Source organism: uncultured Gemella sp., assembly GCF_963537375.1.
GTDB lineage: Bacteria > Bacillota > Bacilli > Staphylococcales > Gemellaceae > Gemella.
In genome coordinates this window covers 1-57,671 of the sequence record NZ_CAUTDQ010000005.1, presented here as the reverse complement: position 1 = coordinate 57,671, position 57,671 = coordinate 1, and the positions used below count along the sequence as shown (strand labels likewise).

43 protein-coding genes (1 of these 43 running past the window's edge) are annotated in these 57,671 nt (G+C 31.4%); 35 read left to right on the top strand and 8 right to left on the bottom strand.

The genetic code is table 11. The features are described from left to right. The 8 genes from RYK99_RS02070 to RYK99_RS02035 all read left to right on the top strand — a co-directional run. Window positions 1–699, top strand: the 3' end of a protein-coding gene (locus RYK99_RS02070) for a DHH family phosphoesterase (protein ID WP_314989692.1). Its footprint begins 1,248 nt before the window's first position; 699 of the gene's 1,947 nt are visible here — the last part of the coding sequence; its start codon lies off the left edge, out of view; it ends in the stop codon at window positions 697–699. A 31-nt stretch (window positions 700–730) separates the two neighbouring features. Beyond that, a complete protein-coding gene (gene rplI / locus RYK99_RS02065; RefSeq protein WP_003147963.1) occupies window positions 731–1,174 on the top strand; it encodes a 50S ribosomal protein L9 in 444 nt (147 codons plus the stop codon). 22 nt (window positions 1,175–1,196) lie between these two features. Next, window positions 1,197–2,558, top strand: coding sequence for a replicative DNA helicase (gene dnaB, locus RYK99_RS02060; RefSeq protein WP_314989689.1), 1,362 nt, complete (start codon window positions 1,197–1,199; stop codon window positions 2,556–2,558). 11 nt (window positions 2,559–2,569) lie between these two features. Continuing rightward, complete coding sequence (locus RYK99_RS02055) at window positions 2,570–3,916, top strand: DUF4767 domain-containing protein (protein WP_314989687.1); 1,347 nt, start codon at window positions 2,570–2,572, stop codon at window positions 3,914–3,916. Between the two features lie 85 nt (window positions 3,917–4,001). Beyond that, window positions 4,002–4,979 carry a signal peptide peptidase SppA gene (gene sppA / locus RYK99_RS02050; protein ID WP_314989686.1) on the top strand — a complete coding sequence of 326 codons (978 nt, stop codon included), beginning with the start codon at window positions 4,002–4,004 and terminating at the stop codon, window positions 4,977–4,979. Window positions 4,980–4,991: 12 nt separating this feature from the next. Further along, window positions 4,992–5,654, top strand: coding sequence for an RDD family protein (locus RYK99_RS02045; protein ID WP_314989684.1), 663 nt, complete (start codon window positions 4,992–4,994; stop codon window positions 5,652–5,654). 294 nt (window positions 5,655–5,948) lie between these two features. Beyond that, on the top strand, window positions 5,949–8,402 hold the full coding sequence (locus RYK99_RS02040; RefSeq protein ID WP_314989682.1) for a heavy metal translocating P-type ATPase: 2,454 nt from the start codon (window positions 5,949–5,951) through the stop codon (window positions 8,400–8,402). A gap of 22 nt (window positions 8,403–8,424) precedes the next feature. Then, window positions 8,425–8,619 (top strand): heavy metal-associated domain-containing protein, encoded by a 195-nt coding sequence (locus RYK99_RS02035; protein WP_314989680.1) that lies wholly within the window; start codon window positions 8,425–8,427, stop codon window positions 8,617–8,619. Between the two features lie 131 nt (window positions 8,620–8,750). Here RYK99_RS02035 and RYK99_RS02030 read toward each other — a convergent pair whose 3' ends face one another. After that, window positions 8,751–9,587 carry a DegV family protein gene (locus RYK99_RS02030; RefSeq protein ID WP_314989677.1) on the bottom strand — a complete coding sequence of 279 codons (837 nt, stop codon included), beginning with the start codon at window positions 9,585–9,587 and terminating at the stop codon, window positions 8,751–8,753. Window positions 9,588–9,951: 364 nt separating this feature from the next. Here RYK99_RS02030 and RYK99_RS02025 point away from each other — a divergent pair, with 364 nt between their 5' ends. From RYK99_RS02025 to RYK99_RS01965, 13 genes are all read left to right on the top strand, one after another. Next, window positions 9,952–11,709: a 1-deoxy-D-xylulose-5-phosphate synthase gene (locus RYK99_RS02025; protein WP_314989675.1), complete on the top strand. Its 1,758-nt coding sequence runs from the start codon at window positions 9,952–9,954 to the stop codon at window positions 11,707–11,709. Window positions 11,710–12,022: 313 nt separating this feature from the next. Further along, window positions 12,023–13,933, top strand: a complete 1,911-nt coding sequence (locus tag RYK99_RS02020; protein ID WP_314989673.1) for a PRD domain-containing protein — start codon at window positions 12,023–12,025, stop codon at window positions 13,931–13,933. A 15-nt stretch (window positions 13,934–13,948) separates the two neighbouring features. After that, window positions 13,949–14,389 (top strand): transcriptional regulator GutM, encoded by a 441-nt coding sequence (locus RYK99_RS02015; protein WP_031553997.1) that lies wholly within the window; start codon window positions 13,949–13,951, stop codon window positions 14,387–14,389. Between the two features lie 19 nt (window positions 14,390–14,408). Next, window positions 14,409–14,954 (top strand): PTS glucitol/sorbitol transporter subunit IIC, encoded by a 546-nt coding sequence (locus RYK99_RS02010; protein WP_006364082.1) that lies wholly within the window; start codon window positions 14,409–14,411, stop codon window positions 14,952–14,954. A gap of 17 nt (window positions 14,955–14,971) precedes the next feature. Continuing rightward, complete coding sequence (locus RYK99_RS02005) at window positions 14,972–15,979, top strand: PTS glucitol/sorbitol transporter subunit IIB (protein ID WP_006364083.1); 1,008 nt, start codon at window positions 14,972–14,974, stop codon at window positions 15,977–15,979. Window positions 15,980–16,070: 91 nt separating this feature from the next. After that, entirely contained in the window at window positions 16,071–16,427 is a 357-nt protein-coding gene (locus RYK99_RS02000) for a PTS glucitol/sorbitol transporter subunit IIA (RefSeq protein WP_006364084.1), read from the top strand. A 19-nt stretch (window positions 16,428–16,446) separates the two neighbouring features. Beyond that, entirely contained in the window at window positions 16,447–17,244 is a 798-nt protein-coding gene (locus tag RYK99_RS01995) for an SDR family oxidoreductase (protein WP_314989670.1), read from the top strand. 257 nt (window positions 17,245–17,501) lie between these two features. After that, window positions 17,502–18,179 (top strand): HAD family phosphatase, encoded by a 678-nt coding sequence (locus tag RYK99_RS01990; protein WP_314989668.1) that lies wholly within the window; start codon window positions 17,502–17,504, stop codon window positions 18,177–18,179. Continuing rightward, window positions 18,160–18,831: a transaldolase family protein gene (locus tag RYK99_RS01985; protein ID WP_314989666.1), complete on the top strand. Its 672-nt coding sequence runs from the start codon at window positions 18,160–18,162 to the stop codon at window positions 18,829–18,831. The genes RYK99_RS01990 and RYK99_RS01985 overlap by 20 nt, the downstream gene beginning before the upstream one ends. Window positions 18,832–18,872: 41 nt before the next feature. Beyond that, window positions 18,873–19,019, top strand: coding sequence for a hypothetical protein (locus RYK99_RS01980; RefSeq protein ID WP_271988045.1), 147 nt, complete (start codon window positions 18,873–18,875; stop codon window positions 19,017–19,019). Window positions 19,020–19,120: 101 nt separating this feature from the next. Then, window positions 19,121–19,819: an HAD family hydrolase gene (locus RYK99_RS01975; RefSeq protein WP_314989663.1), complete on the top strand. Its 699-nt coding sequence runs from the start codon at window positions 19,121–19,123 to the stop codon at window positions 19,817–19,819. A 113-nt stretch (window positions 19,820–19,932) separates the two neighbouring features. Next, on the top strand, window positions 19,933–20,931 hold the full coding sequence (locus RYK99_RS01970; RefSeq protein WP_314989661.1) for a D-2-hydroxyacid dehydrogenase: 999 nt from the start codon (window positions 19,933–19,935) through the stop codon (window positions 20,929–20,931). 544 nt (window positions 20,932–21,475) lie between these two features. Continuing rightward, the gene (locus tag RYK99_RS01965; RefSeq protein WP_314989659.1) at window positions 21,476–31,732 is read left to right on the top strand and encodes a Rib/alpha-like domain-containing protein; all 10,257 of its coding nucleotides are present in this window, start codon (window positions 21,476–21,478) and stop codon (window positions 31,730–31,732) included. Window positions 31,733–31,870: 138 nt separating this feature from the next. Here RYK99_RS01965 and mscL read toward each other — a convergent pair whose 3' ends face one another. From mscL to RYK99_RS01945, 4 genes are all read right to left on the bottom strand, one after another. Beyond that, on the bottom strand, window positions 31,871–32,239 hold the full coding sequence (gene mscL / locus RYK99_RS01960) for a large conductance mechanosensitive channel protein MscL (RefSeq protein ID WP_314160029.1): 369 nt from the start codon (window positions 32,237–32,239) through the stop codon (window positions 31,871–31,873). A gap of 267 nt (window positions 32,240–32,506) precedes the next feature. Continuing rightward, complete coding sequence (locus RYK99_RS01955; protein ID WP_314989657.1) at window positions 32,507–33,025, bottom strand: DUF948 domain-containing protein; 519 nt, start codon at window positions 33,023–33,025, stop codon at window positions 32,507–32,509. Between the two features lie 63 nt (window positions 33,026–33,088). Next, window positions 33,089–34,393, bottom strand: a complete 1,305-nt coding sequence (murC, locus tag RYK99_RS01950) for a UDP-N-acetylmuramate--L-alanine ligase (protein WP_314989654.1) — start codon at window positions 34,391–34,393, stop codon at window positions 33,089–33,091. 272 nt (window positions 34,394–34,665) lie between these two features. Beyond that, window positions 34,666–40,863 (bottom strand): LPXTG cell wall anchor domain-containing protein, encoded by a 6,198-nt coding sequence (locus RYK99_RS01945; RefSeq protein ID WP_314989652.1) that lies wholly within the window; start codon window positions 40,861–40,863, stop codon window positions 34,666–34,668. A gap of 454 nt (window positions 40,864–41,317) precedes the next feature. Between RYK99_RS01945 and RYK99_RS01940 the strand changes: the two genes are divergently transcribed. The 3 genes from RYK99_RS01940 (at window position 41,318) to RYK99_RS01930 (ending at window position 45,684) form a co-directional block, all read left to right on the top strand. Then, window positions 41,318–41,932, top strand: coding sequence for a ribonuclease H family protein (locus RYK99_RS01940; protein ID WP_314989648.1), 615 nt, complete (start codon window positions 41,318–41,320; stop codon window positions 41,930–41,932). Between the two features lie 268 nt (window positions 41,933–42,200). Further along, the gene (locus RYK99_RS01935; RefSeq protein WP_314989647.1) at window positions 42,201–43,964 is read left to right on the top strand and encodes an ABC transporter ATP-binding protein; all 1,764 of its coding nucleotides are present in this window, start codon (window positions 42,201–42,203) and stop codon (window positions 43,962–43,964) included. Beyond that, window positions 43,951–45,684, top strand: coding sequence for an ABC transporter ATP-binding protein (locus RYK99_RS01930; RefSeq protein ID WP_314989646.1), 1,734 nt, complete (start codon window positions 43,951–43,953; stop codon window positions 45,682–45,684). Before RYK99_RS01935 ends, RYK99_RS01930 begins: the two co-directional genes overlap by 14 nt. Before the next feature lie 71 nt (window positions 45,685–45,755). On the opposite strand, the gene RYK99_RS01925 is transcribed toward RYK99_RS01930, so the two are convergent. Further along, window positions 45,756–46,073 carry a DUF1904 family protein gene (locus RYK99_RS01925; RefSeq protein WP_314989644.1) on the bottom strand — a complete coding sequence of 106 codons (318 nt, stop codon included), beginning with the start codon at window positions 46,071–46,073 and terminating at the stop codon, window positions 45,756–45,758. Window positions 46,074–46,416: 343 nt separating this feature from the next. On the opposite strand from RYK99_RS01925, the gene RYK99_RS01920 reads away from it, so the two are divergent. From RYK99_RS01920 to RYK99_RS01910, 3 genes are all read left to right on the top strand, one after another. Then, window positions 46,417–46,782 carry a VanZ family protein gene (locus RYK99_RS01920; protein WP_314989642.1) on the top strand — a complete coding sequence of 122 codons (366 nt, stop codon included), beginning with the start codon at window positions 46,417–46,419 and terminating at the stop codon, window positions 46,780–46,782. A 98-nt stretch (window positions 46,783–46,880) separates the two neighbouring features. Further along, the gene (locus RYK99_RS01915) at window positions 46,881–47,555 is read left to right on the top strand and encodes a response regulator transcription factor (RefSeq protein ID WP_314989639.1); all 675 of its coding nucleotides are present in this window, start codon (window positions 46,881–46,883) and stop codon (window positions 47,553–47,555) included. A gap of 8 nt (window positions 47,556–47,563) precedes the next feature. Beyond that, complete coding sequence (locus tag RYK99_RS01910) at window positions 47,564–47,830, top strand: UPF0223 family protein (RefSeq protein ID WP_314989638.1); 267 nt, start codon at window positions 47,564–47,566, stop codon at window positions 47,828–47,830. 17 nt (window positions 47,831–47,847) lie between these two features. On the opposite strand, the gene RYK99_RS01905 is transcribed toward RYK99_RS01910, so the two are convergent. Continuing rightward, window positions 47,848–48,603: a class I SAM-dependent methyltransferase gene (locus RYK99_RS01905; protein ID WP_314989636.1), complete on the bottom strand. Its 756-nt coding sequence runs from the start codon at window positions 48,601–48,603 to the stop codon at window positions 47,848–47,850. Further along, entirely contained in the window at window positions 48,578–49,144 is a 567-nt protein-coding gene (locus RYK99_RS01900) for a 5-formyltetrahydrofolate cyclo-ligase (RefSeq protein ID WP_314989634.1), read from the bottom strand. Before RYK99_RS01900 ends, RYK99_RS01905 begins: the two co-directional genes overlap by 26 nt. Window positions 49,145–49,648: 504 nt before the next feature. Between RYK99_RS01900 and RYK99_RS01895 the strand changes: the two genes are divergently transcribed. The 8 genes from RYK99_RS01895 to guaB all read left to right on the top strand — a co-directional run bounded on the left by RYK99_RS01895 (window position 49,649) and on the right by guaB (window position 57,558). Further along, entirely contained in the window at window positions 49,649–50,881 is a 1,233-nt protein-coding gene (locus tag RYK99_RS01895; protein WP_314989632.1) for an ABC transporter ATP-binding protein, read from the top strand. Next, window positions 50,881–51,702, top strand: coding sequence for an ABC transporter permease (locus RYK99_RS01890; protein ID WP_314989630.1), 822 nt, complete (start codon window positions 50,881–50,883; stop codon window positions 51,700–51,702). Before RYK99_RS01895 ends, RYK99_RS01890 begins: the two co-directional genes overlap by 1 nt. Before the next feature lie 27 nt (window positions 51,703–51,729). Further along, window positions 51,730–52,908, top strand: coding sequence for an AraC family transcriptional regulator (locus RYK99_RS01885; protein ID WP_314989628.1), 1,179 nt, complete (start codon window positions 51,730–51,732; stop codon window positions 52,906–52,908). 155 nt (window positions 52,909–53,063) lie between these two features. Continuing rightward, window positions 53,064–53,837, top strand: coding sequence for a type III pantothenate kinase (locus RYK99_RS01880; RefSeq protein WP_314989626.1), 774 nt, complete (start codon window positions 53,064–53,066; stop codon window positions 53,835–53,837). Window positions 53,838–53,870: 33 nt separating this feature from the next. Beyond that, a complete protein-coding gene (locus RYK99_RS01875; protein ID WP_314989624.1) occupies window positions 53,871–54,416 on the top strand; it encodes a TIGR00730 family Rossman fold protein in 546 nt (181 codons plus the stop codon). Between the two features lie 86 nt (window positions 54,417–54,502). After that, window positions 54,503–55,378, top strand: coding sequence for an Hsp33 family molecular chaperone HslO (hslO, locus tag RYK99_RS01870; RefSeq protein ID WP_314989622.1), 876 nt, complete (start codon window positions 54,503–54,505; stop codon window positions 55,376–55,378). A 108-nt stretch (window positions 55,379–55,486) separates the two neighbouring features. Beyond that, on the top strand, window positions 55,487–56,077 hold the full coding sequence (locus RYK99_RS01865; protein ID WP_314989620.1) for a xanthine phosphoribosyltransferase: 591 nt from the start codon (window positions 55,487–55,489) through the stop codon (window positions 56,075–56,077). Between the two features lie 17 nt (window positions 56,078–56,094). Further along, window positions 56,095–57,558, top strand: a complete 1,464-nt coding sequence (guaB, locus tag RYK99_RS01860) for an IMP dehydrogenase (protein WP_314989618.1) — start codon at window positions 56,095–56,097, stop codon at window positions 57,556–57,558. The last annotated feature ends 113 nt before the right edge of the window (window positions 57,559–57,671 follow it).

Sequence of the window (57,671 nt, the reverse complement as noted above, 5' to 3'; positions counted from 1 at the left end):
ACTTCTGATGCATCACGTGTTATTGATGCTGCGATACTATCTAAGGCTAATAGAAAAGTTATTATTGATCACCATAGACGTGGTGAGGATATAATTACTAATCCGTTGTTAACTTACATTGAACCTTATGCATCATCTGCATCGGAATTAATCGCAGAATTAATAGAGTATCAAACTAAAATAGAAAAAATCACTCCTATCGCAGCAACAATCATGCTTGGTGGAATAGTGGTAGATACTCAAAACTTCTCAATAAGAACTGGTTCTAGAACATTTGATGCAGCTGCTTATTTACGAAGTAATGGAGCTGATCCAACAAGAGTAAAAACAATTCTAAAAGAACCGTTTGAGAACTTTATGAATAGGGTAGAAATTATTAATAATTCTATTCAAAAATCACCAGAAATTATCATGGCAAAAGCCCCTGAAGATAAATATTATACTAATGTAATGCTTGCTCAAAGTGCAGACTTACTTCTAACTCTTAAAGGAATTGAATGTAGTTTTGCTATAGGATATTTAGAAGAAGGTAAAGTTGGAATTTCAGCAAGATCATTAGGTAATATAAATGTTCAATTAATTATGGAGGAGCTTGGTGGTGGAGGTCATCTTGCCAACGCAGCAACTCAAATAGAGGGAATTAATTTAGACGAAGCTTTAGAGCGACTAAATGATGCTATCGATAAAATATTATCATAAAATAAAAACATAGATAAAAGGAGAAATTGTAATGAAAGTTATATTTTTAGAAGACGTTAAAGGAAAAGGTAAAAAAGGAGATGTTAAGGAAATTGCTGATGGATATGCAAAATTCTTAATAACAAATAAAAAAGCTGTAGCAGCAACTAATGCTAATATGGCAACACTTAAAGGACAACAAAAACGTGTTGAAAAAGACAAACAAGAAGAATTAGTTCAAGCTAACTTACTTGCAAAACAATTAGAAGGTCTTGAAGTGACAATCAAAGTTAAATCTGGAGAAGGTGGAAGATTATTCGGATCAGTATCTTCTAAACAAATTGTTGAAGAACTTAAGAAACAACACGACCTTAAAGTTGATAAGAAAAAAATCGACTTACCACACGGTATCCAATCTTTAGGATATACAAATGTTAAAATCAAACTACACAACCAAGTAGAAGGAACTATTAAAGTTCATGTGGTGGAGCAATAGTAAATAATTTGAAGGTGACAATATGAAATATCACATAGATTCTGTTGTAATGGCAGAACAATCGTTATTAGGGGCTCTGATGCAAGAGCCAGAGAAATTAATAGAAGTCAAAGCAACGGTTGATCCGGAAGACTTTTATGATGAACGAAATAAAGATATTTATAGTGCTATTTTACGTTTAGATGAAATGGAAATAATACCTGACACCACTACGATTTTTGAAGAAATAAATAATAGTGGGGCATTCAGAACAGTGGATGCCTCATTATATATAGTGGACTTGTATGATATTACTCCAAGTTCTCGTAATATTATGCACTATGCGAATTTAGTAAAAAGATATTCGATATATAGAGAAATTCGAGCAGCACTTTTAAATAGTACTGAAGAGATGAATCAAGGTAATGCTGACATAGACTCTTTAACTGCTACATTATTCGATCAAGTTGAACGTGCGATGGAACGAGCGAAAACATCTCAGTTTAAAAATATGAAAGATGTTACTGATGAAGTTTTTAAAGAAATCTTGGCTCGTATGGCTGGAGAAGGTCAGAATGTTGCTGTACCTACAGGATATGGAGCATTAGACAAACTTGTAGGCTTTGGTAAAGGGGATTTAATTATCCTTGCAGCTCGTCCTGCGATGGGGAAAACAGCATTTGCGCTTAATATCGCACTTAATATCGCTGGGAAAAATCCTCGTTCAGAAGAAGAGAAGAGAACCGTGGCACTATTCTCATTAGAGATGGGTGCTGATCAACTTGTCTCTAGGATGATTTGTAGTGAAGGAATGATAGATTCTGAAAAAATCAAAAAAGGTGATTTAGATAATGATGATCTAATGAAACTTGAAACAGCTGTTCATTTCTTAAATCAAAAAAATGTCTTTATTGAAGATAGTGCTTTTATCAAAGTAAATGAAGTAAAAGCAAAATGTAAGTTATTAAAAGCAGAACATGGTCTAGATCTTGTTGTTATCGATTATCTTCAGCTTCTTCAAGGAAGTAAGAGAACTGATAATAGGCAACAAGAGGTATCTGAGATTTCTCGTAGCTTAAAACAAATGGCTAGGGAACTAGAATGTCCTGTTATCGCATTATCTCAGCTATCTCGTAGTGTTGAATCTAGACAAGATAAACGCCCTATGATGAGTGACCTTAGGGAATCTGGAAGTATTGAGCAAGATGCTGATATAGTTTCATTCTTATACCGTGGGGACTATTATAGAAGTGAAGATGCCGATGAAAATGAACACCAAGAAACAAGTGATGTTTCAACTATTGAAGTAATTATTGCTAAAAATAGGCATGGACAAACAGGTACTGCAGAACTTGCATTTATGAAACGATACAATAAATTCGTATCGAAAACTTATGCTGAATAGGAGGGAAAGTAATGACGAATAGAGATACTAATTCTCAAAACAATGAATTTAATAATGATTTAAATGGTTATTATGATCAAAATGGAAACTTTATTCCTTATGGATATTATGACGAGAATGGGAACTATATATCAAACGGTTATTATGACCAAGATGGAAACTTTATTCCGAATGGCTACTATGATCCAAATGGAAACTACATTTCAAATGGTTATTACGATCAAAATGGTAATTTTATTCAAAATGATGGAAATAATCAAAATAATAATGAATTTGCACCTGCGGGTTATTATGATCAAAATGGATTCTTTATGACAAATGGTTATTACGACCAAGAGGGGAATTATATTGAGAATGATCAAACTAATTTTGAGCAAGGAGTAAATGGTCAATATGATCAGTTTGCTAATAATAATTTCCAAGGAAATGATAATTATTCTAATGTAAATCAAGAAAATACTGATGAACAAAACAAGGAAACTAAAAAAGAGAAACCTAAGAAGAAGTCATCAAAACTTGGATTTATAGTTGCATTTCTTTTAATATGTGTTATTGCTGCGGGAGTTTATTATTTTAAATTCTACAAGAAAGATGATAAGGTAGTTCACCTAGATCAATATAAGGTTGAATTAGCCGCATATGGTACTAACAGACAAGGTAAAGTAAATGTTGATATAGTAGAAATTCCAGAAGTAAAAGATGCAGATGATAACATCAAGAAATTCTTGAAAAAACCTGAGATTAAATATACTCCTACAGAAAACCTAGAAAACGGAAGTAAAGTAGATGTAGAGATTACTCTTAATAAAGATGAAGCTCAGAAAAAAGGTCTGAAAGTTAGCGGAACATTCAAACGTACTCTAACTGTTACTGGATTATCTGAAGAAAAAACAGAGAAAAAAGAAGAAGTTAAAACTACAAGTACAGCTTATTGGAATAAAAACAAAGGTGATAAACTTTATCAATTTGTGAAAAGTTGGGAAAAATCTTTAAACCAAAGTTATAAAGAGTATACACCTGATAATAGAGTTAATTTTTATGGATTAAAACTTCCAGGTGAAACAGAAACTGTTGGGAATGCTCGCCTTGTATTAGAAGGTGATAAGTTAGTTAATATGAAGTGGTCGCCAGAAGGGAATTATAAAGATGTGTATAATATAGTTGCTGTATTTTCTGATGTAGGAACATCAGGAAAGAATCACTTTTTCCATTTATATTATTTTACTATTTTAAATGGTGAACCAATAGTATTGATAACTGAACAAACTCAAGGAAATGACAAAGGATATGTTTACTTTAGAAGAACTGCTAATGTAGACTTGCAAAAAGGGTTTGAAAATATAGTTAAGAGTTCATAATAATAGGCTAGGGACAGATAGCGAAAGTGTTGTTTATCTCTGGCCTTTTACAAAAATATTATAATAAAGTTTTGGAGGACAAAATATGAATTTTAAAAATAAAAGGTTGATATCAACAGTAATTGTTGTTGTCTTAGTAGTGTTTTCACTGATTAAAGGAACTATATCGTCAAGTAATAATAATAAAAAAGATGAGTCAGAATTAAACGGCTATTTAACAGAGTTTTTACAGGAGCAAAGTATTACTAAGTTAACTCTCAAAAAAGGAGATGGTAGCCAAGTAATTCAAAAGATTTCTATTGAAGGTGAAATTAATTCTGAAATGACGAATACTTATTCACGAGGATCTGTATTGAATCAAATTAAAGAGGCAAAAGGTAATCAGAATGTAAAAGCGATATTACTATCAGTAAATTCTCCTGGTGGAGGAGTTTATGAAACTGCTGAATTATATAACGCATTAAAAAATAGTGGTAAGGATGTTTATGTTTCAATGAAGAAAACAGCTGCTTCGGGTGGATATTATGTATCTACACCAGCTAAGAAAATCTTTGTGAATACTGAAACAACTACCGGTTCTTTAGGGGTGATCATGAGTTATGTATCTGCACAAAAATTCCTAAATGATCACGGAATTAAACAAGAAACTGTTCGTTCTGGAGATCAAAAAGCAGTAGGTGGTTTAACTGAAGACTTACCAGAATCAACTAGAAAAATCTTACAAGAACAAAACAAAGAAGCATATGAAAGATTTGTAAAAGCTATAGCTGAAGGTAGACACTTAAGTGAAGATGAAGTTAAGAAACTTGCTGATGGAAGAACATATACAGGAACTCAAGCTGTAGCGAACAAACTAGCTGATAAAATTGGTACGGAAGATGAGCTTATTGATTTAATAAAAGAAGAAAAAGGATTATCTAATCCAACTGTAATTGAATTAAGAGCTGATAAAACTGCAGAAAGTTTAATTTCTAGATTTGTTAAAGCTACAACAAAAAGTTTTATCTCTGAATTAAATAGTGAAGTGAATTCAAATAAAGTAGAACGTAGTTACTTAGGATAAGGAGGTTTTTACATGAATAATGAATTTAATAATAATAAACCTTCAAATGATCCTCTTCTAACTGAAACTTCAGAAGCGGTGACGAATGATACGATACAAAATGAACAATCTACTATTGAGAATGAAGATGCTAAAGTAACGGAAGAAAAAGTTGATAAAAAAGAAAAAGATCTTTCGTTGCCAACAACAATGGAAGATTATATAAAACTTTCGAAAAATTTCTATGCAGGTTTTTGGGTTAGATTTGTTGCATATTTAATCGATATGATTGTTATTTATGCGGTAGCTAGTTTGTTGAATACCTTTAGTTTTGGTCTTTTGAATAAGCAACTAGATTTCCCAATATTAGGAGAAGAATCTCTTAGTTATGTTATCGTTATGTTTACTTATTTTATAGCGATGACTTACTTCTTTACTCAAACTTTAGGTAAGATGATTATGAAGATAAAAGTAGAAACTAATAAAGGTGATAAGCTGAGTTTCTCTGATGTGGTTTATCGCGAATTGATTGGTAGATTACTAACAATATTTTTGGCGTATATCCCATATATAGCAGTTGCTTTTACTAATAAGAGAAAAGGACTTCACGATTTTATCGCTGATACTGTAGTAGTCAAAGAAGATTTCTCTAAACTTCGTCGTCAGATGAATGAAAAATTAGAAAGTAAAAATTAAATAAGTTTTAAAGCTGTAGATTTTAATTAATCTATAGCTTTTTTTATTAATGGTTTTAGCTAGTTGAGAAGATGAAGTCTCGACTACAAAAAACACCCACTATGAGGTGATTACTCTCCAAAATCGATTTCTACGAAATGACGATTTTTGAGTCACTCACTATATCATAATGATACCTGTTATTGATTATCGAGGATAATATTGACTAAAGTTTTAGATGGTAGTATACTTAAATTACAAAAAGGACTACAGTTGTAGATTTAAAAAATATCTGAAGTTAGGTGTGATTGGTATATGAGTAAAAGTGAGACATATATAGTTGAGGGGATGAGTTGTGCTTCTTGTGCTGCGCATATTGAAGATAGCTTAAAACAGATTGATAATTTATCTGATGTTAATGTGAATCTTGCAACAAGTAAACTTACTCTTGTTAGAGGAGAAGGAATAGATAGAACTGAAGTAGAGAAAATTGTAGAGAAATTAGGATATAAGCTAACTTATGTTTCTAGTATTGATGAAAGAACATTTATCCTAGAGGGGATGAGTTGTGCTTCTTGTGCGAAAAATATAGAAGATACAGTATCATCTTTAGATGGGATAGAAAAGGCTGTTGTAAATTTTGCTACTGAAAAGATGGTTGTAAAATTCGATAAAGAAAAATTAAGTGTTGCTGAAATAGAGAAAAAAGTAGAAGAAGCTGGGTATAAAGCGAAATTAGAGATAGATAATTCGGTAGACGACCAAGCTGAAAAAAAACAACAAGAAATAGACGGTATTTGGAAAAGATTTATTTATTCGGCTATATTTGCAGTACCTGTATTATACATAGCGATGGCTGAGATGGTAGGGTTACCTACGTTGGGAAGTTTAAGTCCGATGGGGAATCCAAAGTTATTTTCAACAGTACAACTAATTCTAGTGCTACCTGTTTTGTATCTTGGAAGAAAATTCTTTAGCGTTGGTATTAAAACACTACTCAGAAGAAAACCTAATATGGATACTTTAGTAGCGTTAGGAGCTGGAGCTGCATTTTTATATAGTGTTTATTCAACGGTTTTAGTGTATTCAGGTGATGCACACGCGGCTATGCATTTATATTATGAATCAGCTGCAGTAATATTAACACTAATTACACTAGGAAAATACTTCGAAGGGGTATCAAAAAGTCGTACTACAAATGCTATAAGTAAATTGGTTGGATTAGTACCGAAAACAGCTAATTTAATTAAAGATGGCGAAGAACATGTAGTAGCGGTAGATGAAATATCTACAGGTGATATACTACTTGTTCGTCCTGGTGAAAAAGTACCTCTTGATGGAGTCGTGATTGAAGGTCGTTCGACTGTAGATGAATCGATGTTAACAGGGGAAAGTATCCCAGTAGAAAAAGACATAAATAGTAAAGTTGTCGGAGCTAGTATTAATAAAACAGGTGTTTTTAAAATGAAAGTTACTAAAGTGGGAAAAGACACTACTTTATCACAGATTATTAAACTTGTTGAAGATGCTCAAAATTCTAAAGCTCCGATCGCAAAACTTGCTGATAAAATTTCAGGAGTATTTGTTCCTATTGTTATTGTTTTAGCACTAATAGCTGGAATTTTATGGTACTTTGTTGGAGATGCATCTTGGAGTTTTTCTCTAAAAATTATTATCGCAGTGCTTGTTATTGCTTGTCCTTGTGCCTTAGGTTTAGCTACACCGACAGCTATAATGGTAGGTACAGGTAAGGGAGCTGAACACGGTATTTTAATAAAAAGTTCAGAAGCTCTGCAGTTAGCTAAAGAGGTCAATACTGTAGTATTTGATAAAACTGGAACATTGACAGAAGGTAAAATTTCAGTAACTGATATAATGACATTTAATAATTTATCTGAAGAAGTTCTATTGCAACTTGCAGCGAGTGTAGAATATCTTTCAGAACACCCATTAGGTCTAGCTATAGTAGATGAAGCTAAAAATAGAAATTTAGAGCTGTTAGAAGTTAAAGAATTTAGTTCATTAACAGGATTAGGTATTTCATCAATGGTTGATGGAAAGTCAGTACTTATCGGTAATGAAAAACTAATGTTGGAAAATAATATTGTTACAAAAGATTCAGTTGAAAAAGCAGAAAAATATGCTTCTGAAGGGAAAACACCATTATTCATAGCTGTAGACTCTGAACTAGCTGGAATTATAGCTGTTGCTGATCAAATAAAAGCAAGTAGTTTAGAAACTGTTGAAAAATTACATAGCTTAGGGTTAGAGGTAGTTATGTTGACTGGTGACAATAAAAAAACTGCGAAAGTAATTGCAGAAAAATTAACAATAGACAAAGTTGTTAGTGAAGTTTTACCAGAAGATAAAGCAAATGAAATCAAAAAACTTCAAGCTCAAGGTAAAAAGGTAGCAATGGTCGGTGATGGTATTAATGATGCCCCAGCACTAGTACAAGCAGAAGTCGGAATAGCAGTAGGAACAGGAACGGATGTAGCAATCGATGCGGCAGATATAGTGCTAATGAAACCTGACTTAAATTCTGTTGTTAATGCTATAGTTTTAAGTAAAAAAACTATAACAAATATTAAAGAAAATCTATTCTGGGCATTCTTCTATAATGTTATAGGTATTCCTTTTGCGATGGGAGTATTCTATATATTCGGAGGACCGTTGTTAAATCCGATGTTGGCAGGAGCTGCAATGAGTTTTAGTTCTATATCTGTAGTATTAAATGCTTTAAGATTAAAAAGAGTAAAATTAAATTAATAAAAAGAAAGAAGGATTAATCATGAAAAATGAATATAGTATCGAAGGTGTAAAATGTGGTGGTTGTGTCGCTGCAGTTAAAGAAAGGTTATCAAAACTAGATAATGTTGATAATATAGAAGTTAATATTCAAGAAAAAATTGTCGTAGTTGAAGGAGAAGTATCAAAAGAAGATCTTCAAGCTGCATTAGAAGGAACAAATTTTAAAATAGATTAGCAAAAAATGGAATTGATTCGACAAATTTGATTTTTTTTGATATCGTGATTTGGAGTAAATCCTAATAAATAAATACCTTAGAATTAGTTATAATCCTAATTCTGAGGTATTTTTGTGTTCAATATGAATATTTATTTGTCGTATCCTAAATATCCGATTGCTATAGCTTTAGGTCCTGCATGAGATCCAATTACAGGTGATATGATTTCTGTTTCTACTTCGATTTCTCCGAAAGTTTTTTTAATCGAAGATAATGCTTTTTCTAATAATTCATCATTCGTATAAAGAACAAATAGACTCTTTGGATTATTTTCTTTTATTTCTTCACACATTTTTGAAAGAACTTTATTCATTCCTCTATGTTTTCCACTTACTGAAAGTAGACCATCTTTAATAGTTATAATAGGAAGAATATTTAATAGATTTGACAAAACGAACTGAGCTTTCGTAAGTCTCCCACCTGCGTATAAATATTGCATAGTTTCTACTGTTACAAGAACATTGTGTTGCTGTGAAAGCTCTATGTATCTTTTTTCTATATTTTCAAATGTTAAACTTCCTTCTTCGAATTCTTTAATAATTTTTTCGATTGCTATTCCTACCATTCTTGCTATTTGAAGAGTATCTATTATTTTAATTTCAATTCCATCAATAAGTTCTTTAGCTTGTACAAAAGAAGAGTATGTTCCGGATAATTTAGAAGAAACACTGAAAGCAACGATACGCTCAACACCTTGTTGCTTTAATTCTTCATAGACACTTAGTATTTTACCCACAGCTGGTTGGCTTGTGCTAGGTTTTTGTCCGTTATGTATCCTCTCGTAAAATTCATCAGGAGTAATAGTTACGTTATCCTCAAAAATTTCATCGTCAAGACGAACCTCTACTGGGATAACTGTAATTGGATTGTTATTCGCAAAATTTTTATTAATTTGTAATGCTGAATCGCACACAAAAGCTGTTTTCATAAATTTTAACCTCATGTTTTATTTTATATTCAAAATTATTGTAGCTTTACTACATTTTTATATAATACACTAAAAATAAAATTTTTTCAAATAAAAAGTGAAATAAAAAATTCACTTTTATATATAGATAAAGTGTTGGAAATTGAATAAAATAAATGTTAAGGTTTTAATAATATTGAAATAAATTTAGAAAGTTATATACTTTATCTCTAATTATATTTATATTTATTGATGGAGATATTTAACAACAATCAAAGAATGATAAAAAGCACCACTAAACCTATAATAAAAATGAATACTTAAGCTAGATTAATTTATGTTATAATGATATTAATACAAATAGATAGAAATAGGAGGGATAAATATGATTTTAGAAAATATTTCAGGCCCCCAGGACCTTAAAAAATTAACAATAGAAGAATTACATACTCTGGCCGATGAAACAAGAACGGTATTATTAGAAAAAATTAGTTCTCATGGAGGCCATAGTGGACCGAATTTAGGAATGGTAGAGATGACAGTTGCCTTACATCATGTATTTGATTCACCTGTAGATAAGATAATTTTTGATGTATCGCATCAAACTTATATTCATAAAATGCTAACAGGACGCCAAAAGGCATTTATAGATCCTAAACATTATGATGATGTTTCTGGATATACGAATCCAAAAGAAAGTGAGCATGATCTGTTTACTATTGGACATACCTCAACCTCATTATCGTTAGCAAGTGGGATTTTACATGCTAGAGATTTAAAGAATGAAAAAAGTAACGTTGTAGCGATTATTGGAGATGGAGCGCTATCTGGTGGAATGGCTTATGAAGGATTAAATACAATAGCTACACTTGGAACTAATGTAATAATTATTATAAATGATAATGATCAGTCGATTGCTAAAAATCCTAAAGGTGGTATATATACTGCATTAGAAAGGTTGCGTGAAACTAAGGGGCAGGCGACAAACAATATTTTTAAAGCCTTAGGATATGACTATCATTATTTAGAAGATGGTAATAACTTAGAGGAGATAATTTCACTGTTTAAAGAAGTAAAAGATATAGATCATCCAGTAGTATTACATATTTATACAGAAAAAGGGAAAGGTTTTGAACCTGCAGAACGAAATCATGAAAAATTCCATGCAGGAGGACCATTTAGTTTAGAAACAGGGGAGTATATTAAAAAAGGTACCGTGAGTCAAACATATAATGGTATCACTTCTGAATATTTAACGAGAAAATTAAATGAAGATCCACTAGCTGTCGTTATCAATGCAGGAACGCCAGGGATAGTTTTTAATAGAAAACTAAGAGAGCAATTGGGAAGCCAATTTGTAGATGTTGGTATTGCGGAAGAACAAGCAGTAACGATGACAACGGGACTAGCTAAAAATGGAGCAAAACCAGTGTGGGCTGTATTATCAACATTTTTACAGAGAACATATGATCAACTTTCTCATGATATGGCATTAAACAATCAAGCAGGGGTAGTATTAGTATACAGTGCTTCTATAAATTCAATGAATGATGAAAGTCACTTAGGATTTTTTGATATTCCACTTATATCGCATATACCAAACTTCGTATACTTAGCTCCTACTAATAAAGAAGAGCACTTGGCGATGTTAGAATGGGCAATTAACCAAAATGAACATCCAGTTGCTATACGTGTTCCTGTGGGGAGTGTTGTAGAAACTGGGAAAGAAGATAAAACAGATTATTCTATTTTAAATAAAAATAAAGTAGAAAAATTTGGAGAACAGGTTGCAATATTTGGAGTAGGTAATTTTTATAACTTAGCAGAGGAAGTTTCTGAACAATTGAAATTAGAACATAATATAGAGGCAACATTAGTAAATCCAAGATTTTTAACTGGTTTGGATAAAGAATTACTAAACTCTTTAAAAGAAAATCATAAATTGGTTGTAACGGTTGAAGATGGTATAGTAGAAGGTGGATACGGTCAAACTGTAGCGAGTTATTTAGGAAATACAGAATTGAAAGTACAAAACTACGGAATAAGTAAAAAATTCTATGATAGATATAATGTAGAAGAATTAATGAAAGAAAATGGCTTAACTGTAGAAAATATAGTAAAAAATATTATAGAGAGTCTGTAATTAAAGGAGCATCCCTATATTTTAGGGATGTTTTTTTAATAATTAAACCGTATGGTGTAGAAATTATGATAGGGTTGATCCAAAAGTTCTAAAATTTAACAAAGGTCATATGAGAACTCATAGACACAGTGGTTTATTGATATCTAATAAACTACTGCGATAAGTGGCTCGACAAAATTGATTTCTTTGAAATCACGATTTTTGAGTTACTCCCGATTTTCTAGCGGATTAAAGCGTTTTTCTTTTTAAGAGAAAATAACTGTATTAATTTTTTGAAACGTTAACATTATAATAAATGTAGGTGGTGAAGCAAATGGAGATTTTTAATTATGATAATAGAAGTTTGAGACTACTAAATATACTAGAATCTAACTTTTTAGTTCAGGATCAATATTTACTAGATGTATTAAAGGTAAGTTCAAAAACTATTAGTAATGAAATAAAATCTTTAAATGAATTATTTGAAGACTGTGCATACATAGAAAATAAAAATTCAAATTATAGTCTTTTTATTACAAAGTTAGAAGAATACTTAAAGAGAAAAAGATCTATATATGAAGCTAGTGTTAATTTTGATTCTAGTAAGGTAAGGCTAGTATATATATTTAAGACATTAGTTACATCGGGTGAAAGTACACTAATAGACGATTTAGCTTTTGAAATGATAGTAAGTAGAACAACTTTAAATTCCGATATAAAAAAATTAAATGACATTATAAGTAGTTATAATCTTGTTATAAAAGGAAAACCTAATACAGGTATTAAAGTAGTTGGTCTAGAAAAAGATATTAGAATTTTTATTTTAGAAAATATTTTTAATTATATGTACAAGGAAGATATTTTTGATAAAGATGATAATATGTTTTTTGATGAAACATTTGAAAAGTACAAAATTGATAAACAGGCAAAAGCTGAATTTTTCAGATACTTAACAGTGTCTTTAGATCGATTTGCTAATGGCTTTTATCTAGACTTTGAAAAAAAGCAATATGAAGAATTATTAAACAACTATGCACAACCTTTTATTAAAGAGATAAGAGATTATATAGAGAATAAATATAAGATAAACTTATCTACTGATGAAATCAAATTTTTAGCGATTTGCTTTGCTACGATGAGAGTTCCTACAAAAATAAATAAAATAAGAGAAAATCTAAAATATACTGAAGAGTATACAAAACTTGTTCAGGAAATTTTAGAAACAGTTGTTTACGAGTATGGACTTGAATTTGATACTTCGGATATAATTGAAGAATTTATCTATCATATATATTTCTTAATGGAACGATTAAAATACGGTGTTAGATATAACAACAATATGAAAGAGAAAATTAAAGAACAATATCCGGTATCATATAAAATTGCTAAAACTGCCAGTAAAGTAATTAATAATAAGTATAACTATATAGTTTCAGAAGATGAAATTAGTTATCTAGCAATATATTTTGAAACATTATTGAAGAAAATAAAAGTTCAATCTGAAAATCTAAGTATCTTGTTGATAACTAATTCAGGACCAGCATATAGCAAACTTATGATAAATGAAATAGAAAGTATAATAGTAAATTCACAAGTATCAGCATACACCACTTTTGAAAAAGTTGATTATAGTAAATTTAATATTATAATTTCTACTGAAGATATAAAGTTTGAAACAGAAACGCCGGTTATTTATCAAAATGAAATTTTAGATAAGATGTACTTGAAAAAAGAAATTAATTTTCTACAATATGTTAATAAAATGAATAATCCTAGTATTCGAGGAATGGAATCAGTATTGCTAAGCTCGATGAGAGAGGAGACATTTTTCAAATGTGATAGCAAAAAAACATATGCTGAAAATATTGATTTTATGATAGAAGAGTTAATAAAACAGCATTTAGTAGATGATAAGTTTTTAAAGAGAATCAGAGAAAGAGAAAAAAAATCGTCTATGATTTTTGAGAAAAATGTAGCATTTCCACATACGATAAATAAACTGGGAGATGATTTAATAATTGCTCTAGGGGTAAGTGAAAAAGGATTTAAGGATAATGAAGACTTAAAACTAATATTTATGGCGTGTGTACCTGAAGGAGAAAAAAATGGGTTGATTTTAGCTAAAACCTATGATGAATTAATTTCTATTATTAAAGATGAAAAATTAATTACAGACATATCTAAAATAGATAATTATGACTTATTAGTAAATTACTTTATAAAAAATACTAATTTATATAGATAGCAATTAGGAGGATATATGAATTTAATAGTTTTAGGAATACTCTTTATTTTAGCGTTTATTTTACAGTATGCTCTAACTTATGTTCAGTTAAATAGTTTTAAACGAAGCTATAGTAAACTTAGACGAATAGGTAGAGTAGTAATAGGAAGAAAAAAAGGTGCTGCGCGTGCGGGAGCGATTGTTATGTTAGCTATAGACGATAATGATAAGGTTATCACTGGAGAAGCTATGCAAGGAGTAACAGTACTTGCTAGATTTAAAAAATTTGAATATTTCAATGGTCTTAAAGTAGGGACTATAAATAGAGAAGATTGTAAAGCGATAAAACTATCAGCATCTTTAACTAGTGCAGTGCTTGACGGAGTTGTTAATTATAAAACAATTTCTGCTGGTGGACAGGTTGAAATGGAGCCAAGTCCATTTGGGAAATTAGCAAAAAAATTAAAATTAAATTAAATATTATAAGGAGGACAATATGGATTATATTGTTAAATTAGCATCAGGCTTTACAGGTTTATTTGACGAAGGTGCAAAAGTATTCGTAAGTTGGGTTGGAGGAATCGTACCGAAAGTATTATTACTACTTGTATTTATGAATGCATTAGTTGCTTTTATTGGACCACACAGAGTAGAAAAATTTGCTAAAGTGTGTTCTAAAAATGTAATTTTAGCTTACGGAATTTTACCATTCGTTTCTGCATTTATGTTAGCAAACCCTATGGCATTATCAATGGGTAAATTTTTACCAGAACGTATGAAACCTAGTTATTATGCATCTGCATCATATCACTGTCATACAAACAGTGGGATATTTCCACACATTAACGTTGGTGAAATTTTCATCTACTTAGGTATTGCAAATGGAATTACTCAATTAGGATTAGACGTTACACCATTAGCAATTAGATACCTTCTTGTAGGGTTAGTAATGAACTTCTTTGCTGGATGGGTTACAGATTTCACAACAAAAATAGTTATGAAACAACAAAAAATTGAATTAAGTAATGAATTAAAAGCGTAGGATTAGGAGAAATAATTATGACATACGGAACAATTAAAATAGAAAAAGGTAGTGGTGGTTTCGGTGGACCTTTAGTAGTAACTCCAAAACCAGGAAAAGATAAAATTTTATATATCACAGGTGGTGGAGCTGAACCTGAAATCGTAGAAAAAATCGTAAAATTAACAGGTGCTACTGCGGTTAATGGATTTAAAACATCAGTACCAGACGAAGAAATTTTCTTAGCAATTATTGACTGTGGTGGAACATTACGTTGTGGTATTTATCCACAAAAAAGAATTCCAACAGTTAACATTATGCCTGTTGGACCAAGTGGACCACTTGCTAAATTTATTAAAGAAGATATTTATGTTTCAGCTGTAGGATTAGACCAAATCTCATTAGCTGAAGGTAGTGAAGAAGTAGTAGTTGAGGAAAAAACTCAAGAAGAACCAAAACGTGAATTTAAATATAGTGCAGATAAAAAAGTTTCACAAAGTTTAGCAGAAAATGCTAAATCATCTGTTATTCAAAAAATCGGTATGGGTGCTGGTAAAGTAGTTCACACACTATATCAAGCTGCAAGAGATGCGGTTCAATCGATGATAACAACAATTTTACCATTTATGGCATTTGTTGCGATGTTAATAGGGGTTATCCAAGGATCTGGATTTGGTAACTGGTTTGCTAAATTATTAACTCCTCTAGCAGGAAATATTTTTGGATTAGTAGCTTTAGGATTTGTATGTTCTATTCCATTATTATCTGCGTTACTTGGCCCTGGTGCAGTAATTGCTCAAATTATCGGTACATTAATAGGGGTTGAAATTGGAAAAGGAACTATTCCACCACAATTAGCATTACCTGCATTATTTGCAATTAATACACAGTGTGCTTGTGATTTTATCCCAGTTGGTTTAGGTCTTGCAGAAGCAGAACCAGAAACAGTAGAAGTAGGGGTAGTATCAGTACTTTACTCAAGATTTATTATTGGGGTACCAAGGGTTATTGTAGCTTGGTTAGCAAGCTTTGGAATGTACTCTTAAAATTTTATAGGAAGCGGTCTTCGCTTCCTACATTAACGACATAGTCGACCGTAAATGAAGGAAATAAAAAATAAGCAAAGGAAGAATGAGTATGATAATTTATGAAAATACAATAAAAAGTAAAGGAAGTCTTGTAGGTGAATTTGGTGATGGGATGTTTATCCTTTTTGGAGATAATGCACCAGATATGTTAAAAGATTATTGTTATGGAATTGATGTAGTACCTACTAATACAACTATTGAAGTAGGTCAAACATTAAAAGTAGATGGAGAAGAGTTTGAAATTCTTGGTGTAGGTGATGTAGCTGAGAAAAATCTAGTAGACTTAGGACATCTGACAGTTCATTTTTCAGGAGATTTAGATAACCTATTACCAGGGGCAATCGTAGTGGAAGAAAAAAGCTGTCCTGCAATTGATATAAATACAAAAATTACAATAGAAAAATAATAATTAAGGAGAAATAATTATGAGTTGGTTAAATTTAGAAGGAAAAACAGTAGTAGTAACAGGAGGAGCATCAGGAATTGGAGCAGCAGTAGTTGATGAATTCTTAAATCAAGGATGTAACGTAGTAGTAAGTGACTTAGCAGAAAAAGAGTCTGATAATGATAAATTACTATATGTTAAATGTGATGTAACTAAGAGAAGCGATGTTAAAGAAGTTGTAGCTAAAACTTTAGAAAAATTTGGAACAATCGATATTCTCGTAAATAATGCTGGAATTAATATTCCTCGTTTATTAGTAGATAAAAATGATCCTGAAGGGAAATATGAGTTTAGTGACGAAGTATACGACAAAATTATGGATATAAATGTAAAAGGTCTATTTATCTTCTCTCAAGAAGTTGGACGTGTACTTGTAGCTAAAGGTAGCGGTGTAATAGTAAATATGTCATCAGAATCTGGTTTAGAAGGATCAGAAGGTCAAAGTATTTATGCAGCAAGTAAAAATGCTGTAAACTCACTTACACGTTCTTGGGCAAAAGAACTAGGTAAATTAGGAGTTAGAGTAGTAGGTGTAGCTCCTGGTATATTAGAAGCTACAGGACTTAGAACATTAGCTTACGAAGAAGCCTTAGCTTATACTCGTGGTGTAACAGTAGAACAAATTCGTGCGGGGTATACAAGTACAAAAACTACTCCACTAGGAAGAGATGGTAAATTATCAGAAGTTGCGGATTTAGTTGCATACGTAGCAAGTAATAGAGCAAGTTATGTTCATGGTGTTACGTATAATGTAGCGGGTGGAAAAACAAGAGGTTAATAGATGAAATAGGGTTAACCCCAAAGTCCTAGATTCTAAAAAAGTTTACAAGAAAACTCATAGACGCAGTGGTTTATTGATATCTAAATTCGCTTTATAAAAGCTTTTTAGATATCTAATAAACTGTGCGGGGGTGACTCGACAAAATCGATTTCTACGAAATCGCGATTTTTGAGTCACTCCCATTTTTTGTAGTTTGTGATTTTTTATTATTTCTATTATAATGATTGTAAAGAGTAAAAAGTGAGGTTGGTTAAATGGATATAAAAGCTGTGTTATTTGATATGGATGGACTAATGGTTGATACGGAAAGCTTAGCAACTGAAGCATTTATTCATAGTGCCAAAAAGCAAGGATATGATATGACAAAAGAAGAAACACTTTTGGTATTGGGATTTACTACGAAAAGTATTTATGAGTTTTGGGAGAATTATTTTAAAAATTCTGATGTTAGTGGAAAACAACTAGTAGATGATCATTATAAATATATAGAAAATATTTTATTTACTATAGGGCCAAGGAAAATGCCATATATCGAAGAGTTATTAAAATATTTGAAAGAAAGTAATTATAAAGTTGCCGTAGCTTCTTCATCAAATATGGATCATATAATTAACAATATGGAAAAAACAGGATTGAAGAAATATATAGATGAGTTTGCTAGTGGAGCTGAGGTTGAAAATGGTAAGCCAGCACCAGATGTATTCTTATTGGCTGCAGAACGTCTAGGAGTTGAACCAGAAGAGTGTTTAGTTTTAGAAGATTCAAAAGCGGGAGTAATAGCGGGTAGTTCTGCAGGAGCTAAGGTTATTATGGTTCCCGATATGTTTAAACCAGATGAAGAGTGTAAAGAAAGAACTCATAGAATTGTTGGGAATCTAGGAGAAGTTATAAGTATTTTAGAGGAGAAAAATAATGAAAATTTTAATAGATAGTGCAGATGTAGAAAAAATTAAAGAAATATCGAAATATAGAGAGATAACAGGGATAACGACTAATCCAACAATATTATCAAAAGTAGAAGGGAATATTAAAAATATTTTAAAAGAATTAAAGAAATTTACTTATGATAAATATGAAATTCATATACAAACAACAGAAAGTGAAGTTGAAGGAATATTAAGTGAAGCAAGAGTACTACGAAAGTTTTTTGGAGAAACATTTTATATAAAAATTCCTGTAACAAAGGCTGGTTTAGAAGCTATTAAACTTTGTTCAAAAGAAGGGATTAAGGTGACGGCTACAGCAGTTCTAAGTCCTATGCAAGCATTGGCAGCCGCTATGAATGGAGCAAGTTATGTAGCGCCGTATGTAAATAGAATGGAAAATGTTGGGCAAGACGCAACAGAAACAATTTCTGTAATAAGTGATTTATTAATAGATTATCCTACAGAGATTTTGGCAGCAAGTTTTAAAAATATAAAACAGATTCAAGAAGTCTTGCTTCAAGGAGCTGAAGCGGCAACTATATCTCCTGAATTAATAGAAACAAGCGTTTGGCATCCTTATACAGATAAGTCTGTTATAGATTTTGGAATTGATTGGAAAAATAAATTTGGTGATAAAAAAATTATTGATATGATATAATAATTAATAAGAATAAAATATGTTTTGAATTGGAGATTAGTATGGATAACATAAATAATGTAGAAGAAATGACAGATAAACAGTTTATGGAGTATAAAGAAACTCTTCTAAAGTTAGTTTTAGAAAAACTAGAGAGTAGTGAGACACTAGAAGAAGCTAAGAATAAAATAGAAAAGTTAATAAAATAATGTTTAAAATCAACTTAATGAATAACTAAAAATACTAAGTTATTAAGCTTAGTAGTGGAGTTATAATGATATTGAGTTGATTTTAATATAAGGAGAATTAAATGATCGGTCTTGTTTTTGATGTGGATGATACTCTGTATGAACAGATAGTTCCATTTAAAAATGCGTTTAGGAGTCTATTTGATATAGATATTGATATGGAGAAATTTTATCTTTTGAGTAGATATTATAGTGATGTGAAATTTGAAGCTTCTAGAAATGGTGAGATGACGATGGATGAGTATCATATTTATCGAATCCAAGAAGCGGCAAAAGATTTAGGTGTATATCTAACAGATGAACAGGCTCTTAGTATGCAAAGGCAATATAAGAAAAATCAACAAATACTAAAAATGTCTGATACAACGATAAGTATTTTGGAACTTGCTAAAAAGAATAATGTGAAGTTTGGTGTCATAACTAATGGTCTTAGCGATCATCAATGGGCTAAAGTGAACGCTTTAGGTGTTGAAAAATGGATTCCTAGAGAAAATATTATTGTTTCAGGTGATTTAGGAATAAACAAACCGGATGTTAGAGTATTTGATGCTATGCAAGAGAAGTTACAACTAGGAGTTGAATCTTTATATTACATTGGTGATTCTTTAGAAAATGATATAGTTGGAGCGAATAATGCGGGATGGAAAGCGATTTGGATTAATCGTTATAATAAAGAATATCCACCAGGTACTGAAATGTATAAAAAAGTTCAAAACAATTATGAATTGTTTGAAATTATTAAAGAAATAATTGAAAAATAAGACAAAAGTATTTTAGGATACGAATTTTTATGGTAAAATTAATTATATATATTCAATAAAATATTTGTTTTAGGTATTGAATAATCATAATCTTGTATACAGGAGGAAAAGATATGAAATTAGTATTTTTTAATTTAAGAGAAGATGAAAAGAGTGCTTTAGAAAGTTGGAGAAATGCTCATCCTGAGGTTGAAATTGACGTTTATACAGAAGAACTTTCATCTGCTAATAAACATTTATTAGAAGGAAAACAAGGTGTAGTTTTAGCGCAAAATAAACCTTTTGAGAGCGATGTATATGAATATGCTCATGAACAAGGTATTAAAGTCTTTGCGACTCGTTCTGCAGGATTTGATATTTATGATTTAGAGTTAATGAATAAATTTGGTATTAAAATGACAAATGTACCATCATATTCACCAAATGCAATTGCTGAGCACGTACTTACGACAGCACTTAGAATTAGTAGAAATACTAACAAAATCCAACGTAATTTAGAAAGACATAATTTCTCTTGGAATCCAGGGATTTTATCTCGTGAACTTAGAACTTTAACAGTAGGGGTTATTGGTACTGGAAGAATCGGTACTCAAGCTGCTAGATTATTTAATGGTTTAGGATCTAAAGTTCTAGGGTATGATGTTTATCAAAATGAAGCTGCAAAAGAAGTTTTAACTTATGTTGAGAATTTGGACGAATTAATTACAAATTCTGATGTAATAACTATTCATATGCCAGCTATTAAAGAATACAACCACATGGTAAATGATGAGTTTATCTCTAAAATGAAAGATAACTCAATTTTACTAAATGCTGCTCGTGGTATGCTAGTTGATACTAAAGCTGTATTACGTGCTTTAGATAGTGGGAAACTTCTTGGAGCAGGGTTAGATGTATATGAAAATGAAAGTAAATATGTTCCTAAAAACTTTGAAGGAAAAGAGTTCGATGATGAGTTGTTACAAACTTTAATTGATCGTGATGATGTAATTTATACACCACATACAGCGTTCTACACAGAAACTGCGATTCAAAACCTTGTAGATGGTGGACTAGAAGCTGCTGTAGATGTAATTACAACTGGAACATCTGCGAATGCTGTAAATAAATAAAGAAAAAACTTAATAGAAAACATAAAAAGTTAGTTTTGTAATGTATGACTTCCTTGACGAGAGAAATGTTTTTTTCTTGAATGTTAAAGAAGGTCTTATTGCAGAGCTAACTTTTGTTTTGTAAAAATTAAAGATAAATTTTTCTCTATGGTGAATTTATGTAAATCGAAGGCTGGTAAAATATTATTTTATTAAAAAGAAGATAAGGACCATCTATTATTTTAACGTTATATTTTGATATTTAATATTTTGTTATTTTTTTATTAATACATTAAATGTATACGCGATATTGTCTATTCTTATTTGTGTTTATAGTTTTTATTTGAGTAATTATAGTTAAAATATACTTAAAAATAATGTGAAAGTATTGAAACTTTAAAGGGAAAGGTATATAATGAATTTATCATTATAAATTTTAAGTGTAAATATAGAAGGAGAGAAAAATGTTATTTAATCGACAGGGAGTTCAACAAAAAAATTGGCGCATGGTTAAAAAAGGAAAACAGATCCTTTTGGTTGTTCGTTATTTTTTGTTGTTGGGGGAATGAGTATTAGTGGCTCGCAAGTGGCGCACGCAAGTGAAACAAATGCTTCAAGAATAGTTGGAGAAAAAGTTGTAGCAAATAATACTAGTAGTGAAATATCTGGAGGTAAAGTTTCAACACTAGAAAAAGAGCGAATACCAGAAGATATTGATGATAAGAAAGTAGAAAAAACAAAACAAACGCAAGACGTTGAGAAACCTGCTGAAAAGAAAGAGCAGAAGGAAAACTTGACAAGTGAATCAGGAGAAAAAGCTCTTATAAAAAAAGAAGTTAATAAAAAAGAATTAAAAGACCTGGTTGATAAGATTAAGAAAACTGATATCAGTAAAAAAACTGAAAAATCAGTAAAAGAGCTTAATCTTATTTTGTCACGTGCAGAAAAGGTATTAGCTAATACAGAAGTAACTCAAGAAGAAATTGATAAAGAAGTAAAAACTCTTAAAGAAGTTTTTGATAAATTAGAAGATAAACCTAGGGAAGATAATAAATCGGAAGTTAAAGAAAAAGTTGAATCTAAAAAAGATGAAAAAGTAAATTCTGAGAAAGAAATTAAAGAAAAACAACAAGATAATAATACAGAAGATGTTGCTAGAAGATATAATGAGAAAATAACTAAAGCAACTAATATTGCAAAAGAAATCAATAGTTTAGCAAGCGAAATAAATTATGATTTCAGTAATTCTGAAAAAGAATTAGTTAATAGTATTGAAAAACTTCCAACTACTGATAATAATAGTGAAGAAAGTATTCAAAAATTACTAAATGAAGCAATTTATCTTCGAAATAGAGTAGCTAATAGAGTTACTCGTGCTAATTCAGGAAGACGAGACCCACGAAATGGGAAAATGATTGAGACCAATGGAGAAAGTACGTTTAGAGGGATTAGATTTACACCATTAGAGAATAGACAAAATGATAAAGTTGTTAGTAATGCAAATACTAATTTGACATATTTTAATTCTGATAATTTTTGGATTAGAACACAAGTTAAGGGAGAAAAATTTAGACACGATAGTTCTAATACGTACTATCTAGTAAAAAAAGTAACTCTTTCAGGAAAACCGTTCAAAGACTTATCTATAATTGTATCATCAGGAACCGGAGATCGTCGAGCGCCTACAATGATAGATAATATTAATAACCCAAATGTTCAAGCAGGTATTCTTGGGACTATAGGGTCGAATGGTCTTATAACTCCTGGTAATTATCAAGTTGTTTTAACTGTTAACGATACTGTTTCTCCCGCTAATAATTATAATATTATTTATAATGTTACAATAAAACCCCAAAGTGAACGTAATACTGTTAGAGATTTAACTCCGACTTACGTAGACGATGTTCGTCATTTAACAGAAGCTGAAAGAACAGCCTTGCTTGAAAAGTTTAAGACAGAACATCCAGATGTAGTTAATCGTGCTCAACATATAGATTTTGAACGTGCTGAAGTTTCTGCCGACGGTGCAACAATGACAATCTACTTTAAAGATGGATTTAATACTAAAACGATTCAAACAAATGCACAAAATGATGTTGAAGCAAAACATTCAAGTCTAACAACATTAATTGGTGATCCGCATGAATTTTATAAAAATCCAAGAAACTTAGTGAAATCAAAAACAAACCATGAAGTTCCTCAAACTGCTAGGGTAACATGGAAAACACCTTTTGATTTAAGCCAACCAGGGACTAAAAATGCAGTAGTTACTGTAGCATACGATAATGGTGTAACAAAAGATGTCACTACGCCTTATACAGTATTGGACTTTATAGGAAAACAAGATAAACGTATTAATCAAAATCAGAACGGTGAACTTGGAGATGCAAGAAGTTATATTACACTTTCAAATGGAACAGCTCCTGCAACTGATTTAACAATTCGTTGGAAAGGTGGTTCATCGACTGTAGATACTTCTGCTGCGGGTGTACAACATAAAGAAATTGAAATTCTTCGTGGAAATCATTTGATGAAAACTGTAACTATACCGGTAGAAATAGTGGACAATATTAATCCAACTATTACAGCACCAGATTCAGTATTATTAACAAGGTTGGAAGGATTACCAAGTGAGATAAATATTTCTGCACAGGATAATAGTAAAGGAGTAGGACTTAAAGATGGAACTGCTGTTACTGTAGAAAATCTTCCTGCACCTTTAACGTATAATGTAGCAAAATCTAAAATTGAAATAAATGGTGTTATTCCGAATAACTTCCAACTTGGTAAATCAAGTATTCAAGTGACTGTTAAGGCAGTTGATAAAAAAGGAAATACTGCGACTAAAAATATTACTTTTAATATCCAATCTCAAACACAAAAATATACAGCAGTTGCTAATCCTCAAAAACAAGAAGTGAGTTATGGTGAGACTCCTGATGCAGGAACAAGTATTCAAAGAAATGGATTACCAACAGGTACAAGATATGGATGGGCAACAGCACCTAATACGACAACAGGTCCTGGAGATAAAGCCGGAGTTGTAACAGTAACTTACCCAGATGGTTCAACAGATACAGTTAATGTAACAGTAAAAGTTCGCAAACTAAGTGATGAACATATACCAACTGGCAAGACAATTACTGTGAATCAGAATGATTCAGTAACAAATGATAAACTGAAAGCAGCGGTAACAATCAATAACAATGGTAACAGTAAAGTGAGATCGGTTACTCCAGTTGGGAATATTAGTACGGCAAATGCAGGATCACAAACTATAAAAGCAACTGTTACTTATTTAGATAATACGACAGATCCAGTTGATATACCTTTAGAAGTAAAAGACGTAACAGCTCCAATAATTCAAACACCAAGCGATAGACAAAATTGGGATTTAATTGCATTGGATAGAACATTGCCTTCAATAAGAGTTACTTCTGTTGATAATAACGGTGGAACTGGTGTTAAATCAACAACGGTAACTGGTTTACCGGATTTCTTAGTATTTGACAGTGCGACTAAAACAGTTAAATTTAAAAATGGTGTTCAAGAGGTAACGAAACTACCTGCTGGACAAGATAGTAAGATATATAATGTTAATATCCAAGTAACGGATAATTCGAATAATTCTAGTCAAAGACAGGTAACAATTACTGTTAAATCGATAACTACGAAATATACTGCAACAGCGAATTCACAAAAACAAACATTGAGTTATGGTGCTACACCAGATGCAGGAACAAGTATTAATAAAAATGGGTTACCGACAGGTACAACATACACGTGGGCAACAACTCCAAGTACGACAGAAGGTCCTGGAGATAAAGCAGGTGTTGTAACTGTAACATATCCAGATGGTTCTACAGATTTGGTTGATGTAAATGTGGATGTGCGAAAACTAAGTGAAGAACATGAACCAACAGCTACTAAAATAGTTAAAAATCAAAATGACTCAGTATCGAATGCAGATTTGAAAGCAGCGGTAACAATCAGTAACAATGGTGCTAGTAAGGTGAAATCTGTAACTCCTGTCGGCACAATCAACACTGTTGAAGCAGGGGAGAAAGAAATTACTGCAACTGTAACGTATCTTGATGATACAACAGATACGGTGAAAATTCCGTTAGAAGTAAAAGATGTGACCCCACCAACGATTCAAACACCAACAAATGGTCGAAATGTTGATTTAATTGCATTAGATAAAGCTTTTTCTCCAATAAAAGTAACATCTAGTGACAACGCTGGAGGAAGTGGTGTTCAGTCAACAACGGTAACAGACTTACCAGATTTCTTAACATATGATGATGCGACTAAAACCATCAAGTTTAAAGAAGGTACTCAGGGAGTTCCTAAATTACCAGTTGGTACAGATTCTCAAACGTATACAACTACAATTCGTGTGATAGATAATGCAAATAATAGTAGTACTTCACATTTAACTTTTATTGTGAAATCAATGACTACAAAATATGATGCAACTTCAAACACTCAAAAACAAACAGTAAGTTATGGTGAAACTCCAGATGCAGGTACAAGTGTGAATAAAACAGGACTACCAGAAGGAACAAGTTATGCTTGGAAAACAACACCAGTCACAACAGATGGACCTGGTGAAAAAGATGGAGTAGTAGAAGTAACGTATAAAGACGGTTCAAAAGATATGGTAAATGTAAAAGTTACTGTAAAAGAATTAAGTTCAGAATACGAAGTAACTGGAGCACCAATTGAAGTAAATCAAAACGATCGTGTATCAAATGATGATTTAAAAGCCAAAGTAACAGCGACATCAAAAGTAGGGAATGTTGATGGAACGGATAAAATTTCAAAAGTAGAACCAAAAGCGGAGATTAGCGCGGCCAACTATGGAGATCAAAATATAACTGCGACAGTAACATTTAAAGATGGAACAACTAAGGAAGTAACCATTCCATTGAAAGTAAAAGACGTAACGAAGCCAACTATCCAAACACCAGCAGATAATACAAACTGGGAAATGACAGCATTAGACAAAGCTTTACCAAATATGGAAGTAAGAGCTAAAGATAATGCAAATGGTAGTGGAATGAAAAACGTCACTGTAACAGGATTGCCTGATTATCTAGAATATGATAGTGCAACTTACACTATTAAATTCAAATCAGGAAAAGACACAGTTGAAAAACTACCAGAAAATACACCAAGTCAAGAATTTACTTTAAATATTCGAGCAGAAGATAATGCCGGAAATGTAAGTGAAAGAACGGCTAAAATTACAGTATTTTCAATGAGTGCGAAAAAGGATCCTACACCAATTCCACAAAATACAAGTTATGGAAAAGTACCAGATCCTAATGCAAGTGTAAGTAAAGAAGGATTACCGGAAGGTACAAATGTAACATGGAAAACACCACCTGTAGTTAATACACCAGGTACAACAACTGGTGAAGTGGAAATTACATATCCAGATGGATCAAAAGATGTAGTGACAGTAAATGTAATAGTGAGAAAAGTAAGTGAAGATTTTACAGCGACTGGAACACAAATTGAAGTAAATCAAAGGGCAGAAGTAACATCTGAAATGTTAAAAGCAGCAGTAACTGCGGTAAATGCGAAAGGTGAAAATGGAAATGCTAAAATTGCAACAGTTGAAGCCAAAACACTAATTAACACTGGGGCTTATGGAGAACAAACAATTCAAGCAAAAGTAACATATATTGATGGTTCAGAACAAGAAGTAACGATTCCATTGAAAGTCAAGGATGTCACACCTCCAACAATTCAAACACCAACTAATGGACAGAATTGGGATTTAATCGCAGTAGAAGGAGGAAATCCAAATATTGCTGTAACGAGTCAGGATAACGCTGGAGGAAGTGGAGTTAAGACAACAACGGTAACAGGCTTACCAGAATTCCTAGAATACAATGAAGCAACTAAAACAATTCAGTTTAAAGCAGGAACAACATCAGTGCCGAAATTACTAGAAGGAACAGATTTAGAGCCACATAATGTAACGATAACGGTAGTAGATAACGCAGGGAACGAAACAACAATAAATGTTACAATCACCGTGAAGTCAATGACTACAAAATATGAAGCAACTTCGAATCCAGAAAAACAAATAGTAAGTTATGGAGAAGAATTAGATGCGGGAGCAAGTATTAACAAATCTGGTTTACCTGCAGGAACAACTTATACATGGGAAACAAAACCAAGTACGACACAAGGTCCTGGGGATAAAGTGGGAGTAGTGACTGTTACATATCCTGATGGTAGTAAAGATACTGTTAATGTTACGGTAAATGTTCGTGCACTTAATGATGAGTATGATGTAGGTGGAAATGAAATCGTAGTAAACCAAAATACTCCTGTAACAAATGATGACTTAAAAGCCAAAGTAACAGCGACATCAAAAGTAGGGAATGTTGATGGAACGGATAAAATTTCAAAAGTAGAACCAAAAGCGGAGATTAGCACGGCCAACTATGGAGATCAAAATATAACTGTGACAGTAACATTTAAAGATGGAACAACGAAAGAAGTAACAATTCCATTAAAAGTCAAAGATGTAACTCCACCAACTATTACAGCTCCAGAAGAAAATAAAAACTGGGAAATGACTGCATTAGATAAAACTTTACCAAATATGGAAGTAAGGGCAGAAGATAATGCCAACGGAAGTGGAATAAAAACGGTAAGTGTAGAAGGACTTCCTGATTACTTAGAATATGATAGTACAACTAACTCAATTAAATTTAAATCAGGGAAACAAGAAGTAGAAAAACTACCAGATAATACGCCAAGTAAAGAATTTAATTTAAATATTCGTGTTGAAGATAATGCAGGAAATGTTAATACAAGAACTGCGAAAATTACAGTATCTTCAATAAGCGCGAAGACTAATCCTCAACCAAAAGATCAAACTGTAAACTACGGACAAACATCAAATCCAGAAGACAGTGTAAATAAACAAGGATTACCAGATGGAACAACGTTGACATGGAAAACACCGCCGGTAATTAATACGCCAGGTTCAACAACCGGAGAAGTGGAAATTACATATCCAGATGGATCAAAAGACGTAGTTACAGTAAATGTAACTGTGAGAAAAGTAAGTGACGAATTTACGGCGACTGGAACACAAATTGAAGTAAATCAAAATGTAGAAGTAACATCTGATATGTTAAAAGGAGCAGTTAATGCGACTAATGGTAAAGGTGAGAATGGTAATACGAAAATCTCAAAAGTGGAATCACAATCACCAATTAATACAGAGGCATATGGAGATCAAAGAATTCAAGCCAAAGTGATATATATTGATGGTTCAGAACAAGAAGTAATAATTTCATTGAAAGTCAAGGATGTGACAGATCCGACAATTTTAACTCCAGAAGAAAATAAAAACTGGGAAATAACTGCATTAGATAAAACTTTACCTGTGATGAAGATTAAAGCAGAAGACAATACAAATGGAAGTGGAATTTCTACGATTGAAGTAAGAAATATACCTTCATTCTTAGCTTTTGATGAATCTACTGGGACAATTGTTTTCAAGGAAGGTGTACAAGAAGTACCGAAAATTAAATCCGACAATACGATGTATGGTGTAACTATAATCGCAAGAGATAAAGCTGGAAATTCGACATCAATTTTAGTAAATATTACAGTTTGGTCTATGCGAGGAAAATATAATCCACAACCAAAACCACAAACAGTGGATAATGGAACAGTACCAAACGCAGAGGACAGTGTGGATAAAACAGGCTTACCAAGTGGAACTACAATCGCATGGAAAGAAACACCGGTAGTGAACATACCAGGAGAACATCCAACAATAGCGTTAGTAACGTACCCAGATGGAACAGTAGACGAAGTTACAGTACCAATCACAGTTAAGAAACAAAGTGAGACATTCACACCAACTGCGAAAGAGCCAAACCAAACTGCAAAACACGGAAGTGAACCAAGCGCAGAAGGAAGTATCAACACTGAGAATCTACCTAAAGGAACAACGTACACATGGGTAGAAAAACCAGATACAAATACAACACCAGGAAGCAAACCAGGGAAAGTATTAATCACATACCCAGATAATAGTACAGAAGAAGTTACAGTAACAGTAGAAGTAACACCACAAAAAGACGACTACAATCCACAACCGAAACCACAAACAGTGGATAACGGAACAGTACCAAACGCAGAAGATAGTGTAGACAAAACAGGCTTACCAAGCGGAACAACAATCGCATGGAAAGAAACACCGGTAGTGAACACACCAGGAGAACATCCAACAGTAGCGTTAGTAACGTACCCAGATGGAACAGTAGACGAAGTCGAAGTACCAATCACAGTTAAGAAACAAAGTGAGACATTCACACCAACGGCCAAACAACCAGGACAAACCGCAAAACACGGAAGTGACCCAAGCGCAAAAGGAAGTATCAACACTGAGAACCTACCAAAAGGAACAACGTACACATGGGTAGAAAAACCAGATACAAATACAACACCAGGAAGCAAACCAGGGAAAGTATTAATCACATACCCAGACAACAGTACAGAAGAAGTAACGGTAACGGTAGAAGTAACACCACAGAAAGACGACTACAATCCACAACCGAAACCACAAACTGTGGACAACGGTACAGTGCCAAACGCAGAGGACAGTGTGGATAAAACAGGCTTACCAAGTGGAACTACAATCGCATGGAAAGAAACACCGGTAGTGAACATACCAGGAGAACATCCAACAATAGCGTTAGTAACGTACCCAGATGGAACAGTAGACGAAGTTACAGTACCAATCACAGTTAAGAAACAAAGTGAGACATTCACACCAACGGCTAAACAACCAGGACAAACGGCAAAACACGGAAGTGACCCAAGCGCAGAAGGAAGTATCAACACGGACGGCTTACCAAGTGGAACAACGTACACATGGGTAGAAAAGCCAGATACAAATACAACACCAGGAAGCAAACCAGGAAAAGTATTAATCACATACCCAGACAACAGTACAGAAGAAGTAACGGTAACTGTAGAAGTAACGCCGCAAAAAGATGATTACAATCCACAACCGAAACCACAAACTGTGGACAACGGCACAGTACCAAACGCAGAAGATAGTGTAGACAAAACAGGCTTACCAAGCGGAACAACAATCGCATGGAAAGAAACACCGGTAGTGAACATACCAGGAGAACATCCAACAATAGCGTTAGTAACGTACCCAGACGGAACAGTAGACGAAGTAACCGTTCCAATTACAGTTAAGAAACAAAGTGATACATTCACGCCAACTGCGAAAGAGCCAAACCAAACGGCAAAACACGGAAGTGACCCAAGCGCAGAAGGAAGTATCAACATAGACGGCTTACCAAGTGGAACAACGTACACATGGGTAGAAAAACCAGATACAAATACAACACCAGGAAGCAAACCAGGGAAAGTATTAATCACATACCCAGATAATAGTACAGAAGAAGTTACAGTAACAGTAGAAGTAACACCACAAAAAGACGACTACAATCCACAACCGAAACCACAAACAGTGGATAACGGAACAGTACCAAACGCAGAGGACAGTGTGGATAAAACAGGCTTACCAAGTGGAACTACAATCGCATGGAAAGAAACACCGGTAGTGAACATACCAGGAGAACATCCAACAATAGCGTTAGTAACGTACCCAGATGGAACAGTAGACGAAGTTACAGTACCAATCACAGTTAAGAAACAAAGTGAGACATTCACACCAACTGCGAAAGAGCCAAACCAAACTGCAAAACACGGAAGTGACCCAAGCGCAGAAGGAAGTATCAACACTGAGAACCTACCAAAAGGTACAACGTACACATGGGTAGAAAAACCAGATACAAATACAACGCCAGGAAGCAAACCAGGAAAAGTATTAATCACATACCCAGATAATAGTACGGAAGAAGTTACAGTAACAGTAGAAGTAACACCACAAAAAGATGACTACAATCCACAACCAAAACCACAAACTATTACAAATGGAGATGTTCCAAATGCGAAAGATAGTATAGGAAATGTACAAGAACTACCAGATGGAACAAGAATAGAGTGGAAAGATGGAACAGTTCCTAATACTGATATTCCAGGAAATATTTCTGCAAAAATAACTATCACATATCCAGATGGAACGGTAGATGAAGTCGATGTGACAATTATAGCTAATAAACAAACTGCAAAAGGAGACCCAGAAGTTCAACTAACGTTACCAGAATTCAATGGAGGAGTAAATGGAGACCCAGAAGTTCAACTAACGTTACCAGAATTCAGTGGAGGAGTAAACGGGGATCCAGAAGTCCAACCAATGTTACCAGAATTCAGTGGAGAAGTAAACGGAGATCCAGAAGTCCAACCAATGTTACCAGAATTCAGTGGAGAAGTAAACGGAGATCCAGGAGTTCAGCCAGCATTACCGGAATTCAATGGAGGAGTGAATGGAGAACCAGAGGAACAACCAGCCTTACCAGAATTCGGTGGAGGAGTGAATGGAGAACCAGAAGAACAACCAGTCTTACCAGGATTCGCTGGAGGAGTGAACGGAGACCCAGAAGTTCAGCCAGTACTACCAGAATTTGTTGGAGGAGTAAACGGAGAGCCAGAGGAACAACCTGAGTTACTAAAATATATAGGTAGAGAAGATAGAGATACAAATGTTCATTCTAACTTCCAAGATAAAACTCCTAATCGTTCTACTAAACGTTTAGCTAATACAGGTGAAACCACAAATAATAGTGAATTAGCAGGACTAGGTTTAGCAATAGTAGGTCTATTTGCAGCAATAAAACGTCGTAAAAATGAAGAAGATTAATTTTAAATTTTCTTCAAAGTTTAAAATTTATAAACCTACATAGAAAAAGAATCCCTTGGAAATGATTATCTCCAAGGGATTCTCTATTTGATTATAAAAGAAAAGATCCGACATTGTCAGATCTTAAAATTTAATTTATTATTTTTTTAATAAGTCACGGATTTCTTTAAGAAGTTCTTCTTTAGCATCAACTTCTGGTGCTTTTTCTTCAGCTTCTTCTTTAGACATTTTATCTTTAGCTGTGTTGATAGCTTTAACGAAAATGAAGATTGCGATTGCTGTAATTAAGAAATCAATTGTGATTTGAATGAAGTTTCCGTATTTAATATTATTCCAAGCTAAGTTAGTGAAGTCTGGTTTAGCAGGGAAAAGTAATCCAATTAATGGCATCATAATATCAGTTACTAATGAACTAACGATTTTTCCGAAAGCAGCCCCCATGATAACCCCGATAGCTAAGTCTAATACATTTCCTTTAAATGCAAATTTTTTAAATTCGTTTAACATGAAATACATTTCTCCTTCTAAAAATTTTTAATACTTGAGTATAATATATCAAAATTGAAATAAAATCAAGTATAAAGTTCAATTTTTTTAAAAAAAATCAAAGAAAACGTATCCTAACAATAATTTTGGCATTATTTAAATAAATTATTTGAAAATTAAAGGAGTTGACTATACAAATGAACAACGCTTAATATATGAATAACAGACTTAAATATATTAATAAAATAGAGAAGAAATATTATATAATTTCTTCTCTATTTTTGTATATTATTTTTCTACTTCAATTTTATCTTTTTTCAAGAATTTATTAAGTAGGTTAGAAGCTTTAGCTTTATTTTCTTCTACTTTTTCAGAAAGATTTTCAATTTTTTGATCAGTATTTTTTTTGAATCCAGTAACATTAGATTTCATATTATCAACAGATGATTGTAATCCGTTGATTGATGATGCTAATCCTTCCGCTGAGTTGAATAGTGGATCTAATTTTTCAGATTTAACTTGTAAATCTTCAGCAAGGATGTTTGTGTTTTGTAATAAAATATTAGTTTCTGCCATAATTGGCTCTAAGTTACCTTCAACTTTTTTAACTGTTTCATTTAAATCTTTAGCAAGAGCAAGAGCATCTTCTGCTATGTTTGTAACATCTTCTACACATTCAGTAGCAACAACTACAGATTTTCTAACAGTTTTAAGTGTAATAGCGGTACTTATACATAGGATTAAAACACCAACACCTGCTAAAAAGATTCCAGCGTATGCTAAAATTAACCAGTTTATATCTAACATAAAGTTTTCCTCCTTGGGTTATTATAATCAATTATATTTTAAGTTTATTATAAATACAACTAATTATTTTGATTTTTGTTCTATAAATTTGTGGCAAAGTTTATTGATATTTCCTGCTCCCATAAATAGAAATACACTATTATCAAAGTTTAGTTTATCGAAATCTTCTTCACTATTTATAATTTGGGAACCTTTAGTCACTTTTTGTAAGTCTTCAATACCTACAATTTTTTCTTTTTCACGTACCGAAGCAAAGATTGGGCAAAGGAATACTTTGTCTGCAGTCTTTAAGCTCTCAGCAAATTCGTTTAAGAATTTAGCTGTACGTGTATATGTATGAGGTTGGAAAATAGCGATAACTTCTTTATCAGCATATTTTCTACGTGCACTGTTGATTGTAGCTTTAATTTCACTAGGATGGTGAGCATAATCATCTACAATAATATTGTTTCCAATTTTGTGTTCGCTGAATCGTCTTTCCGCAGGTTTATACTGACTAAGAGATTCTTGAATTTTTTCTACACTAATTCCGTTTATGTCTGCTAAAGCAATAGCTGATGTTGCATTAGAAATATCATGTAATCCAAATACTGCCATAGTAAATGTCCCGAATAATTCAGAATTTTTATAAATGTCGAATTTACTATGTTCTGATGTAGTTTGAACATTTTTAATTTGGTAATCATTTCCATCGTTAAATCCATATTTTACAGTTTTTGAATTTGCAGGTTTTAGTTGCGAAGCTAGGCGATCATCACCACAAATAACAACGGTATTTTTAACCTGATTTACAAAGCTTTGGAATGCATCAAACATATCGTGTTCATCATTAAAGTAATCTGGGTGATCAAAGTCAATATTTGTTACAACAGCATAATCTGGATGATATGCTAGGAAGTGTCTGTAGTATTCACATGCTTCAGCTATCATATACTCTGAATTTTTCTCACCGTGTCCAGTTCCGTCTCCGATTAAGTATGAAGTAACGTGACTGTGTTTGAAAATATTACTTGTCATAGTAGTTGTAGTAGTTTTACCATGAGCTCCTGTGATTGCGATTGAAGGAATCTCAGAAAGAAGTTTACCAAGAAATTGAGAGTAAGTGTAAGTAGTTAAACCTAATTCTTTGGCTCTTCTGTATTCAATATGTGTTTCATTGAAGGCATTCCCTAGAATTACTTCATATCCTTCTTTAATATTTTCTGCCCCATAGTAGTACATTGGGATGTTTCTTTGTTCTAATTTTTCTTGTGTAAAAAAGTATGTTTCCTCGTCTGAACCTTGCACTTCATTACCCATATCATAAGCAATTTGTGCAAGAGAACTCATTCCGGAACCTTTTATACCTATAAAATGATATTTACTCATTATAGTATCTCCTAAGTTTTCATTAATAAAATAAAAAAAATTCTGTAATATTTTTTTCATAAGCAATTCAATTTTACAACAAAACTGATAAAAATTCAATAAATAGGAGTTTATTTCTGATAGGATATTTTCAAATTTTTTCTATATTTTCATTTTAGAATTAATAACTTTTCACATATAGTGTAGTCAATTTAAAAGAGGGCAATTTAGAAGTAAGTTTTCAAAATTGCCTCTCTTAGAGTTAATTAAATAAATTTATATTAGAAATAAGATTATTTTCTATTTTTTCTTCTACCAAGTAATAGTGCACCACCTAATACTAATCCTACCGCAGCTAATGAAGCTAAATTATTATTTGCTAGTCCAGTTTTAGCTAAGTGTTTTCCTAATTTTGAATTATTTATACTTGATGATAAGTCACTGTTTAACGGTGTAATTTGAGTAGGTTGATTATTTTGCACTGTAGGAGAAGTTTGTTTGTTATTTGAGTCGTTATGTTCTGAATCAGAAGTATTACCAACGTTAGAATCATTATGCGCAATACCGTTATTACCGCTACTAGAATTATTGTGAGTCATATCATGATTATCAGTGTCGATAGACGTATTATTGTTGTTTGAAGTATTACCACTGTTTTCATTATTTTGTTTAGAATTATTAGAAACTATTGCGAATTTACTAAAGTGATCTATTTCAAATATTACTTTTCCATCTTTTATAGTTGACTTCATAAGTTCTAACTCTCCGTTATCTTTTATGTGATAAACATCTACATCTTTTTCATCTTCTTTTAAGACAATGGCTACTGTACGTTTTGCTTTTGAATTAACTACATGATTGTCTTTGTCTAAAAGTTTTAAATCTAATATTCTGATTTGATTGTCTGCAGGTAAGTTTAATTTTTCTAAAACTGAATTTGCTAAGTCTTTATCTTCTACAGTAGTTGCAGAAAGTTTTGCCGCAACTGTTTTATCTGTTAAAGTAACTTTAACTCCTGATGCATCATCAGAGAATATATTGTTTATAATATTTTCAGATGGAGTCACGTTGTTTGTGTTAGTGTTTCCTGAATTTGAATTATTATTAGGTCTATTATCAGGAGTAGGTTTGTTTTCAGGTTTGTTATTTCCTGTGTTTTCGTTGTTTCCAGGTTTTACTTCAGTAGAACTATTATTAGCATTATTTGAAGTGTTATTTGCGTCATTATTAGCAGTGCTATTATTAGAATTTTCACTTGGTTTTGTATTGTCTACTGTTGTGTTATTGTTTGAGTTATTAGAAGGTTTATTATCTGGAGCAGGTTTGTTTCCAGGTTTGTTGTTTCCTGTATTTTCGTTGTTTCCAGGTTTTACTTCAGTAGAACTGTTATTAGCGTTATTTGAAGAGTTATTTGTATCATTATTAGTAGTGCTACTATTAGAATTATCACTTGGTTTTGTATTATCTACAGTTCCATTATTGCCTGAATTATTATCAGGTTTATTATCTGGAGTAGGTTTGTCTTCAGGTTTATTATTTCCTGGGATAGTTTCTTTATCATTTTTATGTTTAGTATACTCTTCTAATGCTTTATCTATGCTAGATTTTTCTTCTAAAATTTTATCTATAGATTTTTCTTCATCATACACTTTTTGAGCTTTTTCAGTAGCCTCTTTTAGTTTAGCGTATGCTTCTTTATTGATTCCTTCTTTATCTTTATCATCGTTAACTAAGATTTTAGCTGTTTCTAAAGGCAATAGAAGGTTTGCTCTTTCAGTAGCAAATTTTTTCGCAACTTCATCATTATCATTTTCAGTTGGTTTGTTATCGCTAGGAGTGTCAACTTTATCGTTAGGTTTGTTGGCATCACTATTAGATGGAGTGTCGACTTTGTCGTTAGGTTTGTTGACATCATTGTTAGATGGAGTGTCGACTTTATCATTAGGTTTGTTGACATCACCGTTAGTAGGAGTGTCAACCTTGTCATTAGGTTTGTTGGTATCACTATTAGATGGAGTGTCGACCTTGTCGCTAGGTTTGTTGGCATCATTGTTAGATGGAGTGTCGACCTTGTCGCTAGGTTTGTTGGCGTCATTGTTAGATGGAGTGTCGACTTTGTCGTTAGGTTTATTAACTTCGCTGTTAGTAGGAGTGTCGACTTTGTCGTTAGGTTTGTTAACTTCGCTGTTAGTAGGAGTGTCGACTTTATCATTAGGTTTGTTGACATCACCGTTAGTTGGAGTGTCAACTTTGTCATTAGGTTTGTTGGCGTCACTGTTTGATGGAGTGTCAACTTTGTCGTTAGGTTTATTAGTCTCATTATTATTAGATGTATCAGTGTTGTCACTTGGTTTATTTGTTTCAGGAGCAGGTGCTTCTTTCAATCCATTAACCGCTTCTTCAATTTCTTTTAATAGACTAGAACGAGTGTCTTCAAGATTTCTTGTTTCTTTAGCTTTGTTTATGAATTCAGTTGCTTTACCAATAGCTGTAGTTAAATTATTTTTAGATTCATCTGTATATTTATTAGCAGCAAGTTTATCGTTGGCTGATTTAACAGTTTCATCTAGTTTTGAAGTGTCATATCTAAGAAGGTTATAGTATGTTTGAACATCGTTGAATAATTTCAAGATTTCATTAGATTTAGGGTTGTTGTGTACTAAGTCTTCTAGTTTATCTATTTTTCCTTGAAGATAGCTATCTACAGCGTTGATGCTTTCTTCACTGTAGTTTTTACTATCTTTATCAGAATTGAAGTTAGCTACAGCTTCAGCGTTTGAAGTTCTTAGTTGAATAAGTAAATCATATTGATTTTTTAAATCTGATAGTTCAGTAAATGCAGTAGAAATTTCTTCTGTGCTGGCAATATTATTTTTCAATACATTTTGTGCTGCGTTGATTTTGTTACCGAAGTTTTTAATTACCGCCATATCTTGGCTCACGTTTGCATTTTTAAATACATTATTCCAACTATCATAGTATTTACTTGTAGTAGCTTCGAATAGTGCGTTTAGTTGTTTTTTATCTGCAGTGATAACAGCATTTTCTTTAGGATATTTTACAGATAATACAGCTATATTTTCATGCTTGTCAGTACCAAATAATGTACTGCTTGCAAAAGTGTTAAGTTTTATTGTAGATGGTTTTCCTTCGATAGGTATTCTAATTTTTGAAGGATATTTATAAGAATTAGTTACATTATTGTAAGTAACGTCGGCAGTATCTTCTTTTAATACTTGAACATCTTTTTCAGTATTACCATCAAAATATGTAAGTTTACTCATAACGGCAACATTAGTTGTTCCATTATTCATAGGAATAAGATCTAATTCTAAGTAATTTTTTCCGTTTTCAGTTACTAGATACACGTTTTTAATTATTCCATTAGCCATAGAAGGACTAGTTAAATCTTGTTTTAATAATGAACCTTCTAATTGAACTTTATTATTAGAATCTGTAGAAGGAGATTCTGATGGATTACTTGGTTTATCTTGAGTTGAATCAGCAGAATTATTAAATGTATTTACAGCGTTATTCAGTTTATTTAATTCAGTTAGTAGCGCCTCTTCAGTAGAAGAATCATTGTTTAATAATTCTTTAGCTTTTGTTAGCTCATTAGTTAAAGTAACAAAGGCTGCTGGTTCTTTTTTACCTTGTTTTATCAGTTCAACTTCAGCAATTTTTTTCTTAAGTTGTTCTTTAGCTGAAACTTGTTCTGCTTCAGGGTTTTGAGAACCATTTAAGTCTTCTATAGCAAATTTAAATTGTTCTTTGTAGTAATCTGTCAAATCGGTATTTACTTGATCATCAGTGTCATTTGATTCAGGAGTTAGTTTGGCATGTTCAACATATGCTTTTGCTTCATCAATTAATTGTCTAAGTTTAAGTTTTGATTGAGTAATTTTGTTGAAATTGTTGTAAGCTTCTTCAGCTTTTTTAATTTCTCCAGAAAGTTCTTCAGTATTGATGCGAAGATAGTCTCCTAAATGTTGAACCACTCCTGTTAGTTCATCTAGTTTTTTATATACTGTTACAGTTCCTTCTTTGTCGAATTCGTTTGAGTAAGTTTCTTTTTTACCTTCTATATCCACTGGATCTAGAGAGTTTATTTTACTTTCAACTGCATCTAATTTTTCTTTAACTAATGCTTTACTTTCGTTAGTAAAGTGTGAGTTGTTCTTCCAATCATTTTCATACTGTTCTTTTGCATTTTGTAGTGATTTATGAAGGTTAGCCAATGAATCTAATTTAGTAGTTTCATCTAACAGTTTATTAATAATGTTATCTACTTCGTCTTTAGTTAGTGAATCACTATTTAAAAGTTGTTGAGCCTTAGTAATTAATTGATTGAATGAAGTTTTGAACACTGGTTTTAAATCTTTATAGTTATCTTGTACTGTGTTACTTGTGTAGTAATTAATTTTATCTCTTAAAGAAGCTTTTAGAGGTGATTCTTTTTTAGCTTCTAATTTCGTAGAGTAATCGATATATAAGTCTGTTGGACTTGTAAAGTTATCGATTCCATTTTTTCCTAATGAGAATGAATCTTTAAAATTGAAATTTCCTAGAAGGGCTATTTCAATATTTTTCTTAGTAGCATCGACTGTAAGTTTTAATTTAGTAGGGTAGTCGCGACCTCCAATATTTTTTGTCTCTAAAACAACGGCATCGGCATCTGTATTTCCTAGACTATTGTATTTGAAAGTGTCTGCTAGAGCAAAATCGATAGCTCCACCCATGATTTTAGGTTCTAATGTTAATATTACTTCGTTTTTACCATTTCCTAATTCGTGAACTTCTACATTTTTTATAAGTTCTGTTAAATCACGACTGTATCTTGTTTTAATAGGTTTGTCGCTACCTCTTTCTACGAATTTCGCAGTTACATTATATGGCTCTGCTGGCTTAGTAGTATTTTCAACAGGTGCGGCAGGAACTGGTTCTCCTTTTCTACCATCTTTTGTAGTAAGATTATTTATCGCTTCAGTTAATTGTTTAACAAGGTCTGATGTCTCATTGATTTGAGGGTTATAACTGTTTGTTTGGTTAATCCAGTCTTTAGCGTGATTTAATGCTTGATCAAATTTTTCAAGACTAACAGGTTCATATTCACTTCTAATTTTTCTGTCAGCGATATCTATTATTCTTTTTAGTTCTGTAGTATTGTATCTTAAGTATGTAAAGTTAGCATTGTCGAAGTCTTTTATTAGTTGAACTAATTCTTTTATGTTTCTTGTATTTTTTAATCCAGGAACACTCTTAATGTAATTTTTGTAGTTTTCGATACTTTCTTTAGTGTATGTTTTTTCGTTATAAAGATCAAAGAATTCTAATAGTTTTGCAACTTTAATATCTAGTACTTCTCTTAATGTTGCAATGTCTTCCATTTCGTGAATAGGAGTAGAGATTTCATAAAGTTTATCGTAGTTAGCACTATCTGAACGTTTTAATTCTTGTAGTTTTGTTACAGCTTCGCTAATTTTAGCTCTTTGTGAGAAGTCTGCGGCTGTGTCTGAAGTGTTCTCTTTTGTCAGTAGCCATTCATTAACTTTATTACCACGATCAATCCAATTTTGAATTTTTTCGTTTAATTTTTCTTTATATTTAGGGATAGCTTCGTTGCTTTTTTTAGCAGCTGAGTAGTTGATGTCTAAAGCAAATGGACCTGTTTGTTGTTTGACTCCATTTTTATCAATATAAGTCATATTAGAAACAACTAATTGTTCAGCTTTTAATTCACCAGGAACGCTAAAGGCAACAAGATGCTGATCTTCAGCAGAAGGACCTAGTTTAACGTTTGTATCTAAACCAGAAACTTTATTAACGACAAAGCTTGTAATTTTACTAACTTTATCAGGGTTAGCAACAAGATTAATTTCAATATCTTGTCCTTGTTTGTAGATACCTACTAAAGACTCTTTAAATAGATTTTTAATTTCTTCTTTATTATCAACTACTTTTTTATAGAAATCTTGTTGGCCATCGCTAGAAACAGTTACCATTGTTGGTGTTTTGAAGTCAGTAGTAGTGTAAAAACCATCATCTTTTAAATCGTGATTCACATCAAAGTTATAAAGTTGAATATAATATTTTAAAGTGTTAATTGCATTTTGTGCAGTTTTTTCTGTATAAGAATTAGCGGTCAGTTTTGCTTTTGCAGCAGCAGCCTCGCTCCACATGTTATACCAAGGAGTTGTATCGATAACATCATCTGGAACTTGATGATTTTCAAATGTTACGTGGTAATATGGAAAGTTAGAAGTTTTGTGGAAAAAAGTAGTTCCTAAATATCTATTTGTGATAGACTGATCGTTAAAGATTTTATTTATTATTTCATTTAGTTCAGCCTTAGTTTGTTCAGTAGCTGCTTTATCTCCGAAATCAGCTTTTGCTATATTGCTATTCGTTGGCCAAGCTTGAGCTGTGATAGAAGATATAGTAAGTGCCAATGCAACACTCATACTAGATTTTAATAATTTATTTGTTTTCATGGATATTCTCCTTTTGTATATAATATAATAATTTATTCTAATATTAATTTTCTAGAGTTGATTAAAAATATATGATACTATAAAAACTATTTACATAAACACTATTAAATCAACCTTTAAAAATAATAGACACCTATACTATAACATAAAAACGTTTCAATTGAAATAGATTATCAGTATCTTTTATATTAAAAATAAAATAAAATTTCTTGAATTAATAAAAATTATACTTACTAATTTAAAATAATATTTTAAATTTAGTATTTTTATTATTTAGTAAAAAGACCGAAGAAATACTTGTATAGGCTTATTTATAATTTTTCCTATTTAAAAAATGTATCCAATTTAAAAAAATAATTTTTCTTAGCTTATTTTAAATTTTCTTTTTAAAAATTTACTTAATATTTTTCATGTAGTATAATCTAAAAGGAAATATTTTTATAAGGAGAGCAAGATGGCGAAATTTTATGCAGTAAAAAAAGGTAAAAAAACAGGAATATTTTCTACTTGGGATGAGTGCAAAGAGCAGGTGACCGGATTTAAAGGTGCAGTTTATAAAAGTTTTAAAACTTTGTCAGAAGCTGAAGCTTTCCTAGAAAGAAATGAAGAAAAAATTGAAAATATTGAAGAAGTTGATGGTGTATATGCTTATATCGATGGTAGTTTCGACAGAGTAAGTGGCATATATGGTTCAGGTGTAGTTATAGTAGATGGCGATAAAAAACATGAATATAAACATGCTGGGAATCGTGAAGATTATGCTCAATTACATAATGTTGCTGGAGAATTGGAAGCTGCAAAATTTGTTATGTGGTATGCTGTAGATAAAAAGATTAAAGAGATTACATTATTTTACGACTATCAAGGGATAGAAGCGTGGGCAATTGGAGATTGGAAAACAAATCTTCCTTATACTCAAGATTATGTAAAATTTTATAATAAGGTGAAGATGGCAGTAAAGGTTAATTTTGTGAAGGTAAAAGCTCATACCGGAATTGAGTTGAATGAAGCTGTGGATAAGCTTGCGAAAGAGGCTATTGAACAATTTAAAAAAGAAAATACTAAGTAAGATAAAGCAAGGTGCAGACCTAAAAGTCCTAAAATTTAACAAAGTGTATATGATAACTCATAGACACAGTGGTTTATTGATATCTAAATTCGCTTTAGAAAAGCTTTTTAGATATCTAATAAACTGTGTGGGGGTGACTCGACAAAATCTTGTTTCTTAAGAAATCACGATTTTTGAGTCACTCCCTTGTTTTTTATTAAAGCTTAAAAGATAAATGTGTTATAATTATTAAAATATAATTGAATTCTAGAAGAAAGAGGGTGAATAAGTGAACACAATAATAAACAATAAACAAATATTAAATAAGATGGCTAGTCTAATATATAGGGATAAAAAACGTATAATAATTGCATTGATAGTTTCAATTGCTTCTTATTATTTTACGTTATATCCAACAGATAGATTGAGTTATATTGTTGATGGTATAGCGAATGGAAATATTGATTTTAATGGTGTAGTTAATGAAATTCTTAGAATTGTTTTAGCTGGGATCGCATTATATATAGTCTACTTCTTTAAAGAATACTATACTTTTATAGGTTATGACAAAGTCATTAAAGACATGACATATGATATTCAATACGATATTTATAGGCACACTCCGGTATTTTTTAACAAATTCAGTATAGGTGAAGTAATTAGTAGATCTACGAATGATATTACAAACTACATAGCTCCACTTTTTGGGTATGGTATTCTATTAATTTTTGATGGAATAATTTACAATTTATTTATAAGTATTCTTATATTTAACAAATCGAATTTTATCTATTTATTGCTAATTCACATACCACTAGTAATACAAACTATTTATTTAGTAAGTAGACGAAAAGCACAAGAAAAGTACTATAATGAAATGGCGAAAACTATGGATGAAATCACAGAGGAGACTTTAGAGAATGTTAAAGGTATTCGAGTTATTAGAGCGTATAGCTTACTGGATAAAGTGAGAAATAGTTTTGTAGGAAAACTTAGAAGTTATGCTAGAAGTAATGAAGAATACATGAAAAAAACTCTTGTCTATCAACCGCTTAATACAGTATCGTTAGCGACAAGTTATATTATAGCTGTAGCTGGAGGATTTTACTTTATTAATTTAGGAATGATGACATTAGGAGAGTTGATTTCTGTCTGTGTGGTTATAGGTATGATTCAGTGGCCATACATTGCTTTATCTGAGTTGGTTGTTATGATTATAGAAGTTCGTCAAGCTACAAAAAGAGTCTTAGAGATCTCTGATAAAAAAACTGATGTTAATAATGACCTAGCTGAAAGTAATTTTGAGTTTAATAGTAGTATTGAATTTAAGAATTTTAATTTCAGTTACGAGGATAATACTCATGTGCTAGAAGATATTAATTTTACTATTAATAAAGGTGAAACTATAGGAGTAGTAGGAAAAACTGGTAGTGGGAAAACGACATTTGTTAAGCAACTGTTGCGATTATATCCGATAGATGAAAATACACTTCTTCTTGATGGTAATGGGATTGAGAAATACTATGATTATTCTGTTAGAGAAAAAATTGGCTATGCACCACAAGAATATCAGTTGTTTTCAAAATCTATAAAAGAAAATGTATTATTTTATAGATATGATTTAGAGGATAGATTAGACGAGGTGTTGGAACAAGCGGACATAAAAAAAGATATTAGTAGATTTAAAGATGGTATTGATACCCTTGTAGGAGAAAATGGTTTATCTCTATCAGGTGGACAAAAACAACGTCTAGGTATAGCGAGAGCATTGTTATCTGATCCTGATATCTTAATACTTGATGACAGCTTAAGTGCGGTAGATTCTAATACAGAAAAAACTATTATAGAAAATATTAAAAAAACCCGAGAAGGTAAGACTAATATAATAGTGGCTCATAGAATTTCTGCAGTAAGGCATGCTAATAAAATAGTTGTATTAGACAATGGTAAAATATTAAGTTTCGGAACGCATGATGAACTTCTTGAAAAATGCCCTTGGTATAGACAACTAGATGAGTATCAAAATAAGGAGGTAGAAGATGATGAAGAATAAAAATCCGTTATTTCAATTTCTTCCTTATATGAAAAAAGCAAAGAGATCTTATATAATAGGTTTTGTCTTTTCACTACTAAATGTAGGGCTAGGTGTTGCTGGTGTGTACGTGTTGTCGAAAGTTTTTGATGGAATAACTGGAGATTTAACACGTCAGATAATTCTAAAATCATTGGTGGTAGTAGCTGGTTATGGACTTATACTATTATGTTCGGGGATATCTAACTATATTAGAAATATTTACTTAGTAAAAGGAGCTAACGAGGTTTACGTTAGAATTCAGATGCAGGTATACGATCATATTCAAAGTCTACCGATTAAGTATTTCGATAATATGCCCGCTGGTTCTGTAGTATCTAGGATAACGAGTGATGTAAACCAAATTAGAACATTTTTCGTTTCGACATTTGTGCAGATATTAATAATTGTGCTAAAGATTATTTTTTCTTATATTGTATTATTTTATGTAGATGTACGCTTTGGATTATTTATGCTAGTGTTATTCCCGGTAATGTTTATAGTATTAAAAATTTACAACAAGTTATCTATAGATAGTATTAAGGGGTATCGACGTAAGTTTTCTCAGAGTAATGGGATTATCAATGAAAATTATCAAAATTTAGAAATCATCAAAGCTTTTAATAAAGAGAAAGAAAGTATTGAAGATTGGAATAAACATAATGAAGAAAGATATAAATATTGGAAAAAATTAAATCTAGTAGATAGTCTATTACTTCATAATATAACTGGAGTATTTAAAATAGTGATTTTCATAGGTATTGTTTATTACTATTCGTATTCACACTTTAATAATGTTTATGGTATTACATTGGGTATGGTATATCTATTTATAAATTATACTACTGATATAATTTATAGAATCGCAGACTTTACAATGGGGATTTCTAATTATATCAGAGCACAAGGTGCGGCTATAAATATTCAAGAGATACTTAAGCTAGAAGTTGAGGAAGACAGTCATAACGATATTACCGAGGATGATTTCCGAGGGAATATTAAATTCGAAGACGTGTATTTTTCTTATAAAGATGATTTTTATGTACTTCGTGATTTGAATCTTGAGATAAAAGAAAATCAAACTGTAGCCTTTGTTGGTCATACAGGAAGCGGTAAGAGTACTATAATGAATCTAATCGTGAAATTTTACAGTGCCACTAAAGGTAATGTATTAATAAACAATAGAAATATAAATGATTATAGTAAGGAGTATCTAAGAGAAAAAACGGCGATAGTGCTTCAAGACTCATTTTTATTTGAAGGTACTTTACTTGAAAATATTACGACTTCTAACGATGAAAAAATTGCTAGAGAAGCTTTATCTAGAGTTGGAGGAGATTTTATTTTAGAAAATCGCTCGTTAGGTTCAAAAGTAGAAGTAGGTGGCAGTAACTTTTCTACTGGTGAAAAGCAGCTTATTTGTTTAGCGAGAGCTCTAGCTAAAGATCCAAAAATCTTAATTTTAGATGAATCAACGGCTAATATAGATAGTGAAACAGAACAAAATGTAAGTCGAGCTATAGAAGAATTAAAACAGGGACGAACAACCCTTATAATAGCTCATAGATTATCTACGATAAAAAATGCTGATATGATTTACGTCCTTAGTAAAGGTAAAGTTATAGAAAATGGAACTCATGAACAATTATTAGCTCTTGAGGGAAGCTACAAAAAAATGTATGAAACCCAAGTAAAAGGATAAAAAAATAAAGGAGCGATTCGTAAAAGCAGATTCTGATGAATTCTGATTTTCGGATTACTCCTTTTTAATAGTTATTTTTTGAATACAAACTCGTATGCTAAATCGATATCTTTAAATGAAATCATTACAGTTTTATATCCTAATGGTTTGAAAAGTTCATTTACAGCAGTAGTAACTTTCTCACAAACTTCTACAGGGCGGTGTACCCAACCGATTTCAAGATTAGCTCTGCTAATTTCTTCTCCATCAAGAATAGCAACACTCTCGATTAAATCTAATGTGAATGCTTCTCTTGGTCTTTCGATTATTTCTGAGATTGTGTCGAAAAGTTCAGTGCTAACTTTTTTTAAATCTTCTTTTTTAAATCCTCTAGCAACTATACGTGGCATAATAAACCTCCATTTTTTGAATTCGTTTTCTTTAATTATATCATATAAAATTAAATTTTTGGTGAAAAATATATCTAAATAATAATTTTGTGTATATATGAAATTAAATTTTAATTTATAATAAATGAAGATAACTTTTACTATATCTGTAATCTAATGAAAATATTATGTTTTTTAGCTGATTAGAAAAAAAAATTAGAGTAATTTTTTGCTTATTTTACTTACAAATGTTATCATTAAGATAGGGGATGTGGTATGATATAAAGTAGGAAAAAAATATTAAATTAAATACTAAGGAGAAATTTTTATTAGACTTTTATATAGGAAATACTTTTCATTAATAATGTTGATTTTAATTTGCATTTCGATATTTTTATTTTCCAATCAAGTTGGTGAGGAATCTTCGAAGATATCAAGTGATTTAATCATAAGAAAATTAGGTCACTTTAGTGAATATATGATTTTAGGATTTTTTTCATTTTCTTATCTATCAAATTTATTTGTGAAAAGTAATGAATTTAAAGATTATAGAAAAACAGCAATAGTGAGCTTTGTATTTTCTGTTGTATACGCTTCTAGTGATGAATTTCATCAGACTTTTGTAGCTGGAAGAGATGGTAATATCATAGATGTACTAATAGACAGTAGCGGTGCTTTAGTAGGGATAATGATATCTAGTATTATGTATTTTCTTATTATGAAAAAATAGTGAAAAATATAGTGGTTTTTAGTTGTATTTTTTTTAGAAAAGTTATAAAATATTTACTTAGAGAAATAAAAGTTAAAAAATAAAAGGAGGAGTTTTTGATGCTTAAAGCGCTTATTGTAGAAGATGATAAATTATTAGCTTCATCGTTAAAAGCAGCAATCGCAGAAAAATTCGATGCGGATGTTTGTTATAATGGGCTAGATGGACGAAAATATATTGATGAAAATGTATATGATTTTATCATAACGGATAGTATCTTACCCGGAATGGGTGGAATAGATCTATTAGATTATATTCGTGAAGAAAAAGAACTGAAAATACCAGTAATTGTAATCACTATAGCTGAATCAACTGAAGAAAAGGCAAGAGTTATGAAGCATAGAGTAACGGAATATCTACCACGTGTAGCGGATGCTTCTCTTTTACTAACAACTATGGCTAACTTACTTCAACGTGAAAGTAACCTAAAAGGTGAAAATGAGATTACATATAAAGATTTAGTATTAGATCTTAAAAACGAATTAGTATCATCTAATGGTGGAACGTTAGAATCTATTAAAGGAAAATATCTTGAATTGTTATCTTTCTTTGTTATAAACAATAATATTGTATTAGAGAAAGAAGAAATTTTTGATCGTGTATGGGGTGTTGATTCAGAAACAACTATTAATGCGATTGAGGTTTACATTTCAGGATTAAGAAAAGAACTACGAAAAATTGGTTATGACAAAAACCTTAGAACTGTTCGTGGTGTCGGATATACTTTTGAGTAGGTAAGGATATGGAGTTTAATTATCCGATAGATTATACGCTATATAATACTGAGGAAATAACAACAATTATTAAGTTCTTAGACTTAATTGAAGAATGTTATTTGACAGGTGTGGAACTCATAGAGTTTAAATCTGCATATAAAGAATTTAAAAGTGTAGTTCGAGCAAAATCTGAAGAAAATTCATTGTATCGTGATTTTAAAGAAATTACAGGTTTTGATGGTTATTTAGCAGTAAAAGAAATGAAAAATGAAAAACCAAAAATTAAGCTTTAATGCTTGATTTTTGGTTTTTATTTTAGGTCAAGATATCCGTAATGAAATTTTGTGTTTTTTCTTATTATTTGAGTAAAATTAAATTTTTCGAAGATGTTATCTTTAAAATGTGCTTTTACTATTATTTTTTTTCTTGCGACTCTTTTTGCTTCTTTTATAAATTCTTCGTAAGGAAAAGTAGTGTCGGCTAAGGGAAGTATACCTTCAAGATTTCTTGATTCTGTAATGTTATGAGAAAACATAGGATCGAAGTATATAATGTCGTAACTATCATCAGGACAATTTTTTAAATAATCTAGACAATCAACATTATAAGTTTTAATATTACGCATTGCTTGATTAATTTCTATATTAGGAGAAATATAGTTTTTTAGACCGTTGGTTGTGATTAGGTGAATGATGTTATTTTTTTCTAAAGATATAACTTTATGTCCGTAATAACTTAGTAATATACTGTCTCCAGCTAGGCCCATAGTACAATCAAGAATGCTTTGTTCTTTTTCTTTGATTATTTCTACTAACGGTTCGTTATCTGAATTTTTTATCTTAAGAGCTGTTGTGTCTAAATGAAAGAAGAGTTCGGAATCATCTTCGAAGTAGCTTAATTTGTTTTTATAGACTACAAGTACACCATCTACTGAAGATAGTAGTTGTTTTATTGTTTTCTTGTTCCTAATAATATATTTTAATCTTAAATCATCCGCGAGTTGTTGAGCTTTTTCGTTAAGTTCTAAGTTTGTTTTTACACTAGTTGTTACTATTATATTTTTCATTGATTATAAAAGTTTTCTCCTCGGTTATGATTACATCTACTTTTTTATCGTGATCTTCTTTAGGGACATTATCTTGTAGTAGTTTATGGTAAGATAAACCGGCACTAATACCATATTCTCTAGATGAAAAATATTTATCATAGTATCCTTTACCATAACCAAGTCGATATCCATTTTTATCGAAAACGATAGAAGGTGTAATTACTAAGTCTATTTTTCCTTCATAGCAATCAGATGAAGTTGGTTCAAGTACTCCGAAATGTCCAGGAGTAAGTTCATCCCATGAATTTAAATGAATTAAATTCATCTTGCCATTTTCTATTTTAGGAACAAAGATTTGTTTTTTATTTATCCATTTTTTTATAAAAATTTCAGTTGAAATTTCGCTACCAAATCCTACGTATATGAATATTTTTTCTGAGGATTTGAAGAAATCTTGCTTTTCTAATATTGCAAAGATTGTATTAGTAGATGAGTTTCTATATGTACTTGATAAATTATTTCGTTCGGATATAAATTTTTTTCTAAGTGTTTTTTTCATAACGTATCACCTCACGTTATATTATATCATAAATCTAAATACAATTATAATTTTGATATAGTATAATAATTGAATGATGTATTTATGATTATGTAAATGAGAAAAAGTACATTATATCTGTAATAAAAATTTTTACGGTAAAGGTGTTCAAAAAGTTATTATAAAAACAAATATGGATTTTATTGGTAGATAAAATTATGATATGGAGATACAAGTTATCTATTAATTTTTAGAATTTTTATATTAAAGTATGTACAAGTATAATCAAGATTTTAAGAAAATATAAATGAATGTAAAAACTGTAGATGTTGCTGTAGGTGGGTTTCAGATTTTCATAATATTATGGGATTTTTATAAATATAAAAATCTTAAATTATGATTTGCTGCATCTACAAGATAAAAGTAGTAAAATAAAAAATAATTATTCATTATTTAATGGAAATAATAGTATAAATATGATATAATATAAAAGAAAATTTATGAGAAAGGAATCTTCTACAAATAATGACAAATTCAGAAAAAAATAAAGATTTATTAAGTAATGATGAATTGGTAAAAAATAGTAAAAAATCAGATGATTATTCAAACCTGCTTGAAAAAATAAGAAAGCAAGTTGATATAGAGAATTCTTCTACTTATACTAGAAAGACTCATAATGAACAAGAAAATCTTGAAGAAACAGTAATTATGCCAACTGTTACAGAAGAAGTAACTGATGAGTATGCCGAAACAGTTGTACTAGATAAAAATGAGCTAGTGCAAGCAATAGAGAAAGAAGAAGCGTTAGTAGGGAAAAAAGTAGAAAAAGTAGAAAAAGTTGAAGAAAAACCTGTAGTATTAGAGGTATTAGGGCTTAAAAAACGTATCGGATTAAAAACAATTGTTGAGGATATTACATTCGACATGCGTGAAGGAGAGATTATCGGATTATTAGGGCCTAATGGAAGTGGTAAAACTACAATTATGAGAATGATGGTAGGGTTAACTAAAAAATCAAAAGGTGATGTCTATTGTTTTGAAAAACCTTTAGGTTTAGGAAGAACTGCTATGCTTAAAGAAGTTGGAGCGATGATTGAAACACCTGAATTTTATAATTATATGTCGGGTTGGGCTAACTTAAAACAAATTGCACGTGTATGTGGTAAAAAAGTAACAAGAGCACGTATGAAAGAACTAGTAGAGTTCGTTGGTTTAAGTAAAGTAATTAGAAAGAAAGTTAAAACTTATTCTTTAGGTATGCGTCAACGTTTAGGATTAGCTCAAGCACTGCTAAACGATCCTAAAGTTCTTATCCTTGATGAACCGGTAAATGGATTAGATCCTCAAGGGGTTCAAGATTTTCGTAATAAACTTAAAGAAATAGCTGCAACAGGTGTATCGATATTAATTTCATCTCATTTATTAGATGAAATTGAAAAAGTTTCTGATAGAGTTATCGTTATCGAAAAAGGTAAAATTATCGCTGATGATAAATTAGAAAACCTAGTAGCAGATGAAGTTATTAAAACATTAATTTCAACTCACGATGTGGAAAAAACAGAAAGATTAGTAAGAGAATTAGGTGTTAGATATGAGCTGATTAAAGATGGATTTGTATTTGAAAACCTAAGTCGTGAAGAAAAATCTCGTATTATTACATATCTAGTAGCTAATAATGTTGAATTAGATACAATTCGTGAATTAACAACATCATTAGAGGATCGATTCCTACAAATCACAGGAGGGGAGAGAAAATAATGAAATTATTAATAAATGAATTTATAAAAGATTATAAAAAGAAAACTACATGGTTATATTTCTTACTGTCATTTGGAATTATTTTATTAAATAGTTATATTGCTAAAAGACAGTTTGAAGATGGAGTGGATGCGGTAAAAATACTTAGTGGAATAACAGTGGTCGCGGCGGCAACAGCAACGATATTCTCACTAATTATGTTAGCAAACAACTTATCTCAAGAATACTCAAAAGGAACTATTAAGTTCTTATATACAAGACCAAAATCACGTTCTGCAATACTTACTGCCAAAATAGTATTAGCGTTTATCAACTATATTATTTTCTTAGTAGTAGGAACAGTATTCGATTTCATGACTAAAAATTATGTATTCTTCAAAAATAAAATAGGGTTAAATCATTTAAATGACACTATAGAAGAAGGATACTTCGGAAGAACAGTTGTTAAACAAATAATTATAACAAATTTAGCTGATTTAGCAGTGTATATCTTCTTTGTAGCCATGGTAGTATTAGTTTGTGTAGTATTCAAAACTCAAATTCTATCATTAGTATTAGTTATGCTATCACTTTTAGGAACTGGATTAATTCAATCATTAACAATATTTGCAGTTTCAAAATTCTCATGGGCAAAATATCACATGTTTGACGTGCCGTTATTTAGCTCATATTACTCAAGTGAAGCAGGTCGTCACACTGTAAAAGAATTGTTTAAGTTCGACAATGCAAATGTGTTAATTATTATGTTAGTAGCATATAGTTTTGTATTCTTTGTAATTTCATACATTGTTAATGCAAGACGTGATATCACAATAGATTAGAGTATAAATCGTTAGGAGGTAGGTAAAATGAGAAGTTCATTAAAGAAAATTGAGCGAATTAAGGATATTCTGGATTTAAATGGAGATGTGTTATCATATAAATACACAGATGAAGAAATACGTTTTGACTTAGGTGAAGAACAATTAAGCAGTATTTTTAGTAGATTTATTAAGAGAAATCTTCCTAAGATTAAAGAGGGGTTACATGCAGGGAAGCTTGTAAAATGCCAAAGTGGATTAGGGATTTCATGTTTATTTATTCCGAGTGATAATGAAGATGATTTCTATCTAATTACTCCTTTCTTAGAATATTTAATACCAACTAAATTATTCCAAGAGTCATTAACAAAATATGGTGCAAGTATCAGTGAATTAATTTGTGATGTATATTTTTCATTACCAATTACACCGAGAAAAAAATTCAACTATTTAGTAGAATTATTAGTAGAAGATGAAAATGTAGACTTCTTAGATGCTATTGTTTTAATTGAAGATTCTAGTGTGAAAAATGTAAGAAGAACATCATCTAGAAAAAATACATACTTAAATAGCATTCTAGAGAGTGAAGTTAAGTTTAAACATGAAATTTTACAAGCCGTAGTAGAAGGTAATATTTCTCGTGTTAATATGCTTTTTGACTTACGTCGTAGAAATCACGGAGTAGAAGAATGCCACATTGAGCAAGGTGTTAACGTTCGTCGTAGAAAATCATATAATATGAATGATTTATTACGTTATGCTCTTGAACAACACAATGATGATTTCTTAGGAATTGAAGAATTATGGGTTAAAATTAAAAATAAACTTGATAACTATGACTTATCAGAAGATGTTATTAGAAGTTACTGTCTGTTAGTTGATAGAAATAAATATAAAGATAAACAAGCTGTAGTTCGAAATTGTATTGCTTACATCAATGACCGAATCTCAGAAAAAATTAGTTTAGACAATGTTAGTGATTATCTAGGTGTTAATAAGAGTTATCTTTCTTCTATCTTTAATAAAGATATGGGAATTAGTATTGTAGATTATATTCACGATAAACGTATATCTAACGCGTGCTATTTATTAGCGAATACTGATTTTTCAATTTCAGAAGTTGCAGATTATATTGGTTACTTCGATACTAGTTACTTCATTAGAATATTTAAAACACTAGTGAAAATGACACCTCTTAAATATAGAGAGTCATTATCTAAAAGATAATATAGAAAAGATTGTTGGCTAAAATAGTCAATAATCTTTTTTTATATGTTATGTAAATAATATATATCATTAATTTTGTATTTTGCTATTTGCATTTATGCAATTGTGGTATAATATAATCATTCTTAAAAATAGTAAATCATAGGAGATTAAAGATGATTTTTGCATTAGATGTAGGAAATACAAACATCGTACTTGGAGTATTTAGTAGTGAGTATAAGATGCTTCATTCATGGCGTATAGCAACGGATAATACTAAAACAGAAGATGAACTATATGTTATTATTAGAAATTTCTTTATTGATAAAGGGATTAAGTTTGAAGATTTTGATGGAGTTGTAATATCAAGTGTAGTTCCAAAAATGATGTTTGCATTAGAATTATTAAGTAAGAAATACTTTGAAAAAGAACCGATTATTGTTTCGGCTGATATTAACACAGGTATAAAGGTACCTGAGCCATATAGTAGTAAATTAGGTGCCGATCGTGTAGTTGATATTGTCGGAGCAAAAGTTAGTGGATATTTACCAGCTATAGTAGTTGATTTTGGTACTGCTACAACATTTGATTGTGTAGATGAAGATATGAATTATCGTGGAGGTATTATTTGTCCAGGTATGAATATTAGTGCGGAAGCATTATATTCAAGGGCAGCAAAATTACCTAGGGTGGAATTTGAAGCGGTGAGTACCTCTTTAGGAATGGATACTACTAGTCAAATGCAAGCAGGATTATTTTACGGATTCCTAGGACAGTTTGAGAATATCGTTAAGCATTTACAACAAGACTTAGGTAAAGATTACAAAGTAGTTTTAACTGGGGGCTTATCAAAATTTATAGCCAAGTACAGTGACGTAGTGGATATAGTTGACGAAGAATTAACTTTAAAAGGTATAATTGAATTGTACAAAATGAATAATAACAAATAATATTTGAAGAACTATGAAAAGGATATAACTACAATGAAAATTACAGTTTTTTGTGGAGCAAATAATGGAAAAAGTGAATTGTATAAAGAAAATGCAATAGAACTTGGTAAGTGGATTGCTAGAAACAATCATACTTTAGTATATGGTGGTGGGAAAGTAGGTCTAATGGGAGCTATTGCCGATACTGTCTTAGAAAACGGTGGAGAAGTCATAGGGATAATGCCACAATTTTTAGTAGACAGAGAAATTAGTCACAATGATATTAATGAACTGATTGTTGTCGATGATATGTCGGTGAGAAAAACTAAACTTGTTGATCTTGGTGATGTGTTTATTGCTTTACCAGGTGGACCAGGAACACTAGAAGAAATATCACAGGTAATCTCATGGGTGAGAGTTGGTAAAAAAGATGCTCCTTGTATTTTAATGAATATTAATGGGTATTATGACTTTTTAGAACAATATTTTGATAAGATGGTAGAAGAAGGATTCTTAACTATTGAAGATAGGAAAAACACTTTATTTACAGATAATATAGAAGAAATGGAACAATTCATAGCTGACTATAAAAATTTATAAACGTAAATAAATAGACAATAATGGAAATAAAATGTATAATAGTACATCGTAATAAGAAGTTCTAGAATTGAAAGGAATTTATTTTAATGAAAGATTATTTGATTAGAGGATTAGCCTTTAACGATGAAATTAGATTTTTTGTAACAAAAACTACAGATTTAGTAGAAGAAATTAGACAAAGACATGATGCTTATCCAACAGCAATAGCAGCAGTAGGTCGTACAGCTACGGTTACTACAATGATGGGGGCTATGCTTAAGAGTGGAGATAGAATTGATGTTGCCGTTCGTGGAGATGGTCCTGTAGGAACTATTTATGCATCATCGAATGAGTTAGGGGAAACTACAGCATATGCTAAAAATATGCAAGTTCATATTCCAAGTAATGCTCAAGGTAAGCTTGATGTGAAAGGAGTAGTTGGTGGCGGAAACATCACGGTAGTACGTGACTTAGGTTTAAATGAAAAGTATACTACTACTTCACCTATAGTATCAGGAGAAATCGCAGAAGATTTCAATTATTACTTCGCTGCTAGTGAGCAGGTTCCTTCTGCAGTTTCACTAGGGGTATTGGTAGAAACTGATAATTCTGTAATTGCAGCTGGTGGATTTATTTTACAAGTACTTCCAAATGCTACAAATGAAACGATAACAAAGATAGAACAAGCAATAAGTAATATTAAACCAATCTCTACCTTAATTCATGAGGGTAAAACTCCTGAAGAGATTGCAAATATAATCTTCGGTGGAGAAGAAAACTATCGTATCTTACATAAAAATGATGTAGTATTTAAATGTACATGTTCTAAAGAACGTTATGCTGACGCTTTAGTAACATTAGGAAAAGAAGAGTTAGAAGATATTGCTAAACAAGAAACTACGGAGTTAGTCTGTGCATTTTGTAAAGAAAAATATCATTTTTCTCAAAAAGAAATTACTGACTTATTAGACAATTTAAAATAATATTATGAATAAAGAGCCTTAATGATTAACATTTCATTAGGCTCTTGAATTTTCAATAAAAGTTTGGTATCATAAATAAAATTACTCAAAGTTTATATAGGAGGAGTTATGGAATTACTAAGAGAAATGGTTATTACCGATGGTAAAGTTTATGATAATAATGTCCTTAAAGTTGATTCATTTTTAAACCATCAAATCGATGTTGGCTTAATGATGAAAATGGCAGAGTCTTTTTACGAGTATTTTAAAAATGAAGAAATAACGAAGATTTTGACAATCGAGGCGAGTGGTATTGCGCCAGCGATTATGGTAGCAAACTTATTTAAAGTGCCGATGGTTTTCGCTAAAAAGAGTAAACCATCAACATTAAAAAATAATGATGTATACACTGCCGAGGTTCATAGCTACACGAAAAATATAACTAAAACTATAGTAGTTTCAGAAAAATTTATTAATAAAGATGACAAAGTACTTATTGTTGATGATTTTCTTGCTAATGGACAGGCTACTCTAGGTCTTATGGAAATAGTAGATAAGGCTGGAGCAGAGACAGTAGGAGTAGGAATACTAGTTGAGAAAAGTTTCCAGGATGGTAGAAAATTATTAGACGAAAAGAATGTCAATGTTTGTTCTTTATGTAGAATTGCTTCTCTAGAGGATAATGAAGTTAAATTTAATAAAGCTGATGATGAGAAATAAGAAAGGATTTAAATAAAATGTGGGAAAATAAATTTCAAAAAGAAGGTTTAACATTTGATGATGTGCTATTAGTACCAGCTAAAAGTGACATTTTACCTAAAAAAGTTGATTTAAAAGTTAGTTTAACGGAGAAAATTAAACTATCAGTACCAATTATTTCTGCTGCGATGGATACAGTGACAGAACATAAAATGGCAATAGCAATGGCTCGTGAAGGTGGAATCGGTGTTATTCACAAAAATATGACTATTGAAGAGCAAGCTGAACAAGTAAGAAAAGTTAAACGTTCAGAAAGTGGAGTTATTACAGATCCTTTCTTCCTTACACCAGATAGTCTAGTATATGAAGCGGAAAACTTAATGCAACAATACAGAATTTCAGGTGTGCCGATTGTAAACAATGAAGATGATATGAAAGTTGTTGGAATTATCACAAACCGTGATATGAGATTCTTAACCGATTTTGATATTAAAATTAGCGAAGTAATGACTAAAGAACACCTTATTACTGCGCCAGAGAAAACTACGCTGGAAGAAGCTAGTGTAATTTTACGTAGCCACAAAATTGAAAAATTAATTTTAACTGATGAAGCAGGTAAATTAACAGGATTGATCACTATTAAAGATATTGAAAAATTAGCTAAATATCCTAACTCAGCAAAAGATGCTAAAGGGCGTCTTCTAGTAGCCGCGTCTGTAGGTATTACTAACGATACAGTTGATCGTGTTGATGCTTTAGTAGAAGCTGGAGTAGACGCTATCGTAGTTGATACTGCTCACGGACACTCTAAAGGGGTATTAGATGCAGTTAAGACATTAAGAACTAACTATCCTGATTTAGATATTATCGCTGGAAACGTAGCAACTGGAGAAGCTGCTCGTGATTTATTTGGAGCTGGAGCAGATGTTGTTAAAGTTGGTATTGGTCCTGGATCAATCTGTACTACACGTGTAGTTGCAGGGGTAGGAGTTCCACAAATAACTGCTATCTATGACTGTGCAACAGTAGCTCGTGAATTAGGAAAAACAATCATTGCTGATGGTGGAATTAAATATACTGGAGATGTAGTAAAAGCTATCGCAGCTGGAGGACACGCAGTAATGTTAGGTTCTATGCTTGCAGGTTGTGAAGAATCTCCAGGTGAATTAGAAATCTTCCAAGGTAGAACATTCAAAGCATACCGTGGAATGGGATCAATTTCTGCTATGGAAAAAGGATCTAAAGACCGTTACTTCCAAGAAGATGGTAAGAAATTAGTTCCAGAAGGAATCGAAGGACGTACACCTTATAAAGGTGCTGTTTCTGAAACAATTTACCAAATCATTGGTGGATTACGTGCAGGTATGGGTTACACTGGTTCACGTGACTTACGTGCTCTACGTGAAAACTCACAATTTGTTCGTATGACAGGTGCTGGATTAATCGAATCTCACCCACACGATGTTCAAATTACAAAAGAAAGTCCAAACTATTCTAAATAATAATTATAGATAATAAGAAGCTAGGAGCTTGAAGTTCAAGTTCCTAGCTTTGTTTTAGGGCTCTTTGTCAAATTCGGGGCATGGAGAAAAATAGGAAATAAGATCTAGGCAGC

Bases quoted from the DNA above. Each gene is read 5' to 3' on its own strand.
- RYK99_RS02035 (WP_314989680.1), top strand. From the start codon at position 8,425: ATGAAAAATGAATATAGTATCGAAGGTGTAAAATGTGGTGGTTGTGTC.
- RYK99_RS01965 (WP_314989659.1), top strand. From the start codon at position 21,476: ATGAGTATTAGTGGCTCGCAAGTGGCGCACGCAAGTGAAACAAATGCT.
- RYK99_RS01900 (WP_314989634.1), bottom strand. From the start codon at position 49,144: ATGAAAAAAACACTTAGAAAAAAATTTATATCCGAACGAAATAATTTA.
- rplI (WP_003147963.1), top strand. From the start codon at position 731: ATGAAAGTTATATTTTTAGAAGACGTTAAAGGAAAAGGTAAAAAAGGA.
- RYK99_RS01915 (WP_314989639.1), top strand. From the start codon at position 46,881: ATGCTTAAAGCGCTTATTGTAGAAGATGATAAATTATTAGCTTCATCG.
- hslO (WP_314989622.1), top strand. From the start codon at position 54,503: ATGAAAGATTATTTGATTAGAGGATTAGCCTTTAACGATGAAATTAGA.
- RYK99_RS01865 (WP_314989620.1), top strand. From the start codon at position 55,487: ATGGAATTACTAAGAGAAATGGTTATTACCGATGGTAAAGTTTATGAT.
- RYK99_RS02015 (WP_031553997.1), top strand. From the start codon at position 13,949: ATGAATTTAATAGTTTTAGGAATACTCTTTATTTTAGCGTTTATTTTA.
- RYK99_RS01910 (WP_314989638.1), top strand. From the start codon at position 47,564: ATGGAGTTTAATTATCCGATAGATTATACGCTATATAATACTGAGGAA.
- RYK99_RS02000 (WP_006364084.1), top strand. From the start codon at position 16,071: ATGATAATTTATGAAAATACAATAAAAAGTAAAGGAAGTCTTGTAGGT.
- RYK99_RS01875 (WP_314989624.1), top strand. From the start codon at position 53,871: ATGAAAATTACAGTTTTTTGTGGAGCAAATAATGGAAAAAGTGAATTG.
- RYK99_RS01890 (WP_314989630.1), top strand. From the start codon at position 50,881: ATGAAATTATTAATAAATGAATTTATAAAAGATTATAAAAAGAAAACT.
- RYK99_RS01990 (WP_314989668.1), top strand. From the start codon at position 17,502: ATGGATATAAAAGCTGTGTTATTTGATATGGATGGACTAATGGTTGAT.
- guaB (WP_314989618.1), top strand. From the start codon at position 56,095: ATGTGGGAAAATAAATTTCAAAAAGAAGGTTTAACATTTGATGATGTG.
- RYK99_RS01940 (WP_314989648.1), top strand. From the start codon at position 41,318: ATGGCGAAATTTTATGCAGTAAAAAAAGGTAAAAAAACAGGAATATTT.
- RYK99_RS02040 (WP_314989682.1), top strand. From the start codon at position 5,949: ATGAGTAAAAGTGAGACATATATAGTTGAGGGGATGAGTTGTGCTTCT.
- RYK99_RS01920 (WP_314989642.1), top strand. From the start codon at position 46,417: ATGTTGATTTTAATTTGCATTTCGATATTTTTATTTTCCAATCAAGTT.
- RYK99_RS01985 (WP_314989666.1), top strand. From the start codon at position 18,160: ATGAAAATTTTAATAGATAGTGCAGATGTAGAAAAAATTAAAGAAATA.
- RYK99_RS01885 (WP_314989628.1), top strand. From the start codon at position 51,730: ATGAGAAGTTCATTAAAGAAAATTGAGCGAATTAAGGATATTCTGGAT.
- murC (WP_314989654.1), bottom strand. From the start codon at position 34,393: ATGAGTAAATATCATTTTATAGGTATAAAAGGTTCCGGAATGAGTTCT.
- RYK99_RS02030 (WP_314989677.1), bottom strand. From the start codon at position 9,587: ATGAAAACAGCTTTTGTGTGCGATTCAGCATTACAAATTAATAAAAAT.
- RYK99_RS01905 (WP_314989636.1), bottom strand. From the start codon at position 48,603: ATGAAAAATATAATAGTAACAACTAGTGTAAAAACAAACTTAGAACTT.
- mscL (WP_314160029.1), bottom strand. From the start codon at position 32,239: ATGTTAAACGAATTTAAAAAATTTGCATTTAAAGGAAATGTATTAGAC.
- RYK99_RS02045 (WP_314989684.1), top strand. From the start codon at position 4,992: ATGAATAATGAATTTAATAATAATAAACCTTCAAATGATCCTCTTCTA.
- RYK99_RS01995 (WP_314989670.1), top strand. From the start codon at position 16,447: ATGAGTTGGTTAAATTTAGAAGGAAAAACAGTAGTAGTAACAGGAGGA.
- RYK99_RS01925 (WP_314989644.1), bottom strand. From the start codon at position 46,073: ATGCCACGTATAGTTGCTAGAGGATTTAAAAAAGAAGATTTAAAAAAA.
- RYK99_RS02055 (WP_314989687.1), top strand. From the start codon at position 2,570: ATGACGAATAGAGATACTAATTCTCAAAACAATGAATTTAATAATGAT.
- RYK99_RS01955 (WP_314989657.1), bottom strand. From the start codon at position 33,025: ATGTTAGATATAAACTGGTTAATTTTAGCATACGCTGGAATCTTTTTA.
- dnaB (WP_314989689.1), top strand. From the start codon at position 1,197: ATGAAATATCACATAGATTCTGTTGTAATGGCAGAACAATCGTTATTA.
- RYK99_RS02010 (WP_006364082.1), top strand. From the start codon at position 14,409: ATGGATTATATTGTTAAATTAGCATCAGGCTTTACAGGTTTATTTGAC.
- RYK99_RS01880 (WP_314989626.1), top strand. From the start codon at position 53,064: ATGATTTTTGCATTAGATGTAGGAAATACAAACATCGTACTTGGAGTA.
- RYK99_RS01945 (WP_314989652.1), bottom strand. From the start codon at position 40,863: ATGAAAACAAATAAATTATTAAAATCTAGTATGAGTGTTGCATTGGCA.
- RYK99_RS01975 (WP_314989663.1), top strand. From the start codon at position 19,121: ATGATCGGTCTTGTTTTTGATGTGGATGATACTCTGTATGAACAGATA.
- RYK99_RS01980 (WP_271988045.1), top strand. From the start codon at position 18,873: ATGGATAACATAAATAATGTAGAAGAAATGACAGATAAACAGTTTATG.
- RYK99_RS01970 (WP_314989661.1), top strand. From the start codon at position 19,933: ATGAAATTAGTATTTTTTAATTTAAGAGAAGATGAAAAGAGTGCTTTA.
- sppA (WP_314989686.1), top strand. From the start codon at position 4,002: ATGAATTTTAAAAATAAAAGGTTGATATCAACAGTAATTGTTGTTGTC.
- RYK99_RS01895 (WP_314989632.1), top strand. From the start codon at position 49,649: ATGACAAATTCAGAAAAAAATAAAGATTTATTAAGTAATGATGAATTG.
- RYK99_RS02025 (WP_314989675.1), top strand. From the start codon at position 9,952: ATGATTTTAGAAAATATTTCAGGCCCCCAGGACCTTAAAAAATTAACA.
- RYK99_RS02005 (WP_006364083.1), top strand. From the start codon at position 14,972: ATGACATACGGAACAATTAAAATAGAAAAAGGTAGTGGTGGTTTCGGT.
- RYK99_RS02020 (WP_314989673.1), top strand. From the start codon at position 12,023: ATGGAGATTTTTAATTATGATAATAGAAGTTTGAGACTACTAAATATA.
- RYK99_RS01930 (WP_314989646.1), top strand. From the start codon at position 43,951: ATGATGAAGAATAAAAATCCGTTATTTCAATTTCTTCCTTATATGAAA.